The 57,671-nt window shown below is 31.2% G+C and carries 59 protein-coding genes and 1 pseudogene (2 of these 60 cut by a window edge); 38 read left to right on the forward strand and 22 right to left on the reverse strand.

Annotation, left to right across the window (positions count from 1 at the left end; translation table 11 throughout):
• From RCG18_RS16380 to RCG18_RS16415, 8 genes are all read left to right on the forward strand, one after another.
• Positions 1-1,285 carry the 3' portion of an MATE family efflux transporter gene (locus tag RCG18_RS16380; RefSeq protein ID WP_308037100.1) on the forward strand. 50 nt of this gene lie to the left of the window's left edge, so only the last 1,285 of its 1,335 coding nucleotides appear in the window; its start codon lies beyond the left edge, outside the window; it ends in the stop codon at positions 1,283-1,285.
• Positions 1,286-1,594: 309 nt separating this feature from the next.
• Positions 1,595-2,557, forward strand: a complete 963-nt coding sequence (locus tag RCG18_RS16385) for a GTP-binding protein (RefSeq protein ID WP_308037101.1) — start codon at positions 1,595-1,597, stop codon at positions 2,555-2,557.
• A gap of 27 nt (positions 2,558-2,584) precedes the next feature.
• Positions 2,585-3,454 carry a uroporphyrinogen decarboxylase family protein gene (locus RCG18_RS16390; RefSeq protein WP_308037102.1) on the forward strand — a complete coding sequence of 290 codons (870 nt, stop codon included), beginning with the start codon at positions 2,585-2,587 and terminating at the stop codon, positions 3,452-3,454.
• Between the two features lie 41 nt (positions 3,455-3,495).
• Positions 3,496-4,566 (forward strand): uroporphyrinogen decarboxylase family protein, encoded by a 1,071-nt coding sequence (locus tag RCG18_RS16395; protein ID WP_308037103.1) that lies wholly within the window; start codon positions 3,496-3,498, stop codon positions 4,564-4,566.
• 20 nt (positions 4,567-4,586) lie between these two features.
• Positions 4,587-5,243 carry a corrinoid protein gene (locus RCG18_RS16400; RefSeq protein ID WP_308037104.1) on the forward strand — a complete coding sequence of 219 codons (657 nt, stop codon included), beginning with the start codon at positions 4,587-4,589 and terminating at the stop codon, positions 5,241-5,243.
• A gap of 15 nt (positions 5,244-5,258) precedes the next feature.
• Entirely contained in the window at positions 5,259-6,290 is a 1,032-nt protein-coding gene (locus RCG18_RS16405) for an MtaA/CmuA family methyltransferase (RefSeq protein WP_308037105.1), read from the forward strand.
• The gene (locus RCG18_RS16410; protein WP_308037106.1) at positions 6,283-8,076 is read left to right on the forward strand and encodes an ASKHA domain-containing protein; all 1,794 of its coding nucleotides are present in this window, start codon (positions 6,283-6,285) and stop codon (positions 8,074-8,076) included. Before RCG18_RS16405 ends, RCG18_RS16410 begins: the two co-directional genes overlap by 8 nt.
• A 359-nt stretch (positions 8,077-8,435) precedes the next feature.
• Complete coding sequence (locus RCG18_RS16415) at positions 8,436-8,966, forward strand: GNAT family protein (protein WP_308037107.1); 531 nt, start codon at positions 8,436-8,438, stop codon at positions 8,964-8,966.
• Between the two features lie 204 nt (positions 8,967-9,170).
• Here RCG18_RS16415 and RCG18_RS16420 read toward each other — a convergent pair whose 3' ends face one another.
• Entirely contained in the window at positions 9,171-10,103 is a 933-nt protein-coding gene (locus tag RCG18_RS16420; protein WP_308037108.1) for a YafY family protein, read from the reverse strand.
• A gap of 226 nt (positions 10,104-10,329) precedes the next feature.
• Here RCG18_RS16420 and RCG18_RS16425 point away from each other — a divergent pair, with 226 nt between their 5' ends.
• The gene (locus RCG18_RS16425; RefSeq protein WP_308037109.1) at positions 10,330-12,603 is read left to right on the forward strand and encodes an excinuclease ABC subunit UvrA; all 2,274 of its coding nucleotides are present in this window, start codon (positions 10,330-10,332) and stop codon (positions 12,601-12,603) included.
• Positions 12,604-12,837: 234 nt separating this feature from the next.
• A complete protein-coding gene (pepV, locus tag RCG18_RS16430) occupies positions 12,838-14,229 on the forward strand; it encodes a dipeptidase PepV (RefSeq protein ID WP_308037110.1) in 1,392 nt (463 codons plus the stop codon).
• Between the two features lie 66 nt (positions 14,230-14,295).
• Here pepV and RCG18_RS16435 read toward each other — a convergent pair whose 3' ends face one another.
• Both RCG18_RS16435 and RCG18_RS16440 read right to left on the reverse strand, forming a co-directional pair.
• On the reverse strand, positions 14,296-14,667 hold the full coding sequence (locus RCG18_RS16435; RefSeq protein WP_308037111.1) for a pyridoxamine 5'-phosphate oxidase family protein: 372 nt from the start codon (positions 14,665-14,667) through the stop codon (positions 14,296-14,298).
• A 22-nt stretch (positions 14,668-14,689) separates the two neighbouring features.
• Positions 14,690-15,109, reverse strand: coding sequence for a CGGC domain-containing protein (locus tag RCG18_RS16440; protein ID WP_308037112.1), 420 nt, complete (start codon positions 15,107-15,109; stop codon positions 14,690-14,692).
• Positions 15,110-15,289: 180 nt separating this feature from the next.
• Here RCG18_RS16440 and RCG18_RS16445 point away from each other — a divergent pair, with 180 nt between their 5' ends.
• The 3 genes from RCG18_RS16445 to RCG18_RS16455 all read left to right on the forward strand — a co-directional run bounded on the left by RCG18_RS16445 (position 15,290) and on the right by RCG18_RS16455 (position 19,187).
• Positions 15,290-16,708, forward strand: a complete 1,419-nt coding sequence (locus RCG18_RS16445; RefSeq protein WP_308037113.1) for a PLP-dependent aminotransferase family protein — start codon at positions 15,290-15,292, stop codon at positions 16,706-16,708.
• 52 nt (positions 16,709-16,760) lie between these two features.
• The gene (locus RCG18_RS16450; RefSeq protein ID WP_308037114.1) at positions 16,761-17,300 is read left to right on the forward strand and encodes a YcxB family protein; all 540 of its coding nucleotides are present in this window, start codon (positions 16,761-16,763) and stop codon (positions 17,298-17,300) included.
• A 477-nt stretch (positions 17,301-17,777) separates the two neighbouring features.
• Positions 17,778-19,187, forward strand: a complete 1,410-nt coding sequence (locus tag RCG18_RS16455) for an amino acid permease (protein WP_308037115.1) — start codon at positions 17,778-17,780, stop codon at positions 19,185-19,187.
• Between the two features lie 97 nt (positions 19,188-19,284).
• On the opposite strand, the gene RCG18_RS16460 is transcribed toward RCG18_RS16455, so the two are convergent.
• From RCG18_RS16460 to RCG18_RS16495, 9 genes and pseudogenes are all read right to left on the reverse strand, one after another.
• Positions 19,285-20,469: a PatB family C-S lyase gene (locus RCG18_RS16460; protein WP_308037116.1), complete on the reverse strand. Its 1,185-nt coding sequence runs from the start codon at positions 20,467-20,469 to the stop codon at positions 19,285-19,287.
• 1 nt (position 20,470) lies between these two features.
• A complete protein-coding gene (locus RCG18_RS16465) occupies positions 20,471-21,550 on the reverse strand; it encodes a M24 family metallopeptidase (RefSeq protein ID WP_308037117.1) in 1,080 nt (359 codons plus the stop codon).
• Between the two features lie 84 nt (positions 21,551-21,634).
• The gene (locus tag RCG18_RS16470) at positions 21,635-22,876 is read right to left on the reverse strand and encodes a PTS fructose transporter subunit IIC (RefSeq protein ID WP_308037118.1); all 1,242 of its coding nucleotides are present in this window, start codon (positions 22,874-22,876) and stop codon (positions 21,635-21,637) included.
• Positions 22,877-22,912: 36 nt separating this feature from the next.
• Complete coding sequence (locus RCG18_RS16475) at positions 22,913-23,230, reverse strand: fructose PTS transporter subunit IIB (RefSeq protein ID WP_308037119.1); 318 nt, start codon at positions 23,228-23,230, stop codon at positions 22,913-22,915.
• A 21-nt stretch (positions 23,231-23,251) separates the two neighbouring features.
• Positions 23,252-23,710: a fructose PTS transporter subunit IIA gene (locus tag RCG18_RS16480; RefSeq protein ID WP_308037120.1), complete on the reverse strand. Its 459-nt coding sequence runs from the start codon at positions 23,708-23,710 to the stop codon at positions 23,252-23,254.
• 15 nt (positions 23,711-23,725) lie between these two features.
• On the reverse strand, positions 23,726-24,472 hold the full coding sequence (locus RCG18_RS16485) for a PTS sugar transporter subunit IIA (RefSeq protein ID WP_374119148.1): 747 nt from the start codon (positions 24,470-24,472) through the stop codon (positions 23,726-23,728).
• Positions 24,467-24,676, reverse strand: a pseudogene (locus tag RCG18_RS29115) (PRD domain-containing protein); the annotation flags it as partial. The pseudogene RCG18_RS29115 and the gene RCG18_RS16485, both read right to left, overlap by 6 nt.
• 10 nt (positions 24,677-24,686) lie before the next feature.
• The gene (locus RCG18_RS16490) at positions 24,687-25,628 is read right to left on the reverse strand and encodes an HTH domain-containing protein (protein ID WP_308037122.1); all 942 of its coding nucleotides are present in this window, start codon (positions 25,626-25,628) and stop codon (positions 24,687-24,689) included.
• Positions 25,629-25,767: 139 nt separating this feature from the next.
• Positions 25,768-27,147 (reverse strand): Sapep family Mn(2+)-dependent dipeptidase, encoded by a 1,380-nt coding sequence (locus RCG18_RS16495; protein ID WP_308037123.1) that lies wholly within the window; start codon positions 27,145-27,147, stop codon positions 25,768-25,770.
• A 235-nt stretch (positions 27,148-27,382) separates the two neighbouring features.
• Between RCG18_RS16495 and RCG18_RS16500 the strand changes: the two genes are divergently transcribed.
• Together RCG18_RS16500 and RCG18_RS16505 are read left to right on the forward strand one after the other, a co-directional pair.
• Positions 27,383-28,150, forward strand: a complete 768-nt coding sequence (locus RCG18_RS16500) for a DUF434 domain-containing protein (protein ID WP_308037124.1) — start codon at positions 27,383-27,385, stop codon at positions 28,148-28,150.
• A 318-nt stretch (positions 28,151-28,468) separates the two neighbouring features.
• A complete protein-coding gene (locus RCG18_RS16505; protein ID WP_308037125.1) occupies positions 28,469-28,900 on the forward strand; it encodes a hypothetical protein in 432 nt (143 codons plus the stop codon).
• Positions 28,901-29,048: 148 nt separating this feature from the next.
• Here the strand turns inward: RCG18_RS16505 and RCG18_RS16510 are convergent, their stop codons facing one another.
• The 6 genes from RCG18_RS16510 to RCG18_RS16535 all read right to left on the reverse strand — a co-directional run bounded on the left by RCG18_RS16510 (position 29,049) and on the right by RCG18_RS16535 (position 35,352).
• On the reverse strand, positions 29,049-29,336 hold the full coding sequence (locus RCG18_RS16510; RefSeq protein WP_308037126.1) for a hypothetical protein: 288 nt from the start codon (positions 29,334-29,336) through the stop codon (positions 29,049-29,051).
• 142 nt (positions 29,337-29,478) lie between these two features.
• On the reverse strand, positions 29,479-30,753 hold the full coding sequence (locus tag RCG18_RS16515; RefSeq protein ID WP_308037127.1) for an FtsX-like permease family protein: 1,275 nt from the start codon (positions 30,751-30,753) through the stop codon (positions 29,479-29,481).
• Between the two features lies 1 nt (position 30,754).
• Positions 30,755-31,507, reverse strand: a complete 753-nt coding sequence (locus tag RCG18_RS16520; RefSeq protein ID WP_308037128.1) for an ABC transporter ATP-binding protein — start codon at positions 31,505-31,507, stop codon at positions 30,755-30,757.
• 18 nt (positions 31,508-31,525) lie between these two features.
• Positions 31,526-32,563 carry a sensor histidine kinase gene (locus RCG18_RS16525; protein ID WP_308037129.1) on the reverse strand — a complete coding sequence of 346 codons (1,038 nt, stop codon included), beginning with the start codon at positions 32,561-32,563 and terminating at the stop codon, positions 31,526-31,528.
• A gap of 18 nt (positions 32,564-32,581) precedes the next feature.
• A complete protein-coding gene (locus RCG18_RS16530) occupies positions 32,582-33,265 on the reverse strand; it encodes a response regulator transcription factor (protein WP_308037130.1) in 684 nt (227 codons plus the stop codon).
• Positions 33,266-33,360: 95 nt separating this feature from the next.
• A complete protein-coding gene (locus RCG18_RS16535; protein ID WP_308037131.1) occupies positions 33,361-35,352 on the reverse strand; it encodes a serine hydrolase domain-containing protein in 1,992 nt (663 codons plus the stop codon).
• A 257-nt stretch (positions 35,353-35,609) separates the two neighbouring features.
• Between RCG18_RS16535 and RCG18_RS16540 the strand changes: the two genes are divergently transcribed.
• From RCG18_RS16540 to RCG18_RS16570, 7 genes are read left to right on the forward strand one after another with little or no spacing between them, the layout of a single operon-like run.
• Positions 35,610-36,101 (forward strand): cyclic nucleotide-binding domain-containing protein, encoded by a 492-nt coding sequence (locus RCG18_RS16540; RefSeq protein ID WP_308037132.1) that lies wholly within the window; start codon positions 35,610-35,612, stop codon positions 36,099-36,101.
• Positions 36,007-36,288, forward strand: coding sequence for a helix-turn-helix domain-containing protein (locus RCG18_RS16545; protein WP_308037133.1), 282 nt, complete (start codon positions 36,007-36,009; stop codon positions 36,286-36,288). Before RCG18_RS16540 ends, RCG18_RS16545 begins: the two co-directional genes overlap by 95 nt.
• Before the next feature lie 14 nt (positions 36,289-36,302).
• Complete coding sequence (locus RCG18_RS16550) at positions 36,303-37,046, forward strand: nucleoside phosphorylase (RefSeq protein ID WP_308037134.1); 744 nt, start codon at positions 36,303-36,305, stop codon at positions 37,044-37,046.
• 14 nt (positions 37,047-37,060) lie between these two features.
• The gene (locus RCG18_RS16555; RefSeq protein ID WP_308037135.1) at positions 37,061-37,663 is read left to right on the forward strand and encodes an ECF transporter S component; all 603 of its coding nucleotides are present in this window, start codon (positions 37,061-37,063) and stop codon (positions 37,661-37,663) included.
• A gap of 22 nt (positions 37,664-37,685) precedes the next feature.
• Complete coding sequence (locus tag RCG18_RS16560; RefSeq protein WP_308037136.1) at positions 37,686-38,453, forward strand: energy-coupling factor transporter transmembrane component T; 768 nt, start codon at positions 37,686-37,688, stop codon at positions 38,451-38,453.
• Complete coding sequence (locus RCG18_RS16565) at positions 38,450-39,295, forward strand: ABC transporter ATP-binding protein (protein WP_308037137.1); 846 nt, start codon at positions 38,450-38,452, stop codon at positions 39,293-39,295. The genes RCG18_RS16560 and RCG18_RS16565 overlap by 4 nt, the downstream gene beginning before the upstream one ends.
• Positions 39,288-40,100, forward strand: a complete 813-nt coding sequence (locus tag RCG18_RS16570; RefSeq protein WP_308037138.1) for an ABC transporter ATP-binding protein — start codon at positions 39,288-39,290, stop codon at positions 40,098-40,100. Before RCG18_RS16565 ends, RCG18_RS16570 begins: the two co-directional genes overlap by 8 nt.
• 129 nt (positions 40,101-40,229) lie before the next feature.
• Here RCG18_RS16570 and RCG18_RS16575 read toward each other — a convergent pair whose 3' ends face one another.
• The gene (locus RCG18_RS16575; protein WP_308037139.1) at positions 40,230-40,610 is read right to left on the reverse strand and encodes a VOC family protein; all 381 of its coding nucleotides are present in this window, start codon (positions 40,608-40,610) and stop codon (positions 40,230-40,232) included.
• 348 nt (positions 40,611-40,958) lie between these two features.
• Between RCG18_RS16575 and RCG18_RS16580 the strand changes: the two genes are divergently transcribed.
• Positions 40,959-42,044 (forward strand): diguanylate cyclase, encoded by a 1,086-nt coding sequence (locus tag RCG18_RS16580; RefSeq protein WP_308037140.1) that lies wholly within the window; start codon positions 40,959-40,961, stop codon positions 42,042-42,044.
• A 150-nt stretch (positions 42,045-42,194) separates the two neighbouring features.
• On the forward strand, positions 42,195-43,409 hold the full coding sequence (locus tag RCG18_RS16585) for an MFS transporter (protein WP_308037141.1): 1,215 nt from the start codon (positions 42,195-42,197) through the stop codon (positions 43,407-43,409).
• 362 nt (positions 43,410-43,771) lie between these two features.
• On the opposite strand, the gene pyk is transcribed toward RCG18_RS16585, so the two are convergent.
• Positions 43,772-45,193 (reverse strand): pyruvate kinase, encoded by a 1,422-nt coding sequence (gene pyk / locus RCG18_RS16590; protein WP_308037142.1) that lies wholly within the window; start codon positions 45,191-45,193, stop codon positions 43,772-43,774.
• A gap of 409 nt (positions 45,194-45,602) precedes the next feature.
• Here pyk and RCG18_RS16595 point away from each other — a divergent pair, with 409 nt between their 5' ends.
• From RCG18_RS16595 to RCG18_RS16625, 7 genes are all read left to right on the forward strand, one after another.
• Positions 45,603-46,385 (forward strand): protease complex subunit PrcB family protein, encoded by a 783-nt coding sequence (locus RCG18_RS16595; RefSeq protein ID WP_308037143.1) that lies wholly within the window; start codon positions 45,603-45,605, stop codon positions 46,383-46,385.
• A 49-nt stretch (positions 46,386-46,434) separates the two neighbouring features.
• The gene (locus tag RCG18_RS16600) at positions 46,435-46,932 is read left to right on the forward strand and encodes a hypothetical protein (RefSeq protein WP_308037144.1); all 498 of its coding nucleotides are present in this window, start codon (positions 46,435-46,437) and stop codon (positions 46,930-46,932) included.
• A gap of 5 nt (positions 46,933-46,937) precedes the next feature.
• A complete protein-coding gene (locus tag RCG18_RS16605; RefSeq protein WP_308037145.1) occupies positions 46,938-47,705 on the forward strand; it encodes an SIMPL domain-containing protein in 768 nt (255 codons plus the stop codon).
• A gap of 361 nt (positions 47,706-48,066) precedes the next feature.
• Positions 48,067-48,558: a pantetheine-phosphate adenylyltransferase gene (gene coaD, locus RCG18_RS16610; RefSeq protein ID WP_308037146.1), complete on the forward strand. Its 492-nt coding sequence runs from the start codon at positions 48,067-48,069 to the stop codon at positions 48,556-48,558.
• A gap of 23 nt (positions 48,559-48,581) precedes the next feature.
• The gene (locus RCG18_RS16615) at positions 48,582-49,184 is read left to right on the forward strand and encodes an HAD family phosphatase (RefSeq protein WP_308037147.1); all 603 of its coding nucleotides are present in this window, start codon (positions 48,582-48,584) and stop codon (positions 49,182-49,184) included.
• 78 nt (positions 49,185-49,262) lie between these two features.
• Entirely contained in the window at positions 49,263-49,874 is a 612-nt protein-coding gene (locus RCG18_RS16620) for a DJ-1/PfpI family protein (RefSeq protein ID WP_308037148.1), read from the forward strand.
• A gap of 110 nt (positions 49,875-49,984) precedes the next feature.
• Positions 49,985-50,767: a MerR family transcriptional regulator gene (locus RCG18_RS16625; RefSeq protein WP_308037149.1), complete on the forward strand. Its 783-nt coding sequence runs from the start codon at positions 49,985-49,987 to the stop codon at positions 50,765-50,767.
• Positions 50,768-50,788: 21 nt separating this feature from the next.
• On the opposite strand, the gene RCG18_RS16630 is transcribed toward RCG18_RS16625, so the two are convergent.
• Positions 50,789-51,826, reverse strand: a complete 1,038-nt coding sequence (locus tag RCG18_RS16630; protein ID WP_308037150.1) for an acyltransferase family protein — start codon at positions 51,824-51,826, stop codon at positions 50,789-50,791.
• Between the two features lie 190 nt (positions 51,827-52,016).
• Between RCG18_RS16630 and RCG18_RS16635 the strand changes: the two genes are divergently transcribed.
• The 6 genes from RCG18_RS16635 to RCG18_RS16660 all read left to right on the forward strand — a co-directional run bounded on the left by RCG18_RS16635 (position 52,017) and on the right by RCG18_RS16660 (position 56,242).
• On the forward strand, positions 52,017-52,442 hold the full coding sequence (locus RCG18_RS16635) for a GNAT family N-acetyltransferase (protein WP_308037151.1): 426 nt from the start codon (positions 52,017-52,019) through the stop codon (positions 52,440-52,442).
• Positions 52,443-52,642: 200 nt separating this feature from the next.
• Positions 52,643-53,194, forward strand: coding sequence for an XRE family transcriptional regulator (locus RCG18_RS16640; RefSeq protein ID WP_308037152.1), 552 nt, complete (start codon positions 52,643-52,645; stop codon positions 53,192-53,194).
• An 18-nt stretch (positions 53,195-53,212) separates the two neighbouring features.
• Positions 53,213-54,106 (forward strand): DMT family transporter, encoded by an 894-nt coding sequence (locus RCG18_RS16645; RefSeq protein ID WP_308037153.1) that lies wholly within the window; start codon positions 53,213-53,215, stop codon positions 54,104-54,106.
• A gap of 113 nt (positions 54,107-54,219) precedes the next feature.
• Positions 54,220-54,942 (forward strand): alanyl-tRNA editing protein, encoded by a 723-nt coding sequence (locus tag RCG18_RS16650; RefSeq protein ID WP_308037154.1) that lies wholly within the window; start codon positions 54,220-54,222, stop codon positions 54,940-54,942.
• Between the two features lie 119 nt (positions 54,943-55,061).
• Positions 55,062-55,592, forward strand: coding sequence for an AAA family ATPase (locus RCG18_RS16655; protein ID WP_308037155.1), 531 nt, complete (start codon positions 55,062-55,064; stop codon positions 55,590-55,592).
• Positions 55,593-55,666: 74 nt separating this feature from the next.
• The gene (locus RCG18_RS16660) at positions 55,667-56,242 is read left to right on the forward strand and encodes a GNAT family N-acetyltransferase (RefSeq protein ID WP_308037156.1); all 576 of its coding nucleotides are present in this window, start codon (positions 55,667-55,669) and stop codon (positions 56,240-56,242) included.
• 76 nt (positions 56,243-56,318) lie between these two features.
• On the opposite strand, the gene RCG18_RS16665 is transcribed toward RCG18_RS16660, so the two are convergent.
• Complete coding sequence (locus RCG18_RS16665) at positions 56,319-57,131, reverse strand: polysaccharide deacetylase family protein (RefSeq protein ID WP_374118915.1); 813 nt, start codon at positions 57,129-57,131, stop codon at positions 56,319-56,321.
• A gap of 215 nt (positions 57,132-57,346) precedes the next feature.
• Here RCG18_RS16665 and RCG18_RS16670 point away from each other — a divergent pair, with 215 nt between their 5' ends.
• Positions 57,347-57,671: the 5' end (the start) of a WYL domain-containing protein gene (locus tag RCG18_RS16670; protein ID WP_308037157.1), read on the forward strand. 965 nt of this gene lie beyond the right edge of the window; 325 of the gene's 1,290 nt are visible here — the first part of the coding sequence; the start codon lies at positions 57,347-57,349; the stop codon falls past the right edge of the window.

A 57,671-nucleotide genomic window follows, 5' to 3' on the forward strand; every position in this document is an offset into this window, starting at 1 on the left:
TATGGAATATGCGCTTCCAGGTATAATTGCTTCATTAGCGATGTGTTTATACGGCATTATTAATGGCATCATCTTGGGAAGAGTTGTAGGGGCAAATTCGTTAGCAGCAGTAAATATGGCTTCTCCTATTTTTAATATTATTTCATGTATGGTAATTTTAGTTGCAATTGGCGGAAACACACTAACAGCAATTAGTTTAGGTGAAGGAGATACTAAAAAAGCTAATAATTATTTTAATAATGCATTTTTTACTTTACTTGCTATATCAATTGTAATTTTTGTGATCATAGTATTTTTCCCACAATCACTTGCAAAAATAATTGGTGCAAATGAGGCGATATTCTCTTTAGTTGTAACCTATATCAGAGCTTTTGGATTATTTGTAATTCCAATTACACTAAATATTTTTCTAGGGATTTCTTTGCAATCTATTGGCAAGCCACAGCTTTATATGACAGGAAATCTATTATCAGTTATTTTAAATATTATTTTAGATTTAACTTTCATTTGTGCTTTCCATATGGGCATCCTTGGAGCGGCATTAGCATCCGGTATCAGTGCAACAGTAGTCTTTGTGCTATTTTTCTCTAAATTTATTGATAAAAAGGGAATTTTAAAAGTAGGCAAATTTAAAACTGATTTTAAATCAATTTTCTCTATGGCATACAACGGTTCATCACAAGCAATCACACAATTTAGCGCAGGATTTTCTGCACTTATTTTTAATTATCTTCTTATAAAAAGATTTGGCGAAATAGGTGTATCAGCTTTTGCAGTTGTGCAATATATTTCTTTACTTATTAATGCAGTGATAATGGGAATGTCGCGAGGACTTGGATCTGTTATAAGTATTAATTTTGGAGCAAAGCAGTATAACAGAATTAAACAATTAATTTCTTTAGCTTCTCAAATTGCAACTATTGTTGGAATTGTATGTGTAGCAATCTTACTTATATTTAAAGTACCACTTATTTCTTTATTTATTAAAAATAACTTAGAAGTAGCAAATACATCAAAAGAAATTATTACATTCTATAGTTATAACTTTATATTTATGGGTATAAACGTAATTATTGATTCTTTCTACACCGCAGTAAACAGCCCTAAAACATCAGTTTTGCTAGCAATTTTACGATGTGTTTTGCTTATTGGAAGTTTCTTTGTTTTACCGCTGGCAATTGGTAATATAGGCTTATGGCTATCTTTCGTAGTTGCAGAAATTCTATGTTTAGCCGTAAGTTATGTGTGCTTAAAAAGAACTATATCCAAATGGAATAATAAATAAATCCCTGTCCATGCGGTATGGATTGAAAAATATATGGATTATGTGAAATCTAGAAGTTACAGTAGACTATATTGTTTGAATTGTTATTTTTCACTATAAAAATAACTTATAGACGTAGATTCAATAATAAGAAACATTAATTAGACTGTAATTATTTAAAGTGCTACAATTGTTTGAGGATTATCAACAAAATAATACACATATAGAGCCCAAAGGAACTATATGTGTTTTTGTATACCAATATTAATATGAAATTATTAGTTCTTTAACATGCAAATAAAAAGATTTTAGTTCCAAAGGAGGTTTACATTGAGTATTAACGTAAATATAATTTCTGGATTTTTAGGAGCTGGGAAGACTACATTCTTAAAAAAAGTTATTCCGAATATGGAAGGTAAAATCGCTTTAATTGAAAATGAATTTGGTGATATTGGAATTGATGGAGACCTAATTAATGACAAGCTTCCTATTAGAGAAATTTATGCTGGATGTATTTGTTGTAGTCTGGTGCAGGATTTTAAAAAAAGCATAGAAGAGCTAGTCCAAGAATATAGGCCCGACCATATATTGATAGAGCCATCTGGTGTAGGAAGTTTATCAGATATTGTAAAGGTTTGCAAGAAGATTTCTGAAAACTCCCAGCTTGATATAAGAATAAATCACCTAATAACTATTGTAGATGTGAGCGCATTTGACGATTACCTGGAGAACTTCGGTAAATTTTATTTAGATCAAATTCAGAATGCTCATATCATTTTTTTAAGCCATCTTGACGAAGTAGATGAAAAAGAAGTTGAAAAAGTAATTTCCAAAATAAAATCAAATAATGAAAAAGCATTTATCCTTAAGGATGAGTGGTATTCCTATGATGGCGAAAAAATAGTTGAAATATTAAATACAATTGAAAGCTGTGAAATTGATTTAAAAGAAAAAAATTCATTAATGCCAGCCGGTAAAGTATTCAGTACTTTGTCTATTGCTAATCCAAGAATTTTTTCAGAAAAAGAGCTTGATAAAATCCTAGCTTCTTTAAAGGACAAGGAGTATGGTTTTATTCTAAGAGCTAAAGGAATCTTAGAACTTGATACAAAGCAATTTGTTTACTTTGATTTTACTCCACATCATTATCACTGGGAGTATACAGAAGAGTGTAAAGGAACAAAGATAGCTGTTATTGGCAGTGACTTGAAAAAACAAAAAATATTGCAATGTTTCACTAAGCAGACATCAAAAATCTTAAGCAGATATTCGAAACCAACGCTTTTAAAATGATCGATATTAAATAAGGAGGGAATCAGCATGAGTAAAATTATTGACTTTAAGTGTACATATGATAATTCTGTAGGGATTAGTAAAGAAGTCACACAAAAATTGGACTTGCAGTTTCCAGAAGCCTATAAAAATTGGAGCAGTATGGCTATACTAGCGGAAGAACTAAAAAAACATGACAATGCAAATTTTTGCGGATTACCATTTTGTCATACCGTAGAAGGGGAAGCAATGGGAGGAAGCATTAATTTCGGAGATGAAAATATAGGCCCGAGGGCGAAGGATTATATTTGTACAACTGCACAAGAGATATTAAACTTACCTGAAATCGACTACTCTAAAGGGCGTATATCAGAAGTTTTAAAAGCTTGTAAATATTTAAGAGATAAAGGAAAAAATGTGCTCTTATATATTTCAGGTCCTTTTACGATTATGAATGTTTTAATTGATCCACGCCATATTTTTAAGATCTTTAGAAAAGATCCAGATACCATGAAAGCCATTTTCGATAAATTCCAAAATGAAATATTACGTTTTGTGGAAGAAGCTCAAAAAGTAGGAGTCAACATGATTAGTTACGCTGATTCCTCTGGAGGATTAAATATTTTAGGACCTAAATTTGCTGAACAAACGGTAGAAATGTTTACTTATCCATTACTGAAAAAGATTGAAGAGATGATTAATAATGAAACAATTGTACTGCTTTGTCCTAAGACTACTTTTGCATTACTAGGAACAGACAAAGCTGCATGGAAAGATGTTAACCTTGGAGAGCCTATAAAATATTCTGAGGCTTGTGTAAAAGTGATGGGACAAGCAAAATTTGTTGGACAAATGTGCATTAAAGATAAAGAATTTGAGTTAAAAAATGGAATAATCAAAACAATTGCTTTGCTTTAATTATTAATATGAAAATTAATTTAGAATAGGGAGGACATTATATGCACAAGTATGATCAAATGACCCCAAATGAAAGATTAGCCGCATTTATGACAGGAAAACCTATGGACAGAATTTTAGCTATGCCAGTTGTTTGCTCCATGTCTGGACTAGCTCTAGGAATGACTCACAAGGAAAAAAGAAGCAGCGCTTTGAATGAAGCAAGAGCACAGATTGCTTGTTATGAAAGATTTGGCAATGATTTAACTATTGTTGAATATGGATTACATGGTGTAGGTGCAGCTCTAGGAAGTCAAATGAGTGACCCAGAGGACTCAGTACCAGCAATCATGAAATATGCTTTAGACGATTTAAATAATGTTGATCAACTAGATATGTCAAAACTAGAATTAAAAAATGATAAAGCATTCCAGCTACATCTAGAAGCTGCACGTATCATAATGGATGAGATAGGAAATGAAGTTTCGACTGGGGTTTTAATATCTGGACCTTTTACCGCTGCAGCAAGTATCTATAAAACAGAAAACTTACTCAGAGCAACTAGAAAAAATCCAGAAAAGTTACATCAACTAATTAAATTCTGCAATGATGCATTAAAAATGATTTGCAGAGAGTTTATAAAAGCAGGTGTTCTTATTTTACTATGTGATCCTATTGCATCAGGAACAATTCTTAATAAAAAGCAATATCAAGAGTTCGTTCTACCATATACAATAGAGTTGATGAAAGATATTCATGATGCAAAGGGTATGGTTTGTTATCACATTTGTGGAGACACGACAGCAATTATAGGGGACATGGTAAAGTCAGGTTGCGATATGATGAGTATTGATAATAGGGTAGACTTGGCATATACAAAAGAAGTAGTAGGAGATAAGGTTCCTATCCTTGGCAATGTAGATCCAGTAGAGGTGTTAATTTTAGGAAGTACTAATGATGTGGATTTAGCAGTAAAAAATTGTATACAAAAGGCTTATGACAGTCCTTGTGGATATATTCTGGCATCAGGATGTGATCTTTCAGGAGCTGTTCCTCTAGAAAATATTGATCAATTTATGGCTTCTGCTAGAAAATATGGAAAGTGGCCATTAGATCCAAAAAATTTTAAGTAATAAAAATGGAGGGAAAAACAATGACAGTATCAAAAGAAGAATTATTAAAAAGACTATCTGATGGTGTAGTGGATATGGAAGAAGATGATGTAATTGAAGCTGCTAATGAATATGTACAATTAGGATATCCAATACTTGATGGTATCATGGAAGGTCTTGTAAATGGTATGAACCGTGCAAGTCAATTATATGAAGATGAAGAATACTTTGTTACAGATATATTATTATGTTCAGATGCAATGTATGAGGGTTTAGCAATTTTAAGACCTCATCTTCCTTCAGATGAAGTAGAAAGAGAAAAACCAAAAGGAGTAATCGGGGTTGTAGAAGGAGATACCCATGATATAGGGAAAAATCTAGTAAAAATCATGCTAGAGACAGCTGGATTTGAAATGATTGATTTAGGTAGAGATGTTCCACTTCAGAATTTTGTAGATAAGGCTAAGGAAGTTAATGCTGCATTTGTATGCATGTCAACATTGATGACAACAACAATGGGTGGAATGAAGACTGTTGTAGAATTATTGAAAGAAGCTGGCATAAGAGAAAATGTTAAGGTAGTTATAGGAGGAGGTCCGATTTCAAAGAAATTCTCCGATATAATTGGCGCAGATGGATATTCTCCTAATGCAACTGAGGCAGTTAAATTAGTAAAAAGATTACTTGATGTAGCGTAGAAAGAGGTGAGGACTATGTTATTGCCAAAGGAACGATTAAATAAGGTTTTCAGCGGAGAAAAAGTTGATAGACCACCATGTATTTGTCCTGGAGGTATGATGAATATGGTCACAACAGAACTAATAGAAAAGGTTGGAATACAATTTCCTGAGGCTCATACGAATGCTCAAATGATGGCTGGTTTAGCAACAGCAGTATATGGAGAAGGTTGTTTTGAGAATTATGGGGTTCCTTTTTGTATGACTATTGAGGCAGAAAATTTTGGAGCAAAAGTTGACATGGGAACAGAGATGTATGAACCTCATGTTGTAGAGTATGCAATTGATTCTGTTAAGGAATGGAAGAAAATTTCCGAAATTAATTATGAAGAAGGAAGAGCAAAAGTAGTGGTTGATGCAATTAAATTGTTGAAATCAAAGGGCAGCGATGTTCCTATTATAGGTAATTTAACTGGACCTATCAGTACAGCAAGTTCTATAATGGAGCCTTCTACCTTCTATAAAGAATTAAGAAAAAACAATAAAGAGGCACATGAGTTTGTCAATTTTGTTACAGATCAGCTAATTGCATTTGCAAAAAAACAAATTGAAGCAGGAGCAGATATAATTGCTATTTCTGATCCTAGCGGCACAGGTGAAATCTTAGGGCCAAAGCTCTTTGAAGAATTTGCGGTTAAATACATTAACAAAATTATTGATAGTGTACAAAAAGAAAATATAGGAACAATTGTGCATATATGTGGACAAATGAAAAAGGTATATTCAGAGGTAAATAAAATAAAAAGTGACGTTCTAAGTTTTGATTCTATAGTTAATATGAGTGATGCAAGAAAAAATTTAGGAAATAGATTACTAATGGGTAATGTAAGCACTTATACAATTGAATTTGGAGAACCAAAGAAAATTGCTGAACTAACTCAAAAGTGCGTAAAAGACGGGGCAAATATTATATCTCCAGCTTGTGGACTTGGAATGAAGTCTCCTCTAGAAAATATAAAATCAATGGTGGAATATTTATCAAAAGGAGATTCAGTTACTAATGCCTAAGATTTCTATTAAGCCCCAGAATAAAATCTTTGAATATGTACCTGATAAAAATTTATTACAACTTTTATTAGAGAATGAGATTTTCGTTGATAATCCTTGCAATGGGAAAGGGTCTTGTGGAAAATGCAAGGTTAGACTTTTAGAAGGAAATCTGCCTGATATTTCAGAAACAGAAGAGAAACTTTTAAAGAAAGAAGAAATTGATTCAGGTATAAGACTATCTTGTCTCGTAGTTCCACAAGAAGATATTGTAATTGAAATTTTACAAAAAGAAAGAAAGCATGAAATACTTACAACGGGATATATGCCTGATTTTGAGTTTAATCCCTTAATTCATAAAGAGATTTTCGAAATAGAAAAACCTACATTAGAAAATCAAAGCTCATTTGAGGACTCTATATGTAATACGTTTGATGTTGAGAAATTTGATTGGAGATTGCTGCAGCAGCATGAATTTATAACTGGAAAAGTTACAGGAGTTTTTAATGGTAGAGAATTAATCGGAATTGAGCCTGGTGATACAACTGATCTTCTTTACGGAGTTGCAGTTGATATCGGAACTACGACAGTTGTAACGGCATTGATTGATATGAAGACTGGTAAAGAGTTGGCTACAGCTTCAATGATTAATGCACAAAAGAACTTTGGATTGGATGTTTTAACTAGAATCACCTATGAAGTAGAGCATCCAGAGGATTCTAAAGAAAAGCTGCAATATGCAATTGTTAACTCTATCAATGAGATGATTGGAGATATATGTAATAAATCAAAGGTTGATAGAAGAAATATTTATGAGATTTCTATTGCAGCAAACTGCACAATGATGCATTTCCTTTTAGGAATTGACGCAACATCTATCGGAATGTCTCCATATGCACCGGCATTTGTAAAGGCAAAAAATATACTGGCAAGGGATATTGGTTTAAAGGCAGCTACAGGTGCTAGATTATATTGTCTTCCATCAGTTTCAGCCTATATAGGTGCAGATATTGTAGCAGGTGCATATGTCTGCCAGTTACATAAGGCTAAAGAAAATGTTCTATTCATAGACATTGGAACCAATGGAGAAATTGTTTTATCCAATCGTGGAAAGTTATTATCGTGCTCCTGTGCGGCAGGTCCAGCCTTAGAAGGGATGAATATTAGCTCAGGTATGAGAGCCGCAGAAGGTGCAATTGAAGATGTAAAAATTACTGAAAACGGAATTGAAGTTAAAGTTATAGGGGACCAAGAACCAATAGGAGTATGTGGAAGTGGAATATTAGCTGTTGTGAAAGAGTTGATTCGAGTAGGCCTTGTAAAAAAAGATGGAGCATTCATAAAAAAAGAAAAGCTAGAGGAATCAGATTATCGCTATAATATGATTCAATTAGATGGAAAAAAACGTGAGTTTGTTTTGAAAAGAACTCCAGAGCAACTATTAATTACACAAGCAGATGTTCGTCAAGTGCAATTAGCAAAAGGAGCTATTCTTTCGGGTTTTTACGCTCTACTAAAAAAGGCAAACATTGATATGAATCAACTTGATAAAGTTGTTATAGCAGGACAGTTTGGAGCTCATCTGCCTGCTGACAGTTTAGTAGGAATAGGTATTCTACCAGAAGAAATTAAGGACAGATTAGTATATGTTGGAAATTCCTCTAAAACAGGAGCATATATGGCTCTTATGTCTGCGGAGGTAAAGCAACAAATTGAAGAATTAGCTCATCAAATAGATTATATGGAACTAGGAGCATCTGAAGGCTATGAAAGACTTTTTGCTCAGTGCCTTATATTTCCAAACTAAAGTGTTACTATAGCAGTGAAATAGTATTTCCTTATAAAATAGTCTTATATTAAAGGTTTTAGAGGATTTTAATTGAAAATTAAAGTGTGTTTTATATTCCCTCAGACTAGTATGGTTTGAGGGGTTTTTTTATTTAAAGATTTTAATATATAGTCCTTACAGGATACTTTTATCTAAAAAACTTGAAAACGACATTAGTGTCGTTTATAATAATTATATTTCATTCGTAGATGGATTAATGTTAGATACATTTAATCTAGGCACAGAGAGAACAAAGGTAAATGAGCAACTTAAGATTTTACTTTTCACATTAAAACAAATGCTTTGTCCAATTATAAAAAGGTAAGGAAGTGTTTTTTATGTTATTTGATTCTGATAGAATTTATTTAAAAAAAGTGACTCCAGAGGATGTAGATATTTATCATAGATGGAGAAATGATATGGAGGTTATGAAATCGACCTCTCCTTTTTTAGATGTTTATGATCTTGAAGAAACTAAAGAATTTGTTACTAAAGTTATTTTAGGTTCTCATTCATCTAAAAGTTACATCATAGTAGAAAAGAAATCAGATACACCAATAGGAATTACCTCATTGATCAATATAGATTACAAGAATAGAAATGCAGAATGCATTATTGATATTGGAGATAAAAACTTTTGGGGAAAAGGATACGGAACAGAAGCATTGAGATTACTTCTTGATTATGCTTTTCTTGAAATGAATCTTCATAGAGTATCATTGAGGGTTTTTTCTTTCAACGATAAGGCTATTAAACTATATGAAAAGATAGGATTCAAAAAGGAAGGGGAATCTCGTGAAAGTATCTTTCGAGAAGGGAAATGGCATCATATTATTCATATGGGAATCCTACAAAGTGAATACTTCTAGTATAGATATCTAACTTGAGTGCTTGACTTATCTACCAGGCTATGTTTCCAAGTTTCAGTCCGTTAAAAACTTTTAGTCAGTCTAAAGCCCTTCACTAAGACTGATACAAAATTTTTAAATCTACCTTCAGCTTTGGAAACATAGCCCTCTATATAAGTCAATTATCAAAGTTATTTATCTATATAGATAAGTCGACTTTCGACTTTATTTATAGTGATTTATCAGACTATAAGCGTGCTTTTTTATATTATCTACTATTTCTTGTGGTTCAATAATTTTTGCATAAGTACCCAGCTGAACAAAATAGTTAGAAACAAAGTCTATCTCACTTTTATCGATTATTGTATCAATATACCCATTTTCATCATCAGTGATAACGATATGAGGTTCTAACCATGTTTTACTTTGACACTGTCTTATCCCTTCTCTTGTTAGCTCAACATACAATCTCACTGGTGTCTTAATTGCATAGCTATCAAACCAATCCATTAAATTCATTGGAAACTCATAAGTCCTTTTAGAAATTTCTAAGGATAGTATTCTATCAACTCTAAATGACAAAACCTTATTTTTTTCAAGGTCCAAAGCAGGCATATACCAAAGTCCGTCATGTGCATAGACCCCAATTGGTTTAACTTCTCTTTCTTTATTTTTTGATTTTGATAAATATTTAATTATTAATATATTGCTATGAATAGATGCTTCAACTATATCCTTCAAGAAAGGGGCAGCAATATTTCGTTTTGGACTCCATAAACATATGAGCGATTCTAAGCGATTTATCTTCTTTTTAGCATCCTCAGGAAGAGTAGCATACAATTTTCTAGAGGCTGAATCGATATTCGTGTCAAAGGGTAATGACTTATAGTATTTTAGTGATTGAAAGGCGAAGAAAATTGCTGTAGCTTCGTTCTCATCAAATATAATTGGAGGAAGAACTCTGTTTTCTAGTGTGCGATACCCGCCATTTCTACCTTGCTCAGTATATATAGGAATCCCTAATTCACTTATTTCCATTAAATATCTATGTGCAGTTCTAACAGATATGTTGAATTCATATGCAACATCCTGGGCAGTAAAACTTCTCTTAGTATTTACATACATAATTAAATCAAATATCCTCTTAGCTTTTGACATATAAATTCTCCTTTGCAACAAGAACTATTTTTAATGTAGATATTAATTTCAATAAAAATAGACAACAATTGTCATGTTTTTAGTATACAGTATTTATGGTAGATACTCAAAGTATATATGCTTGATAAGTTTAAAAATTAATCCTAACAACGGCATTACTAATATTGGTAAAGAATTTTAATAGTGTTATTAAGCATAAAAGCAGATTTAGTAAAAGGAGATTACTATGAGAAAAGAAAAATTTGATAATAGTATATATGTTATTGGAGCTAGAGAAAAAAACTTAAAGAATATTGATATAAGGGTTCCAAAGAAGCAAATTATTGTTTTTACAGGTGTTTCAGGCTCTGGAAAGTCATCTCTTGTATTTGATACAATTGCAGCAGAGTCACAACGTCAATTAAATGAAACCTATTCAAGTTTTATACGTCATCGGCTCCCACATTACGGACATCCTGATGTAGATTCCATTCAGAATCTCTCTGTAGCAATTGTAATTAGTCAAAAGAGAATTGGTGGAAATGCAAGGTCAACAGTTGGAACTATAACAGATATTTATTCCTTATTGCGTTTACTATTCTCACGTATTGGCAAACCTTTTGTAGGGTATTCTGATGTATTTTCCTTCAATAATCCTATGGGAATGTGTCCTAAATGTGAAGGATTAGGAAAGGTGGATACAATAAATGTTGAAAGATTATTTGATAAAAATAAATCCTTAAATGAAGGAGCTATTCTGTTTCCAACCTTTGAACCAGGGGGATGGAGATGGAAACGTTATGTTTGTACAGGCCTTTTTGATAATGACAAAAAGCTTAAAGACTATAGTTCAGATGAATGGGATACACTGCTTTATAAAACCGGTTTTAAGCCACCAAATCCCACTGACGGTTGGCCTACCACTTCAAAGTATGAGGGAATTGTCCCAAGAATTGAACGAACTTTTTTGAATAAAGAATCCAGGGAAGCGAAACTATATAAGGCGGAGATTGACTATGTGGTTGCAAGAGGTGTTTGCCCATTGTGTAAGGGTGCAAGACTTAAGGAAGAGATATTGGAGTGTAAAATAAAGGGCAAAAATATTGCAGATTGCACAAGAATGCAAGTCAGTGATTTAATTAACTTTATGGAAACTATCAAAGAGCCTTCCGCATGTACGATGGTGGAAGCTATCATTAATCGGCTGGAGCATTTGAATTCTGTAGGACTAGGCTACTTAAGCTTGGGACGAGAAACAGCAACTCTTTCTGGAGGTGAGTCCCAAAGAATAAAGATGGTTCGTCAGCTAGGAAGCAGTTTAACTGATATTACTTACATTTTTGATGAACCAAGTATTGGTCTTCATCCCCATGATGTAAATAGAATTAATAATCTTTTAAGGCTATTAAGAGATAAAGGCAATACTGTTTTAATAGTGGAACATGACCCCGATGTCATTAAAATTGCAGACCATGTAATTGATATGGGACCAAAAGCCGGCACAAAAGGTGGCAATATTATGTATGAGGGAGGAGTGGAAGGACTATTAAAAGCAGATACATTGACAGGAAAGTTCTTAAATTATACAGCTAGTTTGAAGGAAAGCACTAGGGAGCCTAAAGGATGGTTATCTATAAAACACGCTTCTTTGCATAATTTGAAAGAGGTTTCTGTTGATATTCCTGTAGGTGCTTTGACTGTGGTTACAGGAGTAGCTGGTTCGGGAAAAAGCACGCTGATAAACCAAGTGCTTCCACAATATTATCCTGAAGCAATTTTCATAGACCAAGGGACAATTCAAGCTTCTAAGCGTTCTAATATTGCTACCTTCACAGGAATTTTTGATTTTATACGAAGGCTATTTGCAAAAGAGAATCATGTAGAAGCATCTCTTTTCAGCTTCAATTCCCATGGAGCTTGTCCAGAATGTAAGGGATTAGGAATAACATATACTGATTTAGCTTTTATGGATCCTATTGTAGGTGTCTGTGAGGCATGTCAAGGGCATAGATTCACTAAAGAAGTACTGAAGTTTAAAGTAAGAAAGAAAAATATTAGTGAAATTCTTAAAATGACAATTGATGAGGCTATGGAATTTTTTTATGAAAAAGAAATACTGCCTACTTTAAAAAGGCTAAAAGATGTAGGAATAGACTATATTACTCTTGGTCAACCTTTAGATACACTATCTGGTGGTGAACTTCAAAGAGTTAAACTTGCAACAGAACTAGAAAAACAGGGAAGTATATATGTATTAGACGAACCTACTACAGGACTACACATGTCCGATGTGTCACAGCTTATAAGAATTATGAATCGCATTGTTAGCCAAGGAAACACATTAATTGTGATAGAACATAATCTTGATATAATGAGTCAAGCAGATTGGATCATAGATTTAGGTCCAGGAGCAGGTCAAGATGGAGGAAAAGTTATATTTGAAGGACAGCCTAGGGATTTAGTCAATCATAATTCGTCTATTACAGGAAAATGCTTAAGGAAACATATTTATATGGAGTAATTTTTTACAATGAAAAAGTTAGGAAGGGACTAATTCCTTGATAATGGAATAAATATATTCAAGTCTAATTATAAAATTGACAGATTTTTAGCAAAAATAATGACGAATTTAACAAATAATTCAATATCATTGAAAAAGCGTAAAAAGGGGTATACAATAAAAATATACAAAATGTGTTAATAGATAAAAATGTATTACTCTTTGTAAAGGGTATGAAAAATAGGGGGAGAAAGCATGGAACTTAATAAAAAAATCGATGAAATGAAAGAGGAGCTTATTAAGGCAACTCAAGAAGTAGTTAAAATTAAGAGTATTGAGGAAGAAGGGAAGCCAGGAATGCCTTATGGTGAGGGCGTAGCAAAGGCTCTTGATAAGGCACTTGAAATTTCTAAAAGCCTTGGATTTAAGACTTACAAAGAAGAAGAAGGATATTATGGATATGCAGAGTATGGTGAAGGAGAAGATTATGTGGCAGTTCTTGGCCACATGGATATAGTTCCAGAAGGAGACAACTGGATTCATCCACCATATGGAGCAGAAATTCATGAGGATAAAATTTTTGGAAGAGGTACGCTGGATGATAAGGGTCCAATAATGGCAGCGCTTTTTGGATTGAAGGCTATAAAGGAACTTAATATGCCTCTTTCAAAGAAAATTAGAATTATCTTTGGAACAAATGAAGAAACAGGAAGTGCTGAAATGCATGTTTACAATAAGAAAGAAAAGGCTCCAGTTGCTGGATTTACACCAGATGCTATGTACCCACTTATAAATGCAGAAAAAGGTATAAGAAGATTCCATGTTGTTAAGTCTTTAAGTCCTTGCAGCTGTGGAACTGCAATTAAATCAATAAAGGGTGGACTAAGACCTAACATGGTTCCAGACAAATGTGAAATTGTAATAGCTACAAAGGATGCAGAAAGCATTATCAAAGCTGTAAAAGAATTTGCAGCTAACACAGGATACAATATGAAAGCTGAAATTGTTAATGGAGATGTTGTTATACAATCTTTTGGAGTATCAGCTCATGGCAGCACTCCAGAATTAGGGAAAAATGCTGTAATGTATGCACTGCAGTTTTTAGGAACAATTGCCAAAGGAACTTGTGGCCTTGCAGATTATATCAATTTCTTTAACAAGAATGTTGGATTAGAAACAGAGGGTACTTCACTTGGAATAGCATGTGAAGATAAACCATCAGGAAAATTATCTTTAAATGCTGGAGTGGCTGACTTTAGCGAAGAAATGGCAGATATTTGGATAGACATGAGATACCCTGTTACAATGAAGGGTGATGAAATAATGAATAAGCTTTCTCAAAGATTTTCTGAATGTGGTGCTAAAATAGAGAGAGTAGATGCTGACGAGCCTCTTTATTATGCAGAAGATAGTGATCTAGTTAAAACTCTTCTTAAAGTTTACAATGAGCAGACAGGTGAAGAAGGAAAAGCTTATGGAATAGGTGGAGGAACCTATGCTAAGGAACTTCCAAACGTAGTTGGTTTTGGACCAATATTCCCAGGAAAGCCAGATCTTGATCATCAAGCTAATGAGTACATTGAAATTGGCGACCTTATGATGAATGCCAAAATATATGCTCATACAGTGTATGAACTTGCAAAATAATTTAAAATTAAAAGCGACTGGTAAAAATCAGTCGCTTTTTGCCTTATAGAGCCAGATGATATAATACTAAAGCGTTTGCGTTGCAGATGTAACTGTTATCTCTAAAACCCTGCTTAGGAAAGGGTATTTTTCTTTCATCATATCAAATTCTGAACCTGATTCAACGAATTTTGCAGTTCCTTCAATTAAGAAGCCTGTACCCAAGCGTTTATATCCCATAACTTCTTTACTTCCTACAGTTACTTTAACTTTATTATTTAATTCTACGTTCTTTTGAGTTTTACGCATCCCAGCAGCTGGTATTAATAATCTACCATCTTCAGTAGTATTAATATATGAGTTCCAAGTATTAACGACATGCACTTCGTTATTACTGCAGGAGGCTATGGCTGTCACTCCTTCGTGAGAAATAACTTCAAGTAATTTTTCGTTTAACATTTATGATTCCTCCTCTAAAATTTTATGAATCACTGTAACAATTATAAATACCTTCTTCTCTCTTCTTTTCTGCATTTTTACTTATGAAAGATCCTTCTATAATATTTTTATAACCCTTTTTTAATACAATATTCTTTATATAGTCAACATGAGGGCATCTATCGTAATGATGATGGTCAGTTGTCATACAAGAAGATAAGTGTACAGCAACTTCATCTTTACCTATATTATTTTCTATTCTTAACTTTTTAGAAAGATGTTCTAATTTAGCAGCAACTCCCTTACCACAGCAGCCACCGCAGGTAAAGGAAATGTATCTAGTGTCGTCATTATAGTTCTTAAAGACTTCCTCTCTATTATAAAAAGCATTTGTACAAGCGAATCCGCTGCAGCGTCTATGTGCAATATCACATTGAATAATAACCACATATTTTGTATTCATTGATTTCTCCCCCTCTTTAAAAATAATTATCTAATTTTTTCAAATAAACTATCTGAAAAGTATTCATTACGAGCCCGTTGACTTTTCGATAAAACAATTATACAATCAAAGTGTAATGTTCAAAAGTGCCAGTTTTGATTATTTTATAGGATACAGTTTGTGAGGAGAGTGTTTTTTAAAATGATTATTTTAAATAACGATTCTAGTGTTCCACTATATTTGCAGATTTACGAGCAGATAAAAGAAGAAATAATTTCAGGACAAATTTCAGAAGGCAGCAAGCTCCCTTCAACGCGGACGCTTTCAGCAACATTAAATGTCAGCAGAAATACAGTTGAAAGTGCGTATCTACAGCTCTATTCAGAAGGATACGTTGCAAGTAAAGCAGGTAGCAGGTTTATTGTTCTAAAATTAGATAGCTTAATAATCTCAAAGCTAAAAGGAGAAAAGCTTAAAAATAATGAAGAACATGAGAAGATAATATCTGAAGCAGATTATAATAATTATAAATATGATTTTCAGTATGGAAACTTAAGTGCTGATGATTTTCCATTAAGTTTATGGAAGAAAATTTCAAACAAATGTTTATCATCTATAAATGCTGAAGATATGACTTCATATAAAGCAAGAAAAGGGGAAGCGGAATTACAAATAGAAATTATGAAATACTTGAATAAATCAAGAGGCGTTTCTTGTAATCCGGAACAAATCATTATTTCCTCAGGCATGGAATACTGTTTAAGCATACTATGCCAGTTACTTAGAGGAGATTTTAATCAAATAGCTTTAGAAGATCCAGGCTATGTTGGTGCAAGGGATATATTTATCAATAACGGGCATAATGTTATTCCAATTGGTTTGGATAAGGATGGAATTAATATTGAAGAATTAGAGAATAGTTCAGCAAAGATAGTTTATATAACACCTTCGCATCAATTTCCAACTGGAGCAGTGATGCCAATCCAAAAGAGATTAAAGCTGTTGGATTGGGCTATAAGAACAAATGGAATTATAATTGAAGATGATTATGATAGTGAGCTTCGATATAATTCAAGACCTATTCCATCAATACAAAGTATTGCTTCAAAAGAATCTGTTGTTTATATAGGCACATTTTCAAAATCTTTGTCACCTAGCTTACGTGTAAATTATATGGTATTGCCACAATCATTAATGGAAAGGTATGATAAACTTTTCAATAGCTATCAGGCAGCTGTCCCAATAATTCAACAAAAAATAATCCAACAGTTTATGTATTTAGGTCATTGGGATAGACATTTAAGAAAAATATGTCTTTCAAACAAAAGAAAACATGATATATTAGTTCATACAATTCATGAATTGATGGGAGATAAGGTTATTATCCATGGGAAAAACGCGGGCTTGCATATTTTACTGGAGTTCAATAATGGATTGTGTGAAGAAGAGGCAATAAAAAAAGCTAGAGATCATGGTATCATAGTATATCCAGTATTACCGTTCTGGATGAGGCAAGATAGATATTCTAATAATATGATTTTGCTTGGTTTTGGAAGTGTGCCAGAAAGTGAAATTGTTGAAGGTATAAAGATGCTTGACCACGCATGGTTCAACGATTAATGATATGCTTTTAAAAAGAGATTAAAAAAGTCTGAGAAAGGAATTCTAATTTATGTTTGAAATTGAATATGATTTAACAAGAGAAGATTATATAGAATACAATATGAACCATATGGCAACATCTAAAACGATGAAACGTACATTGTTTATACAACAATACATAATATCATTAATGTTTATAGTTGCACCATTTTTCTTTGTAAGGATTACAAAAGCACCTTTTAAGTTTTGGTTAACTGTATTCTTAATTACATATTTGTTATGGGTAATTTTCTATCCAAAATATTTTAAATTAGTAGTAAAAAGAAGGATAAACAAAATGCTCGATGAAGGCAAACAAGAAAATCTTTTTGGTAGATATAGCATATTAATAACACATGAAGGGATTTTAGAAAATAGCAATATGGGTCAATCTAACACTAACTGGAATGCCGTTGAGAGACTTATAGAGACTGAAGAATATATTTATATCTATATAAGTCCTGTAAATGCCTATATTGTTCCCAAAAGAGTTTTTCAGGATGCAATGCGTAAGAGTGAGTTTATAAATTTAATTGAGCAATATAGTGGAGTAGTTAAGGAGAACTTATAAAATTTAAATATAGCTAACCTAGCAAATTTTTTTCATAAAAGTAAATAGCAAGATTAAGCCTGTATTCATTAAGTATACAGGCTTTTGATTTTTAGTTTAATTCTTTATACCTTTTCAAAATTGGTGAGGTTACCTCTTTAAAGTAAATATAATTTACCAAGTATTTTAATAAGTTTGAAATTTAAAACAATACTTTTTTAGTAGTGTTTAGTGTATATTTATGCGCCTCAAAATATAGCTTTATAATTGCACAAATCAGAACACTTTGCAAAATAAATTAACCTTTCTGAAAAATTTAAATCAAATTGTAAAAACAGTGACGTATTTTTAAGCGTTTTGAAGAAAAACTTAAATAATTTCGATGAAATGTTTATTTCATAATTTGACGGATTATAATATATTTTTTATTATTATAAAGTATTTAGTTAATTTATAAACAAAATTTTTAGTAAGAGATGCAAAAGGAGGTCTAAAAGAATGAGTTCTATTTTCAAGAAAAAAAGTGTAGATTCGGTTTTAGAACGTCACGAATCTGCATCACTAGAAAAAACTCTTGGTTCCTTTGACGTAACCTTAATGAGTATTGGTGCAGTTATAGGAACAGGTGTTATGGTTCTAACAGGACTTGTAGCATCAAGAGATGCAGGTCCAGCAGTTGTATTATCATTTATTTGTTCTGCAATAGTATGTATGCTTGTTGGTTTATGCTATGCTGAATTTGCAGCATCTATACCAACCTCTGGTAGTTCTTATGCTTACATCTATGTATCTTTAGGTGAAATAATTGCTCACCTCGTAGGATGGTCGCTTGTTATAGGATATACCGTAAGCACATCCTCTGTTGCAGGTGGTTGGGCAGCTTATTTTAATGGCTTTATAGGTGAATTTGGGATACATATACCTAAACAGTTTGTAACTATTCCAAGTCAGGGAGGTATAATGAATCTCCCAGCAACTATAGTAATACTATTGGTTACTTACCTACTTTCAAGAGGAACAAAAGAAAGTAAGAAAGTAAACAACTTTATGGTTATAGTAAAAGTTGCTGTTATAGTTTTATTCATAGCTGTAGGTGCTTTCTTTATAAAACCTCAAAACTGGCATCCATTTATGCCATTTGGTTTAAAAGGAGTGTTTGCAGGGGCGGCATCTGTTTTCTTTGCATTTACAGGATTTGATGCAGTTTCAACTTCTGCTGAAGAAGTAAAGAATCCACAAAGGGATCTTCCGATAGGAATCATTGCTTCATTAATTATTTGTACAATTATATATGTTGTGGTTTGTTTAGTTTTAACTGGTATTACTCATTACTCGCTATTAAATGTTGGAGATGCAATGGCATTCGCACTAAATGAAGTTGGACAAGGCTGGGCTGCCTCCATTCTTTCAATTGGTGCAGTCGTAGGAATTACAGCAGTTATGTTAGCCTATATTTTTGGTACATCCCGTATACTATTCTCAATGAGTCGTGACGGATTACTTCCAAAGGCATTTTCTAATATAAATGCAAAAACAAATGTGCCAACTTTCTCAACTTGGCTAACAGGTTGTACTGCTGCTTTAATAGCAGGTGTTGTTGATCTTAAACAATTAGCAGACCTTGCAAACATGACTCTTATATCAACATTCATGCTTGTTGCTGCATCTGTAATCGTATTAAGAAAAACTCATCCAAACTTAAAGAGAAGCTTTAAGACTCCATTAGTACCATTAGTGCCAATACTAGCAGTAGTATTCAGCCTATTCTTAATGTCTAACTTATCAAAGACAACTTGGATATATTTCTTAACATGGTTAGCGTTAGGAATTATAGTTTACTTTACATATTCACGTAAAAACAGTTCACTACAAAATGCAAATAAGCCTTCAATAAAAAAGGCTGCATAAGTAAATCGCTATTATAAATAAATAATAAATAATTAATAAATAGCTTATCTTACTTTAAGGATGTCTCCTAAAGCAAGGTAAGCTTTTATTATATTCTTTAATGTGATGTTTTAATAACTTTTTTCATTCTGCTTAAAGCCTCTTCAATATTACTTCTTTGAGTACCTAAATTTATTCTTATATAACCTTCGCCATCTTTAACAAAGTGCTCACCATTTTCAACTAAAATACCTGCTTCTAAAGATAATTTACTGGTAATTTCGCTAGATGTTAATCCAGTATTTTTAATATCTATCCATGCTAAATATGAGGACTCCATTTTCATTAATTTTAAACTAGGTATATTTTCTTCAATATACTTTCCCAAGAATTCATAGTTTTCTCTTATATAATTAGTTACTTCCTTGAGCCACTGTCTTCCTTCATTATAAGCAGTTACTAAACCTAACACACCAAAGGAATTAGGGGAAGTTATGGAATTCTGAGATAACTTATTTCTAAATTTGTTTCTAATATTTTCGTTACAAATTATAGAATAAGAAGTTTTTAATCCTCCAAGATTAAAGGCTTTGTTAGGTGAAGTTAGTAAAATAACATTTTCTAATAGTTCTTTATCTAACTTTAGTATAGAATTAAATTTTCCATAATGTATGTGTTCTGCATGGACTTCATCGGCTACCAAAATAGTTCCGTTCTCCTTACATAACTTTGCTATTTGTGTTAACTCTTCTATGGACCATATTCTGCCTGAAGGATTATGTGGAGAACAAAATAAGTATAACTTAGGCTTATATTTTTCTAACTGTTCTTTTAAAGCTTCAAAATTTATATAATACCTGTCATCTATTATTTCTAGAGTGTTATATACTCTATATACTTCCTGTCTTTTTGCTGCTGAATCAAAGGGATCGTAAACTGGAGTATTCATAAGTATATAGTCTCTTTTTTCACAAAAAGCCTGTATCACATAATGAATGGTAGACACAGTTCCATAGGAAAGAGTTATCCAATCTTTGTCCACTTCCACATCATGAATATCCCTTTGCCAGCTTTTAACCGCATTGTAAAAATCGTCATGACAATAGGTATATCCGAATACGCCTCTCTTAACAGCTTGTAAAAAAGTCTTTTCTATTTCCTCAGGTATTTTAAAATCCATATCAGCAATCCAAAGGGGAATAAAGTCATCAGGTACTTCACCATATATGTTTCTTATTATATTTATATCCCACTTACGGCACTTTTCACTAATTCTATCTACTTTTTCATTAAAGTTATACATATTAATTACCTCCTATAACTATTAAATCCTTTGAGCTCTTTGTCAGTCTTTCACCACAATCTTTTCTAACTAAAACGTCATCTTCTATTCTTACGCCTCCAACATTAGGTATATAAATGCCAGGTTCTATAGTTATTATCATGCCTTCATGTAAAAGGTCCTTTCCGTTAGGGGAGAGAGCGGGATATTCATGAACTAAGATGCCAACGCCGTGTCCTAAGTTATGTCCAAAATAATCTCCATAACCAGCATCACTAATTATTTTTCTTGCAATATAATCTAATTCTCCAACGGTTATTCCTGCTTTAACTGCTTTTAATGCTTCCTCACCAGCTTTTTTTACAATTTCATATACTTCTAGTAAATCCTTAGGACAACTACCTAATGCAACAGTTCTAGTTATATCTGAAGAATATTTGTTGTATTTAACTCCAAAATCCATAGTTATTAATTCTCCATTTTCTATAACCTTGCGGCTTGCTTTACCATGTGGCAGAGCTCCTCTGCCCCCTGATGCAACGATTATATCAAAGGATTCTTTTTCTCCGCCTTGCTCTTTGATAAATCTAACAAGTTCATTTTCTACATCTATTTCAGTGATGCCTGCTCTTATAAAACCAACAATATGATTAAAGGCATCATCTGCTATTTTGCAAGCTTCCTTTATATGTTCTAATTCTGCTTTATCTTTAATTTTTCTTAACTCATCTAAATTTAATGATATAAAATTAGTTTTTAAATTACTTTCCATATCTTTATAGAAGTCGTAAGGAACCTCTTTTCCTTCAAAGCCTATGCTGCTGATATTTTCTTCTTTAATTATAGAGTTCATAATATAGTTAAAGCTTTTTTCTTTTGTAACCATTATAATATTAAAGTCATTATTACACTTTTTCATTTCTTCATAATATCTAAAATCAACTAATATATACTTATTTTTTCTTGTAATAAAAACATACCCTGAGCCACTATGAAGATTTGCAATGTAATATTTATTATGAGGACTTGTAAGTAATACTGCGTCAATATTATTATCTTTTAAGATAGTTCTTAATGAATTTACTCTTTTTTCTCTGTCCATATAAATTTCTCCTAAATTAAAATTGTTCTAAAAGCTATAGGTTTGGAAGCATAAGTATTTCTTATGCCGCCAAACCTATCTCTATTAATAAACTACAAGTTTTCCTTGTTTTATTAATTTATTTCTATATAAAACATTAACTACAGCAATAAATACTGATCCAACTACTAAACCTAATATATATGGTCCTATATTTGATATTAAAGGCCATGCCCATATTGCTGATTCTGGGAACCACTGTACTGCACCTAAGCCTACGCCTGTAAGTGCACCTATAACTGAACCTACAACATAAAGAGGTATAGTAAAGGATGGTCTTTCTAAGGCAAAAGGTATTGAGCCTTCTGATATTCCCATGAAAGCTAGGAAAATTGCAGTTTTGCCTGCTTGATAAAATTGTTTGTCATAAACTCTTCTACCAACTAATTTCTGATCGATTAATGTACTTAAGCCTAAGCCAATAGATGGAATAACTACAGCTAAACATCTAGAAGTAATTGGAAGTACTTTCTCTGTAGTAAAGCCTAAGGCTACAAAGCCTGCTGCTTTATTCACTGGTCCACCTAAGTCAAAGGCAGTTGCAGCAGATAAAACTAAAGCATAGACAAATTGGCCGCCGCTTCCTGCTGCCTGTAATCCAATTTTAATTTCTTCATTTATCCATCCACCAAAAGGAGTTATGATAAATACCATTAAAATCATACAGAATAGTGCTGATAAAAGTGGAATTAAAAATGTAGTTTTAAATGCTAGCCAGTTATGTGGCAATTGAATCTTTTTATTTAACCATTTAACAAAATATCCAACAATAAATGCGATTAGAATAGCGCCTAAAAATCCTGATTGTACTGGTGCCTTAGCTGCCCATTTCCCGTCTACTAAAGTTAATACTGCTACTGGTTTAGTTGCAACATAACCTCCTATAAAGCCTGCTGCTAAAGCTGTTTTTCCTCCTATGGAATTAGCAGTAAAAGCTGCAAACATAGGAATGGCAAAACCGAATAGTGTAAATCCAAAGCTCTCCATAATGTGAGCAAGATTTAATAAAGAGAAACTAATGCCTGTAAATTTTCCAGAATTAATTGCGTCAACTATTGAAACCGAAGGGTCTAACTTAAACATTACATAAGGAATAATCTGCGAAATTGCACCTATTAGTCCTCCCATTATTAGTATAGGTATCATATGTGAAATACCTGTCATTATGTGTTTACTAATTTCTGTCCATTTTGAATTACTTTTTTGTTCTTCCTGTGGAGTGCTTGTACTGCTATTTACATTAGTTCCATTTGTACCGCCACCAATTACTTTCTTTTTAACAACCATAATAAACCCTCCCTCACAAGTATATTTAATCTTTTATTATTCTCCTAAATCCTCTTCTATTTCTTTAATAGTACCTTTAGGATCTTTTATAACTTCTTGTAGTCCAACTTCATAGATTTCATAACCTTCAAATCTTTCCATTCCTTCTGGTGTAACTGCAATGGCATGAAGTATTATATGTGCTTCCTGTATATCCTTTCTAGTTAATTCATTCTGAATACCATCGGCACCTTGAGTTTCAACCTTAACTTCATATCCAAGCTCTCTAGCTGCCTTTGCAATTGCTTCAGCTGCCATAAAGGTATGAGCTAATCCCATTGGACACGCACATAATGCTACTAATTTTTTTGCCATAAATAATTCCTCCTCTTATTTTTATATGTTTTTAAAAGCACTCTCAACTAATTGAAAAATTTCTTCTTGATCATTACTAGTTAGTAATTTATTTTTAAAATCTTCATCAATTAGTTTTCTTGAAAGACTTGAGAGTAACTTTATATGCGTTGTTCCAGCTTGCTCCTTTGGAGTAAGAAAAGTGATTATTAAATTTACTCCGCCACATTCTTTTCCCCATTCTATATCCTTTACTGTTTTTAACACTAAAACTGCAGGGTTGATTACAACATCTGATTTTGTATGAGGAATGGCTATTTTATCACCTAAGCCAGTTTCAAATTCCTTTTCTCTTTCCAATAAGCCTGAATATACTCCTTCAGAATCTTTTGATATACCTAATTCTGTAGAAAGATCTGCTATATATTTCAAAAGCTTATCTTTATGATCAAAATCTACATTCAGTTTTATATGTTCTCTGTTAAATATGTCCTTTACCATGTGTTAGTTCCTCCTCTATTTCACGTCTAAAAATTTCATTAATTTTTTAAAGTCACAGAATTTTATTACTCCTTTAACACCGCCTTCATCTTCTATAAAGTTATATAAATATTTAAACACTGGAAAGTTGTGCTGTTCGCTAGCATTAAAACAAACCATAAAAACAAGTTGAACCTGTTCTTTCTTCCATAGTATTGGTTCTTCTAATATTCCAACGCCTATAATAGACTTATAATTTCCTCCAATAATTGTGTGAGGTATTGCAACTAAATGTCCTATATCTGTAGAAGACATGTTCTCTCTTTCTAAAACATTTTCTATTATTTCATCATCTATAAATCCACATTGCTTCATGTTTTGTCCTAATTTTTTTATAGCGTCTTCTCGGGACTTAGCTTTAATTTTATAAAAAGCCTTTTCATTAAACATGTCATCAAGAACTTTTTTTCGCTGCTCGCCTTCTGTGAAAGCTTCATGAATTTTATTTACTATTTGATCTGAAAATACATTTTCTACATAAATAATTGGTACCTTGCTGCTCTTTTTATCAAGTTCGATAGTTGAAACTATAAAATCAATATTTTTATTTACAGCTATATCAAGATATCTTACTGGATAAACGCCAACTATTTCTACATCACTCATTCTTTGTTTAATTTTTTCAGATAGAAGCTGTGCAGTACCTATTCCATGATGGCATATTATACAGATTTTCTTTCCACCTTTTCCTTTTAGCCTTTCAGAAGCCGCTCCAAAATGCATTGTAATAAATCCAATTTCGTCTTCGTCTAAAAACACATTAAACTTTTTCTGCATTTTATTTGCTAAGAAGGTGGCTAAGTTTGTTTCAATAGGAAAATTAGTTTTAATTTGTTTGAGCAGGGGATTCTTTGAGTTAACACCAGCTCTTATCCTATTGATAAGTATCTTTAGATGCATAGACAATGCATTAATAAATTCTACATCCTTAGTAAAATCATTTCCCTGATATCAAGGATATTTCTTCTAGCGATTCTTTTAAAAATGATTTAATTTCTTCTGCCATGTTTTCATTAAACTGTTTTGACATATTATAGTTGTATATGATTACCCCTGAATAATTTGATACATATAATATCTCTCTTTCATCAAAGGTAATCTTTAATTTGTCAAAGAGCTCACTCATTATTTTATAAATTAGCTTATAGTTATGAAGTCTATATACATCCTGAAATAAATCATTTTTTAGTACATTACCATTCTTTGCTCTAGATATAGAAACAATAATCCTTGTCATCAAAATATTAAAGTCATTGTCTGAGATAACAACATTATTTTCCTTTAGGTATTTTGAAATGGTGTCTTCTATAATTTTTAATTCTTTAGAAGGTATATTTTCTAGCTTAACTTTTATATTTTCTTTTTCATCCATCTTTATAGCAGTATCTAAAATTAGATATCTTATATTAAGTTCATCTCCAACTATCTTGCTGCCATGATATGGTTTAGAAATTATCCTTAAGTCATATTTTTTTAGCAACTCTTTTATATTAGTAATGAGTTTATTGGTGCTTGGTATGCTTAAATTTAATTCATCTGCTAGTCTTTGAGCATTAATATATTCTTTATTAAGCATTATACATATGGCTGCATTAATTCTTCCTTCAGTAGAATCGTCTATTTCCAGACCTTTAATTTGTCTTTCAGCTTTTTCAACAATTTTACTTATTCCTTTAGATGAGCCAGATAGTTTGTAGCCTACACCTTTAATTGAAGAAATTTCTACTCCATAATCTTTAAATAGATAATTTAAATCTTTAATATACCTTTTAATTGTTCTTGTTGATACTTCTAATTTCTTTCCAAGTTCTAGAGCAGTAACGTATTCATCTTTTTCACTAAGAAATCTTACAAGCATAGAATGCTTTCTTGTTATCACTTAATCACCACCCTATAAACACATTGTAATCCTAATCAATAAATATGTATTTATAGTTTATGTCACCTTAAGTGACATAAACTTTAGCTATAGGTTTCAAAGCCAGAAAGCTAACTTTCTAGTTTGAAACCTCATGCTTCTACAGGTTAGACAGCTCATATAAGGCTTCCGCATATATTCCAATGGCTTTAATAAAAGCATTTATACTTCCAAACTCATTTTTTTCATGGGTGTTGCCTGAGCTGTTATCAGGAAACTCACAGCCAAATATTACTGAATCGCTCATTTCACTGGCATAAGTTCCTGCACTGGTTACCCTTACTTTATTTGATAGATCTCCTGTATGTTTAACGTATATGTCATATAGTTTTTTAACTAGATTTGAATCACTAGAAATATAATTTGGATTTTTTATGTTTTGGCCATCTAGTTTATATTCATTAATTCTATTTTTAGCAAAATAATTAGAAATAGTCTTTAATATTTCTTCAAAGCTTATATTTTCAGGGTATCTTACACTTAAAGTAAGCTGTAAAACTCCATTTTTTATCTCTATAATAGTCGGAACAAGCATCAACCTTCCACATTTTCCTTCTCTATCTAAACCATACAATTGCCCATTCAAATTGTGCTGCCCAATTAGGTCCCGTAAGGTTAAAATCCATTTTTCATTTAAACATTGAGATAAAAGTTTAAATGATTTTTCTATAGGATTTACAGCCTTTTCTGGTTTGGAGGAATGACCACCTTTTCCGTTGACTTTAAGTACTCTACTTTCATTTTCTGCAGTTTCCACGAATTCTATATTTTCTTCCTTCGAGAAGCTATCTAATAAAGAATTATTTGGGAAAGATTTTAAATTTTTAATAAGTACGCTGTATGGAATTGTATTATGGGCGTCTCCGCTAGTTATTTGGATGTTATTATTTTCTATAATGCCAGTAATTTTTATTATTCCGCCACCTTTTTCTCCATGAATAACAGGAAACTTAGCGTCAGGAGTAAATCCATAGGTAGGCTTAGGCTCTTTACTAAAGTAATGCCTTATACATCTAAATCCACTTTCTTCATTTCCGCCTGCTACTATTCTTATTTTTCTATTTATTTTTAAGTCATTTTCTCTAATTAATTTCAAGGCTAAATAAGTTGCTATTAAAGGACCTTTATCATCAACTACACCTCTTCCGAAGATTTGATCTCTCTTTATTTCTAATTTAAAAGGGTCACTTGACCATCCTTCTCCAGCAGGAACTACATCACCATGCCCAAAAACATATACAATTTCATTGCCTTCGCCATATTCAATATGAGTTGCAAAACCATCTACATTTTTCGTTATAAATTTATCTTTAGTTCCTAAGTCTTCAAACCAATCTAAAGCATTTTTTACCTGATTCCCAAAAGGGGCCGTAGGGGAAACTGTATCATTATCAAATACAGAAGGTATTTGAATCCATTCTTTTAAAAGTTCTAAAAACTCCTCTCTATATTTTTCAGCTTCTTGCGCAAAATTTATCATTGATACTCTCTCCTTTAATTTGTTTATTAAAATGGGAAGTTTTTATAAACATGTTAGCATAATTATAAAATTAAGCCAAAGTTTTATTAATTTCGACTTAAATTTAAGAAATTTATAATGAATCAACGAATTTGATTTTGGCTTGAAGCAAAATTAGTTTTAATTTATCACTATAGAGTATAATAAAGTTGGAAACTTGTAATATATACAATATCAAGTGAATGAGGTGTTATATTTGAATTCAGATGAAATGTCAACAAGAAGGATAGCCAAAAGAGGGGTTGACCCTCAAGATGATAGATGGTTTTCAAAGGAAGCGGTTTTAAAACTACAGAAGGCGCAGGAAGAAGTAGAGTGGCTTCTTAATAGAGGTTATAAAATAAATGGAATTATGGATTTAGTCGGTGGAAGTTATCAATTTTCAGCACGTCAGCGTCAAGCGTTAAAGCGTTCAACAAGTACCAAAGATGATTATGGGAAGAGAAAGAAAAGATTGCTCCCGTATTCCTCAGCAAAAGATGGAACCATTTATATTGATGGATTTAATTTAATTATAACCCTTGAAGTTGCTCTTTCTGGAGGAGTTTTAATACTTGGCAATGACGGTGTTGTTAGAGATATTGCAGGCTTACAGGGAAGTTACAGAATTATTGATAAAACAGATAAAGCACTAGAGCTTATTGGAAAGAGCTTTGGCGAGCTTAAAGTACATCATGCCAAGTTTTTTCTTGATGCTCCTGTCTCGAATTCAGGAAGGCTTAGAGAAAAGATATTGAAGCACTCTTTAAATTGGAATTTTTCTACTGAAGTTGAGTTAGTGCCTAATGCTGACCCTATCTTGTGGGAATTAGAGAGAACTGTAACGGGAGACTCTGTAATACTTGATAACTGCCCAAGTTGGTTTAATATGTCAAGGAAGATTATAGAGGATTACATAGAAGCTGCAAACCTAGTGGATTTAAGTGGCGAAAATAAAAATCAAGTAAGGTACTCCCAAAATTAGGGGTACCTTGTAATAGCGGTAACTATCATAATCATACCAAACATTCTCTGTTAGTTTAGCCCATCTAATTTAAGCCAATATTTCAAATTGGTCTTCATGCATATTTTGAAGCAATATTGGAATATTTGTTTAAATTAGGAAGGTTTATTTAGAATTTTGTAGAATATTAATATTAAGATAATATAATTTCTGACTTAAAGAGAGGAAGCTTAAAAGTTAAAGTGTTAAAAAGTACTATGTTCCCTGATGAAATTTTCTCGGATATAGAAAACAGAATTACAGAAAGTTAAAGGATATTTTAAATTTGGAGTGATAATAATGAAAATAGAAAATATTGAATTAGCATATACGAAAATATTGTACGTATTTAAAAATAAAATTATAAATTATCTTAAAACACTAGATGCAGCACAAATAGATGAAGTTTTAAAAAATAGAGATTGTGAGATTTTTTCAACACAGTGGACTCGAGTTTATAATGAAGTAAGTAAAATCAAACAAAAGGAGAACTTAACAGAAATATATAGGAAGCATGATGAAAAATTAAGAAGAAACATATTTTTAGAAGTATATAATATTACTTTATCGGAGGATATGGCATCATATGTTTCCGACGACTTTGGATTAATATTAGATAGTCTTGCATTTGAGTATAAAGATAACTGGATAAGCTCCCTATGGAGTCAATATATTCGTGGGAAAATGCCTCAAGGGGAATTGATACCAACAGATAGAACAATAGAATTGTAATTTTAAGAATAATTCATTTAACATCTGAAGATTAGGAGATAACGTATGGTATCTTTTAATAAATCATTGAATAAAGCTGTAACTAAGTAAAGGATGAAAAATGGAGAGGCTTCTAAATTATTTAGCCTCTCCATTTTGCGTTATTGGTCTAAACTATTTCTTTCGTATCAATATCTTGTTTAGTGTTACTGCAGCAACTTTTTTCTTTCTTGCCGCTCATCATTGTAAAAATCATAGTAACCATCATTATCGGACATAAAAATGGCACTATTTTTCTAATGAAGCTGCCTGCACTAGGACTAAACCTTGTTATAAGTGGTAAAAATCCTACAATAAGTATAGGTAGCCCACAACATAAAATCATGTGCAGCATATGTTTTAATGGACTATGTTTATGATCTTTGTGATTTTCTTTGTTGTTCCCGTGACAGTTCACAACTTTCCTCCCATGTTATTCCAAATTGCGCAATGCTTATTAATAATTGTGCCTCGTCTATTTTTTCAAGTACACAATGACTAAAATCAATTATTCTGTGATTAGATTTTATAATATTTATATAAAGAATATATGAAGAAATTTAAGATCTAAAAAATAATATTTTATTCTTAGTAATAATATATCCTAAAAATTGTATGATAAAATAACATAGTAATATTTTGATAGTATTCATCGCAAACTCATTATTGATGTTCAAGATATAATTATATGAAACACATGCTAAAGCTGTTAAAATCACAGGCAAAAAAAATGTTAACTTAAGCTTGCATAATAAAATATTATGTACTTCTTCAGTTGTTAACCCAACTTTACGCAATTTAATTATTCTTGGCTTCCAGTTATATAAATCTATTTTACTTTTAAAGTACAGTATGTTGGCAAAGACAAAAAAGCTTAATAAAACACTAAACACATTTATTAAATTAAAAGTATCTTTTTGAAAAGTACTAAAGAAATCAAAAGTTGTTTTTATATTAGGCAAATGACGAATCCTTTCGCAAATAATAAACATAAAATTCAGAAATCCAATGAAGAAAATTACAATTTTATCATCTTTAAAAAAAGCTTCAATTTCTTTTATCAGCAAAATTTTTTTATAGTAAAAGTTTTTATTTCTTCTTATAAGAGTTTTAAAAGCTTTTACAACAAATAAAAATAAGATGTAAGTTCCTAGTATACATAAGAAAGCAAAATCAGTATAATATCTAGCTTGAGAAGATAGATTGAATTTTTCTAGCAAATAAAAATAGCACATTATTAAAAATACTAATATTATTTTTAATAGCTTTGAACTTTTAGTATTAGCTACTGATAGGTATTCATGATTTGAGCTATTTGTTATACTTAAGTTATCTATGAATTTAAATGACCATAAAGTAAAAACAGTGGTAAGTACAGCATAATGTGCAGCAATGATTTTATAGACAACTGATTTAAACTGAAAAGTTAGGATGTGTATACCAGAAAAATTGAATAAGGAAAGGGCTATAATTTTTGAAAAAATTAAACCTAAAACTAAGCCGGTAGGTATACATACTAAAAAAATCAAAGTGTTTTCTAAAAAGATTAATATTTTAAGCTCTCCACAGGTCATACCTAAGGTTAGGAAACGTATAAACTCTCTTTCTCTATGTTTAGAAAAGGAAATATACATGTAAATATACCATAAAGATGTGTTAAACACACTAATTGTCGGCACTACAATAAAGTTATTTTTACCGATTACCACCTGTGAATTATATAGTATTGACTGAATAAAGAAGCACAGAATTGAGGTTATTAAGGAAAAGGTATAGGCCGCATAGTGATCTAAATTTGATTTTATATTCTTAAATAATATTTGCTTAAAATCCATATCATTCTCCACTAATCACTGAAAGTGTATCTAATATTCTATTAAAGAAGGCGCTTTGCTCCTCTTTACGATATATTTCTGTACATATTCTACCGTCTTTTAAAAAGATAACCCTTTTGCAATAGCTTGCTGCATACATATCATGTGTAACCATAAGAATTGTTAATTTTTTTTCATTATTTAAGGTTTCCATATACTTCATAAACTTTTTTGAAGTTTTCGGATCAAGACTTCCTGTTGGTTCATCAGCTAAGATAACACAAGGATGATTTAGCAGTGCTCTACAGGCTGCTGCTCTTTGTTTCTCACCAACGGAAACATTATTTGGGTACTTATCTTTAATATCATATATATTGAAAAAGGTAAAATACTCCGATATCTTTTCATCAATTTCTTTAGCGCTTTTTCCTTTAAATATAAGTGGAAGAGCAGCATTTTCTGCTAGAGTCATGTTATTGAAAAGATTAAATTCTTGAAATATAATACCAAGATTTTCACGTCTAAAAATAGCACTTTCCTTTTTATTTAATGAAGTTATGTATTTATCTAATATTTTTACAGTTCCGCTGTTAGGCTTATCAATACCGGATAATATATTGAGTAGAGTTGTTTTTCCACTTCCGGATTGTCCAATAATAGCAATGAACTCTCCTTCTTCTACACTTAGATTTACGCCATTTAATACATTTGTACAGTTAACTTCTAAGCTTCCTTCGTATACTTTAACGATATCTTCTGCAGATAAAACTTCCATAGGCTCACTCCATTACCTTTAAATTTTGGACATATATATAATTGAAAGGGTGGTTCCAATGTTAACTTCTGACTCTATGATAATACTATGATTTAATTTTTTCGCTATTATTGAACAGATGTACAAACCTATACCTGTAGAGTCCTTTAATTTTCTACCATTTTCTCCTGTGAAAAAGGGTGTAAAAATCCTTTTTATATCATAATTAGGTATTCCAATTCCTTTATCTCTAATTGTAAGCTTAGTTTCTTTATCATTAATATATATATTAAAATATACATATTTCTTTTTATCGTTTTTTTTAGAATATTTAATGGCATTAGATAAAATCTGTTCAAGCATGAATTTATTCCACTTTTTATCAGTGATAATTAATGCTTTTTCACATTGAAACTCTACCTTTGGGAAAACATTATTGTATATAAACTGATTTTTTTTACTATTTATAACTTCTTTTATAAGGGTAACAAGGTCTACTGTCTGAGGTTCGTAATCCTTTGAAAAATCGTCAAGTCTGCTAATATTTAGTATTTGCTCTAAGCCATTTTCTACTTTATTATTTTCTTCTCGTATATCATAAAATAACTTTGCTATATTTGTTTTCCAATCTTTTTTATCAAAATCTAGTTCTTTAATACATTTTAGAATAATGAGATTAATTACTGAAACTGGAGTTTTCATATTATGAACCCATTGTGATAAAAAATATTTATATTCGGTGTTTTGCGCATTAACTTTACTTATTGTATTTGTATAGTTTTCATGTATTTTGAATATAGCTTTAGCGGATTCCTGCTGCTCAATTGTTCTAGGGCTTAAATTAAAGTACTTATTTTCTATGCCTTCATTAAGGCTTCTGCTAAATTTATAATATTTTAACCACTCATTTAATATTAAAAATAAATAGATTACTATAGAGATTAATAAAGGATATAATACATCAATTTTTCCATTAAGCAAATGACAGTAAAGAATAATCAAAAGTGTATTAAAAAAATAGGCAATGGTAAGCTGTAGCTTGTCTTTTAAAAAATTTATTAATATCTTCTTATTCATATTAATGCCTCTTAATGATTAATGAAATTGAAACATATAGCCAATGCTTCGTTTTGTTTTTATAGCTTCATTAATACCTAGTTCTTTAAGTTTGTTTCTAATCCTTACTATATTTACTGTTAAAGTGTTGTCATCTACAAAAACAGTATCATCCCAAAGTTCTTCTAAAAGTTCTTCTCTGGTAATAATCTTATCTTCATTCTTAACAAGCTTACTCAAAAGCTTAAATTCATTTTTGCTAAGCTCAATCTCAATATTATTATAAAGCATTTTAAAAGTATCCTTATTAAGTTTAATACCTCCAAGACTTTCTATTAAGCTTGTCTCTGTTGAATATTCACCATATACTCGTCTGAGTACTGCTTGTATCTTAGCAAGAAGAAAGTCAAAATCAAAGGGTTTGACAATATAATCATCTGCACCCAACTCAAGTCCCCTAATCTGTTCGTTATTTCCGTTTCTTGATGAAATAATAATGACAGGTATTGTGGAGGAACGTCTAAAGGTTTTACACAACTGAAATCCATCATAATATGGGAGATTTATGTCTAAAAGAATTAAATTAGGTTTTAAGCTTTTTATATCATCTTCCACATTTATAAAATTTTCTATAGCAGCAACATCATATCCATATTTCTCAAGGTATTCTTTTATAAGCTTAGTCAATTTAACATCATCTTCAATAATAAGTATTTTATACAAAAAGCTTCCTCCTTTTTAAAGTATAGTTGCAATATTCCATTAGTCCCAATAAATATATTATACTTTAATTATAGGAGGAAGCGTATAACCTTTAATTAAAATTTGAAGCCAAATAGATTCCAGTAATTTAGGTATAGATTAAAAATTAAAAATATACAGCAGACTAATATAGTCCATATCTTTGAAACCAAATTATCACTTCTCTTATTCCAGTATATAAATGTTGAAATTACTAAATATAAAGTTAATATTGTGGTGATTATCGGAATAAACAGAAGACAGATAACTAACTTAGGTAATTCAGCTAGAAACATAAGCATATGTGATAGAGAGATACACTCTTTAATCATGCCAACTAAAAATAATGAATTTAAAATGCATATAAGTAGTGTAATATTTTTATTACGAAGAGTTTCTATAGTATCATTCTTTCTCTTTATAATTAATATTACTTGTACCAAAAGTAGTAACAAAAATAGTATTGTAAAGGACATAAAAATTATTCTATGTAGTGCAGGATTTTGATACCAATTAATTTTTTCAAAGGCCACTGTTAACCCCTCTGGGAGCATGTAGGCTATGTTTCCTTGTTTATCTGCTTTAAAGGCAATAGCATCTCCTGTCTTAACATTCTTAAAAAGTAAAGGTTCTATTTCTATATACTTATCTTCCCCGCCAGAATATTTTATAACTAGTGCATCATTAGTGCTTTTTATATTTATAGCTGAAGGCATTAGTAGAAACAATTTTCCTATTTCATTTCTTGGATATCTAGTACCTTGATAGCTTCCTTCAAATTTTTTCAGATTACTTTTTACAAAGTTAACTTTATTATTTATATTAACTTTTGTATTAGATTGACTGCAGTACTTAGCTATAAACTGATCTGTTATACTAACACACATATTGATTCCCGCTTCACCATTAGTTGAAATGAAAAATCCTATATTACTGTCAGGTATTAAACATAACATGCTGTGAAAACCATAATCATCCCCTCGATGGTAAATTATTCTTGTACCATTTGTATACTTTTCTGAAAAGCCATAGCATACTCCAAGGGTATTTTCATTAAAGGAAAAATGCTTTTTATGCATGTCTTCTACGGTGTCTTTATTCAATATGCGTGTATTCTCATAGGTGCCATTATTTAAATGAGCAATCATAAATCTAGTCATATCATCTGCTGTGGTTTTCAATCCGCCTGCGGGTGGAAGGACTCCTCCGTAAACAGGTACTTTTTTATACATACCATTTTTGTAATCATATCCTTGCGATAGATTGTTTAGTATTTTATCATTAAAAGCAAAGCTACTATTATTCATATTAAGGGGCTTAAATATGTTATCTTCTACATACTTGTTAAAAGGAGTACCTGATACACTCTCAACAGCATAACCGGCTACAGCCATACCATAATTGCTGTACTGGGGAGCTTCACCTGGCTCGCGAATTATAGGTCGTGGACGAGATATTAGATTATCTTTAAGAGGCTTTTCTTGCAGATAACTTTTTATTTCAGATTCTCCGATAATTCTTTCATCAAACCCACCTGTGTGAGTCAAGAGGTTTTCTAGTGTTACAGGTTTTGAATAAGTATTTTTTATTTTAAAGTCTTTCAAATAGTTATTTACATCCTCATTTAAATTTACCTTACCTTTTTCTTTAAGCTGCATAACAGCTGTAGCCGTAAAAAGTTTTGAAACAGAAGCGGCTCTAAAAATAGTTGATTTAGGATCAACAGGTGTTTTTTTATCTATATCAGAATATCCGTATCCTTTCTCAAAAAGCACAGTATTATCTTTGACAACAGCAAAAACTGCTCCTGGCACGTTAAATTTTTTTAGCTGTTCATTGAAAGCGCTGTCAGCAAATTTTTCTACATTGTTCTTATTTAAAGGTTCTTTACTTTGGTTATTTAATAAAGGTGGGGTGCTGTTTTCTTTACTTTCTTTTGCTGAAACAGTTTGTGTGGTATTAAACACATGGTATATTACAGCTGCTGAGGAATAGAAATAAGGGAAAGTATAAGCAATAAGTACAAAGATAATTAAAAATCTTCGCGTGTAAGCTATAAATTTTTTCATAGTATTAAACCTCCATAAATCTAAATTTAGAATATATTTCTATTACAAATAAATTCTAAATTAGATTTAAAGGAGAACAAATTCATTTATATTCAAGTAACCTTACAGTTTTGTAAGGTTACTTGAATATGCACTTAGGAATATTGTCTTAAATTTTTAGTAGTTTTTTTATTTTCAATTGTTGCTATAATTCTAATTGGGACATTTGTCCTGTATGTAAAGGTTTAAATATATTATCATAAAGGAGAAAACAAGAGATGAGTATTTTGAAAGTAGTAGAGGTTATTGAAAAAGAAAAAGTTATTTATGATATCTTAAAGTCTTGTCCCTATGAAATACTTAAGCAGTGGGAGATATTTAAATATAAAAAAGGTAAAGTATTTTTAAAACAAGAAGAACTATATCCATACTTTTTTATCATAATTGAAGGAGAAGCTAATATATTTATTATGTCTGACCATGGAAAGAGGTATTCTCAGTCCATATATAAGAAAGGGAATTTTATTGGAGAGCTAGAGATATTTAACAATGTACCCTACAGTTGTTCCGTTGAAGCGTTGACAGATATAAAACTTTTAGCTTTAAAAAGAGACTACTTTTTAAAGTGGTATGATATGGACAAAAATATATCTAGATATATTACAGAGCAGATATGTGCAGCATTTTACACTCTTTCTCAGGAAATCAGCTGTAGACACTTTATATACACTAAGAGAAAGAATAAGCAGTTATCTTTTAAAAGCTTATAATAAAAGCGGCAGTACCACTATAAAAATAGACAAGGATACTTTAAGTGGACAGTTTGCGGTAACAAAGAGGAGTTTAAATAGAACTTTCATGGAGCTTAAGAAAAAAGATATTTTAGAAATAAGCAATTCTCAGGTTTTCATTAAGGATTTGAATAAACTTAAAACACTGACAAAGAAAAATACATAAACGGAGGAATAATCATGTCATTAGTTCAACCACATATAAGATGTTCGGAGGATTTAAAGGTAAAATATGCTATACTTCCTGGAGATCCTAAGAGGGTGGACAGGATAGCAGAGTTTCTAGAAAATGTTGAAGAAGTTGAGTTTAACAGAGAGTATAAATCCTTAGTAGGATATTATAAAGGAATAAAGATACTTGCTATGTCTACAGGTATGGGAGGAGCATCTACAGGCATAGCGGTAGAAGAACTTAAAAATATAGGTGTTGAGGTTTTAATAAGAATTGGAAGCTGTGGAGCTAATCAAGAAGGAATAAAGCTTGGAGATCTTATTATACCTAATGGAATAGTAAGGGATGATGGAGCTTCCAGGGCATATGTTGAAGAAAAATACCCGGCAGTACCTGACACAGAGCTTCTATTTGAAATAACCAATAGTGCAAAAAAGCAAGGTTTTTCTTATCATATAGGCATAGCAAGAAGTCATGACAGTTTTTATACTGATGAGGAAGAAGCTATAGATAGCTACTGGAGCAAAAAAGGAATTTTAGGTGCTGATATGGAAAGCTCAGCGTTGTTTGTAATAGGAGCTTTAAGAGGACTAAAAACTGCGTCCATTCTAAATGTAGTCGTAGAAATGGATGGTAACTTAGGAGAAGACATAAACAATTATGTTGATGGGGAAAATGGAACTTTAGATGGAGAAAAAAAGGAGATATTAACTGCATTAGAAGCGGTTTATGAATATAATAATAAAATTTAAATGGAGGGGATGTTATGAGTAAAAACAAAGGCTGGTCATTAAAGCTTTCAACTACGTCTTTAGTTCTTATTCCAGCGGCAGTAGGTATAAATTACATAGGTAAGCTTTTCGCAGGAATATTAAAGCTGCCATTATGGTTAGATGCCATAGGAACTATGCTTGCAAGTATTTTAGCAGGACCTGTAGTTGGAGCCATAAGTGGCGCTATAAATAATATCATTTATGGATTAACCATGGACCCAATATCTTTCATATATGCCTTAACTTCAATTTCTGTAGGACTTGTATTAGGTTATTTAAGTTATAAAGGTTTTGTAAAAAACTTATTTACAGCAGTTATTGCTGGAATCATAGTAGCGGTAGTTGCAGCTTGTGTATCTACTCCAATAAACATAGCCTTTTGGGGTGGACAAACCGGTAATCTATGGGGAGATACCCTATATGCATTCTTAATATCTAAAGGACAGCCTATTTGGATAGCTTCATTAATGGATGAATTAGCAGTAGATATTCCAGATAAAATAGCTACAGTTTTAATAAGCTATGCTATATTTAAAGGCTTACCAAAGGCATTAACGGTTTTATATCAAAACAACGAAGTTTATGATTTAGATTAGTATTTAGAAGTGAGGTGATCACATGAAAAGCTTAAGTTTATATCAAGAGGGAAATAGTTTTGTACACAACATAGATCCAATTAATAAGCTTATATATATAGTAGCAGCTATAGCTATTACAGCAATAATTCCAAATGAAATATCAGCTTTAGCATGCATATTAGTAAGTTTTATATTAATATGCAATGCCAAGATTTTTAAAAAGGTTATGCCTATTATAAATTTCAGCTTACTTATTCTTATATCTATAGTAATAATTCAGGGACTATTCTTTCCGGAGAATAAGAACGTTGCATTTTCCATTGGGAAGATAAGTTTTTATAAGGAAGGCTTATACCATGCTTTTCTTATATGTTTAAGGGTTATTAATATACTTTGTGCTTTTTCCATATTAGTTTTAACTACAAGTCCTTCAGATTTAATAGAAGAACTTGTTCAGAAGGGTTTATCACCTAAGATAGGGTACGTTTTAAGCTCAGTACTGCAAATAATTCCTCAAATGACATCTACTATGGAAACCATAATGGATGCTCAAAAATCAAGAGGCATGGAAACAGAGGGGAAGTTAACAACTAGATTAAAAGCCTTCTTTCCACTTATAGGACCTGTAGTTATGAACTCTTTAATAGCAACCAGAGAAAGAGCTATTGCTCTGGAGGTTAGAGGTTTTTCCTCTACAAGACAAAAGACTTTTTTAAATGAAAGAGTTTATCCTAAGTTTAATGGCGTACTTAGAATATCTATGATTTTATTAATAGTTGCGGCTTTAGTAGGGAGGGTAGTTCTATGAAGAAAATAGTAGTGGAAAATTTAAAATATAAGTATCCTCTAGCAAAAGACTTATCATTAAAGGGTATATCCTTTGATATAGAAGAAGGGGAATTTATAGGGGTTATAGGTAGAAATGGCGCAGGCAAATCAACATTATGTCAAGCTTTAACTGGGTTAGTACCTAACTTCTTCTTTGGTGGATATGGTGGTAAGGTTTTAATTAATGGATTAGAAGTCAGAAAAACACCAATAAGTGATTTATCCTTAAAGGTAGGAATAGTTTTTCAGAATCCCTTTACTCAAGTTACAGGTTCTAAGCTCACTGTGTATGAAGAAATTGCCTTTGGACTTGAAAATATGGGACTTTCAAGAGAAGAGATGAAAGACAGAATAGACTATGCTTTAGAACTTTTGGGCATGGATAAATTTAAGGGCAGAAATCCTTTTGCACTATCTGGAGGACAAATGCAGAGAATGGCCATTGCAAGCATTATAGCAATGAAGCCAGATATAATAGTTTTAGATGAACCTACATCACAGCTTGACCCTCAAGGTTCTGAAGAAGTGTTTAAAGCGATTCATAAATTAAGTAAAGAAGGCATGACTGTAGTAATGGTAGAGCACAAAATTGAAAAGATAGCTCAATACTCTGATAAGGTTATGCTTTTAAATGAAGGTAAGTTAATAGATTATGATGTACCAGAAAAAGTTTTTTCAAGAGAAGACTTAAGAGAGTATGGCGTTAAAGAGCCTTCCTATACTGAGATATGCAAAAAGTTACACTTAGTAAATCCTAAAACTGGGCTGTATCCGGTAACCTTGGAAGAAGCTTATGATTTGGTGGTGAATTCAAATGGATAAAAAAGTTCAAGTTAAGAATCTTCGTTTTGAATACAATGAAGGTAACGAGATTTTAAAAGAAATAAATCTAGAGTTAGACAATAGAAGTACGGCAATAATTGGCCAAAATGGTGCAGGAAAAACTACCTTTGTAAAGCTTCTAAAAGGACTTTTAAAGCCTTCCGGTGGAGACATATACATTGGTGGATTAAATACTAAAGAAGCAACTGCTGCTAGTTTAGCATCAAAAATAGGACTTGTTTTTCAAAATCCAAACGACCAAATATTTAAGAACAAAGTAATAGATGAAGTTATGTTTGGAGCTTTAAATGTTGGACAAGGCAAAGATTTAGCCCATAAAAATTCTATAGAGGCTCTAAAAATGCTAGGCCTAGAGCACTTACAAGATAGTAATCCTTATGATCTAAGCTTGTCTGAAAGAAAACTTATAACTATAGCTTCTATAATATCTATGGATACAGATATCATAATATTTGATGAGCCTACTATTGCTCAGGATTATGAAGGAAGAGAAAAAATAAAAGATATAATATTTAAGCTGAGAGATAAAAATAAACTTGTAATAACTATAATTCACGACATGAACTTTGTTGCAGAATGCTTTGAAAGAGTCATTGTATTTACTCAAGGAAAAATGATTATGGACGGCTGCACAAGAGAGATCTTTTCAAGAGAAGAGGAACTAAAAAAAGCTTACTTGGAAGCTCCTCATATAACTAAGCTTTGCAAAAGATTGGGGTTTGATGAGACATTCCTTACGGTGGATGAGTTTATAGAGTATAAGAAAAAAATAGCTGTAAGATAGCTAAAAAAGTGTGATAACTATAGGATGGTTATCACACTTTTTGCTAAGATAATTAGTTGATTTAGTTAAAGCTACTTCTATAAGCAATAAAAGTTGCTCTTCAAGTTCTTGGTATGTATTTAATAAATATTAGATGTCTTCACGTAGTAAATATTCATTTCCATCTTGATCTTTAAATGAAAACATTTTTCCATATGGCATATTCATAAGATCTCCTACATCAACACCATTTTCCTTCATTTTGTTATAAGAGTCCTCAATATCAGTAGTACTTAATATTATAGAAGGGTGTGAAACATTGGCTGATGGATTTTGAGATATAATTAAATTCTTATCATATAAAACGAAGGTTGTAAATTCACCTTCATTTGGTCCAACTTCTAACCATTTCATATTAGGTCCCATTGCCTGTTCAAATTTAACAACAAAATTTAATTTTTCAGTCCAGAACTTCTTAGCTTCATCTTGATTGTTTACGTATAATGTTATTTTTCCTATTTTATTGATCATTTTTATTTTCTCCTTTAAATATTATAAAAATCAATTTTATATTGTTTGCAAAAATATCACTCTGTTCTAATATATTAATTATTTTTTCATTATACATTAGTATAAATTAATTAATATAATTAAGCTACTTTATTATATAGATTTCACCCAAAGCACCAAAATATACATTCACGGAGGCGGTTGGAATATAATAGGCATTGATAGAGTATTAGTTAGTCTTTTATAAATTCATATAGGAAACTTGAGGAATAACTTACCATAAAATAAATTGTAGAATTAGAATGAAATAGTATATAATTAATATGCTTATTTAGAATGTTCACTTTATACTTTGGGGAGAGTATTACAATGGTTGTTGATTTATTTATTAATGCATGTATTTTAATCACATTTATAAGTGTTTCTCATAATTTCGTAATAAATAGAAATATATCTAAGAATCCATCAATATCTTTAAAAATATTAATTGGGGCATGCTGCAGTTCATTAGGAATCTTATTAATGTTATTTGGAGTACATATTACTTCCACAATAGTAATGGATTTTCGCACAGTACCAATTATGCTAGCGGCTATTTTCGGTGGAATTATACCACCTATAATAACCGTTATAATGATGTGCTTTTTTCGAACTCTGTATTTTGGAATTTCTACAGCTGCTGTAGTTTCTATAGTAGCTACCATGTTTTCCGGAATAGGCTTTGGAGTTATCTCCATTATTAAAAAAACAAGAAGGGAAAAATGGATTTATTCTGTTATATATTCAAATTTAGTTAGTACTATTTCATATATAATTCTTATCAAAGATAGGATGTTTTTGCTCAAGCTTCTACTATTATACTATATTGGGATTTCATTTGTATCTTATTTTGTATATAGATATACTGAGTACTTATGTGAGCTTGTTGAATTTTATAATAGATTGAGAAATGAAGCAACAACGGACTTTTTAACTGGCTTAAATAATGTAAGGCAGTTTGACAAGATTTTTAATAATGTTTCTAAGCAAACAATTAAGGATGGAAAAAATCTATCTTTACTATATTTAGATATTGATTATTTTAAAAAGATAAATGACACTTATGGACACATTGCAGGTGATACTATACTAAAGAATTTAGCTGATATTTTACGTAATGCATGCAGAGAAATTGATATTATATCCCGTAATGGAGGGGAAGAATTCACTGTATTATTACTAGACTGTTCAGCTTCTAATGCAGTTAGAATTGCAGAGAGAATAAGAAAAGATGTTGAAGCAAATAAATTTTATGTTTCTGATAAGATTAGTATTTATGTGACAGTTTCTATAGGAGTTTCAATGTATCCTGATAAAACTAATAATATAGACATGCTTCTTGAAAATGCAGATCTTGCATTATATGAAGCCAAAAAAACAGGTAGAAATAAAGTGATGGTATATGGTGGAAAGTAGTACCATAAACAACATAGCCTCCTTTAGTGCAAATAATTTGTATGGTAATTTTTAATAATTTAGTATATAATTTTCATATATTTAACATAAATTACTACAGAACATGAGAATGTAAATTTATATATTAACTTTAGAAGGGATAGGCAAGCAATGTTTAAAAAATTTAATATCTACAAAGGGTTACCGAAAGGTGTATACATATTGTTTTTAGTTCAGGTAGTAAATAGATTTGGAGATTTTGTGCTGCCATTTATGACGTTATTTTTGACGAAAAAACTAGGATTGTCTTTCCAGATAGTTGGAATAATTGTTATGATCGAATCTATTCTCAGTATACCTGGGGCTATAGCAGGAGGTAAATTCGCAGATCAAATTGGAAGAAAAAAGACCTATATTTTTGCTCAGACAACAGCGGCTTTAGCACTAATACCCTGTGCCTTTATAACCAATCCATATGCTATTGTTTCTTTTCTTTTGACCTCAACTTTTTTTAATGGGGCTGTTAGACCACCTTTAAATGCAATAATTGCGGATGTTTTGCCTCCAGATAGGAGACAGGCTGGCTATTCACTTCAATATTTGGGTATAAATTTGGGAGTATCCATTGGCCCTATTGTAGCAGGCTTCTTATTTAATAATTTTCTCCCTATGCTTTTTATAGGTGATGCATTAACATCATTAACAGCAGTGATTCTATTTGTTGTATATATAGATGAAACTAAGCCGTCAAATGTAATAGAAACGGCTGCTTCAAAAGAAAAAGCAGAGGCAGGTAATGTTTTCCAAGTTCTTTTAAGACGCCCACAGATTTTAATATTTCTAATTATCTACATCATATACAGTGTCGTATACACGCAGCATAGATTTTCTTTACCTTTGATGTTAGACAATGTCTATATGGGAAATGGAGCAGAAAAGTTTGGGCTTCTAATGAGTGTAAATGCTTGTACAGTTATTTTTCTAACTGTATTTATTACCAGCTTTACACGGAAACTGCATGCCCTGCCCAATATGATAATAGCAGGAGTGCTTTATGCTGTTGGGTTTGGTATGATTGGAATAGTAAGGTCTTTTCCTTTATTTATTCTATCAACGGTACTATGGACAATCGGTGAAATATTAACTGTTACAAATTTTGGAGTGTATGTGGCTAACAATAGTCCTGCTAATTATAGAGCTAGATTCAGTGCAGTTGGAAACCTGAGTTGGGCCACAGGAGCTGCTCTTGGAACATCACTTATGGGAAAATATATAGATTTATCAGGAATTGCTGCTGTTTGGCCATTAACCTTTATATTGTCTTGTATTGCTGTTTTCTTTATGATGATGCTTTACATGTATTCATATAAAAAGGGAAGTTTATAAGCCGTTATCCAGGGTCGTAGCGCCACTTATCCCCAACTTTAAGAAAAGCAGAGAACCCAAATCTTTGATTTGGTGTGAATCGCTTTCACAGAGTGCAAGCAGAGAACCCAAATCTTAAGTAGATATCCCAAATCTATGATTTGGTGATAGTCACTTACACAGAGTGCTGATTTGGTGTGAGTCGCTTTCACAGAGTGCGTTGGGGTGTTAGTGGCGATAGACATCGGATAAAACTAAATTTTTAATATATAAAATAAAGTGAAACTTATTTTTTAATACATAAGATATTTCCTTGGAAATGTCACATCATTACTCTAATGATGTGTTCTATAATTTTATTATCCTTCATATAAATAAGTTCATTATTGGATAACTTCTACCTTAAGCATATTAGTTGTGCCAGAATATTGAACAGGTACACCAGCAGCTACAATTATTAAATCGCCTTTTTTAATATAGTTAGCTTCCAGAGCTGTTTTTATAGATTCTTCTATTAATTCGTCTGTAGAACCAACATTTCTTGATAATATAGGGATTACTCCCCAATTTAGAGCTAATCTTCTTGCCACTTTCTCATTTGGAGTGACGGCAATTATTTGACACTCTGGTCTGTGCTTTGATACTGTTTTAGCAGTATTTCCACTCTGAGTAGCAGTTATTATTGCTTTAGCATCAAGTTCTGCTGCAGTTAAACAGGTAGATAAGCTTATTGCATCAGCCACATTAGCTAAAGTTGATTTCTTATGTTGATCTAAGCAAGAAGCATAATTTATTTTACTTTCAGCTGTCTGTGCTATTTTTGCCATAGTTTGAGCAGCTTCAACAGGGTATTTACCATTTGCGCTTTCTCCACTAAGCATTATGGCGTCAGTTCCATCCAAAATAGCATTGGCTATATCGGAGGCTTCGGCTCTTGTCGGTCTAGGATTTCTTATCATAGAATCAAGCATCTGAGTAGCTGTTATAACTGCTTTTCCTGCTTTATTACATTTTTCTATTATCATTTTCTGAATTATAGGAACTTGTTCTATAGGAATTTCTACCCCCATATCACCTCTAGCTACCATTATTCCATCGGAGAATTTGATAATTTCGTCAATGTTTTTTATGCCTTCGTGACTTTCAATCTTTGAAAATATTTGAATGTATTCATCACTGTTTGCTTCTAATATTTTTCTTACCGATAAGACATCAGTTGCCTTCCTTATATAGGAGGCAGCTACCATATCTACATTCATTTGACATCCAAATATTAAATCTTCCTTATCTTTATCTGTTACAGCAGGGACATTTATTGAAACATTAGGCACGTTTACTCCCTTATGATTTCCTATGAAACCTGTATTGTCGGCTATGCAGTGAATTTTATTTCCCTCTATAGATTCGATAGTTAATTCTAAAAGCCCATCGTCTACTAAAAGCTTATTACCAACAGTAACATCTTTATACAGGTCTCTATAACTAATTGAACAGTGAGTCTTATCCCCAAGAACTTCATCACCACAGATTATAGTAAACTTTGATCCTTTTTGTAATTCTACTTTATCATCTTTAAAATTATGGGTTCTTATTTTTGGACCTTTTATATCCATCATAATAGCTACATATTTATTATATTTTTGTCTTAGTTTTTTTATAAGCTCCATTTTCTCTTTATGTTCTTCATGAGTACCATGGGAAAAATTAAGTCTTGCTGCGCTCATTCCTGCTTCAATTAATTTTGATAAAATTTCCTCGCTCTCACTGGCTGGGCCAATAGTAAAAACCATTTTAGTTTTTTGCATACTAATAATCCCCTTACACATTTTAAATTTTAACTAGGATTATTATTGCACAGAGAGTTATATTTTAAACCTATAAGGCATTTGAAAGAGTGACAAACGTTGATTTATGAAAAGCAAAATGTTATTTAAGTTTAACTAAAACAACTCTTAATTATAATTTGTAAAAAATACCCTTAAAAAAATCTATTTCAATTTAATACCATAGCATAAGGTCTGTGTGCCAAATCCGGATGTGTATACTCAAGGTATGTCAAAACCGGCAGTGATTATAGATCTTTTCATTCTAGAAATAGAAAAAATAATTGATAAAACCTAGTATAAAAAAATTTTTTGATTTTTTGGAGCGAAAAATAATGTTTAAGCGTCTATATTTATGAAGACTTAAAAGTTAAATCTAGGAGGTTTAAACATGAATAGGAAAAATATATTAATACTGGCGTTAATCTTTGCAAGTGTCTCAGCAGCACCTGCAAATCTAGTAAAAGCCAAAGAAATCAAGCCTGAGGTTACATCCACAGTGATCTGTGGAACTACAACTCCTGCTCAGGGAATTACTACAAACAAACTAAAACCATATGTATTAAATGAAAAAGAAGTTCAAACTGTATTAGGAAACTTTTCAAAGGAAATTGAAAACTTAAAACATCATGAGGGGTATTATGTTTTCGACAATGCAAAATATGGTATAAAAGATTCTGAGGTTTATGTAATGATTTCGCTAGGAGAGAGGAATACAACTGGATATGGGATTAAAATACTTTCAGCTGAGGATATAGAAGGGATTTCTAAAATTACTATTCAAGAGACAAAACCATCAACGGGTACGATGGTAGGAGAGGCAATAACTTATCCATATGTAATTGTAAAATTTGCACAGGGGACTCCGCATGTGAATGTCGTAACAGATAAGGGTACAGAGTTACCTTCATTAGTAAACTCATCAGAACTGGGAAGCAAAGACTGGAAAAATCTAAAACCTTGTTGGGATGTTCCAGAAGGCAAGGAATGGCTTATTACTTTTAAAAAAGATATTTCTAAGACAGAGGTTAATGACAATACAATCTATGTTAGAGACAGTAGCGGAGATAAGATACCAGTAAAACTTGTTATTGGAGAAAATAACAAAACAGTAAAAGTGATACCAACAGAAAAATATGCATTAGGGCAAACCTACTATTTATTTATTTCCTGACAAAGTTTATTCACAAAAAGATTTAGATAATAACAAAAAAGGATATCGTATGTCCTTTAGTATTAAAGGCAATGTAACAGTAGGAGATTCTGTAAATCAGGAAGCGAATTCTTGTGTGGTACCAAGCAGAATAGGAAACGCACCTATTTTTGATACTAGTACAAATCAACAAGTAGGAGTTATTTCAAAGGGTTTTTCAATCAATTTAAATGATATTAGAGATGGTAAGGTATACTTTTCTCTTCCGGTAACTGAAGGTAAAGGTAATGATATTCAGAAGCAGTACTATGTGCCAATAAAATATTTAGATAAAGCTTATAAGGAGCCCTTTGCTGTTCCTTCGATCATTTCTACTGATATGATCAAAATAAAAGAGAATGCATCTATTTATACTATTGACAATGGTACTAAGCAATTAATAATGAAGACTTCAAAGAATATTGGGCCTATGCATTATATAATGAAAACTGAAAATGGGTATCAATTTGTACTAGCAAATAATGTTGTTTATGTTCAACCTGAAGATGTTGAACTTATAAAAGAATAGAAGGAGTGATAAATTTGAAAAGTATTAACTTACTAAAGGCAAAATGGTCATTTGTATTTATGTCTGTAGCTACGTTTCTTTTCTTGATGGCAATAGTTCCAACTGCAAATTACAAGGTATTAGCAGCAGAAGATAAAATGGCAGCAAGAACAATAAATGTTAATGGAGATGGTGAAGTAAGTGTGGCACCAGATATTGCATATGTTACACTAGGAGTAACTACAGAAAAGAGCAGTGTAGGCGAAGCTCAGAAAAGCAATTCAGATACTATGAATAATGTTATTGCCGCTATTAAAAAGGCTGGAGTGGCAAGTGAGAATATTAAAACATCTAATTACTCTATTAGTCCTAAATATAATTATGAGGATAAGACAGGAAACAGCACAATTGTTGGGTACACAGTTACAAGTACTTTAAGTGTTACAGTTAAAAATATAAGTTCAGTTGGAAGTATAGTTGATACAGCTATATCAAATGGAGCAAATAACTCTAATGGAATAGCTTTTGGAGTTAGTGATTATGGGAAATATTACAATATGGCTCTAACGAATGCTATATCAAATGCAAAAGCTAAAGCACAAGTAATAGCAGGTTGTATAGATGTTAAATTATCAAATCCAGTGAAAATAACAGAGAACTCAAGTGGTGTTCCTGTTGAATATCCAGTTTTATATAATTCAATTGCAAAGAACAGTTCTGCAGGACAAGGCATGACTGTGGAAGCAGGCACTTATAAAATAAAAGCTAATGTTAGCTTGGTTTATGAGTATTAAAACTAATTTTTATATTGTATAAAATTTAGACAAGCTTATCTGGGATGAGAAAAGAGAGGTTAACAAATATAGACAGGGTAGAGAAAAAAATCTCTACCCTGTTTCGTTGTTTATTCTTTTGAAAATAAAGGAAAGTGGCATTATTTTATAGAATGTATATATTTAAAGAATTTTTTAGGGAGGGCAATGTACTGTAAAACCTTGTTATGAAAAATACGGTTTTACCTATGTTGGAACAGGATATCATCCTTGGAGTCGAAGTTCTCGAATTTATGTAACAGATTTATAGCATAATAAGAGTAAATTGAATTTAATATAATTCAAAGTTTTATATATTGTAAACAATTGGAGGAAAATGATTATGACAATAGCCGTATATGCAGGTTCTTTTGATCCATTTACTATAGGACATCTTCAGGTTCTTACAGAAGCGAGTTATCTATTTGATAAAGTAATAGTTGCCATAGCCAATAATGCCGATAAAAAACGTAGAATTGATTCTCAATTAACTCTTAGAGCTATTGAAGACACAGTTTCAAAATTGAGCTATGGTAATAAAATTGAGGTTATTAGATTTCAAGGTCTTATAGCGGACTTAGCTAACGAGAATAAAGCTGATTATCTAATTAGAGGTATCAGAAATGGAAGTGATTATGAATATGAAGAAAATCTAGCAAGGATTAACGAATCCTTTGGATTAAAAACCATATATATAAGGGCTGGCAGCTTAAGTCACGTAAGCTCTTCAATGGTTATGGAGCTTTATAAGTATGGTCGTGATATATCTTCATATGTACCACCATCTGTGCTAGAAGTAATAAGTGAGAATTGTGATGTGATTTATAAAAATTGAAGGATGGTAAAGGAGAGTAGGTTGTGTATAAAAATATTATATTTGATTTAGGAAATGTATTACTGGACTTTAGACCAGAGGAATATCTAAAGACAAAGATTGCAGAAGTTGATAAAGTTTCAGAGGTACATAAAGAATTGTTTCAAAGCGAAGAGTGGGTAATGCTAGATAGAGGAACACTTACTGAAGAAGAGGCTAAGAGTATTATAATTAAGAACAGCAATAAAAATGGGCACTTGATAAAACTCGCTTTTGAAAATTGGTATGAGCTTCTTACACCTATCGAAGACTCGGTTAAGGTTTTGAAAGAATTAAAAGATGAAAAATATAAGGTTTATTTTCTATCTAATTTTCATTTGCTAGCATTTGAATATGTAACTAAGAGGTATGACTTTTTTAATTTTTTCGATGGTGGAATTGTTTCTTATAAGGAAAAACTACTAAAGCCTGAAGATGGCATTTATAAAAGAATAATAGAGGAGTACCAGATAAAGCCTGAAGAATCGATTTTCATAGATGATTCGAAGGGCAATATTGAAGGTGCCAGAAAACTTAATTTTGAAACTATACTTTTTAAAAACTCTAAGGATTTAAGAGAAAAATTAAAAACTTATAATGTTTTATAGTACAGATAGGAGACTAATTGAGGAATTTTTTTATTTAAGATTTATTAATTATAATTATTTTTATTTGGAGGATAAAAAATGAAATATGTAGTAAATATAATTTTATTCGAACAATTTGAAACACTAGATGTGTTTGGACCTGTTGAAATATTTGGATGTTTACCTGATATATTTAAGTTGAATTTTATTTCTCTTAATGGAAAAACTGTTTCAAGTACTCAAAATGTAAAAGTAGAAACCAATAAATATGAGAAGAAAAATGACGAGAATACTATTACATTTATTCCAGGGGGTATGGGCACAAGGGAGAAAATCAATGATAAAAACCTAATCAACTTTATAAAGGATATTGCAGCAGAATCAGAATATATCATGAGTGTTTGCACAGGGTCAGCACTATTGGCTAAAACAGGATTATTAGATGGTAAAAAAGCAACTACAAACAAAAGAGCCTTTGATTGGGTGGTATCGCAAGGCAAAGATGTGATATGGATAAGCAAATCAAGATGGGTAAGTGATGGTAATATTTTTACATCTTCAGGGGTTTCTGCTGGGATTGATATGACTTTAGGTTTTATATCAGAATTACTAGGAAAAGAAAAAGCAAAAGAAATTAGTAATAGAATTGAATATAAGTGGAATGAGGACAAGGAGTGGGATCCATTTGCTGAATTATACGGGTTAGCATAATACTATCAAGAGATATGAAATGAACCAAAGTACTTTAAAGTATAACTTAATTTTTAATTGACTGTTAGAGTACAGGATAGTTCTAAAATGTAAAAAATGGAGGATTTTATTTGAGAGAACATATTACGATAAGTGAACTTGCGAGATTGATGAATGTTTCTACTCATCAAATAAGATATTTTGAAGAAAAAGAGGTTCTTCTACCCTATAGGATTGATGAAAATGGGTACAGATTATATGGTTTAAATGAGATCTATAAGCTGGCCAACATACTGCTTTTAAGAAAGTTCAACCTTCCCGTTAACAGTATTAAAATGTGTTTTAATAATTATGCAATTGGGGATTATACGCAGTTATTAAATACTTCTGTAGATTGTATCAATGAGCAGATAAACAATCTTATAGCATTAAGAGATTTTACTATGAGTATAATTGAAAAAATAAATATGATTGATATTTCAAAGGATAAATATATTGTAAAAGATATTAAAGAGCGTAATCTCAAACAAATTTTCAAAATGAATTATCAAACACCATTTTCAGCTAAGCAATTCTATGACATTATGAGTGAATCTAGCAAAACATTAAGTCTATATGAAACTGATATCATCAATCTCTATGACAATACCAATGTGTATATATGTATAGGAGAGGATGGGAAAAATTCTGGTACTAGCCATAAACTAGTTGCAGGAGAGTATCTGTGTTATGAGTTCCTTGCGGAGAGTGATGAGGAGTTTGAAAAACAAATTAATAAATTTTTTAAATATGCAAAAGTGAATAATATAAATATTAAAGGGAATCTCGTTGCTATAGAAAATTCCATGATTTCAATTTTTTATAACAATGGAATATACTATGAACTTCAAATGATTATTGAAAAAATAGTTTAAATTTAGAGCTGTAGCCTCAAGCTACAGCTTTGGTAAAAAAAATTTTAACTTTGTGCATTTTAGTGAAAAATGAGTGATGAGTAATACAATGAAGCCAATGATCATAGCCACATAATCTGTCATTTGATTTGCACCTAAGAGCAAAATACTCCACCCAAATATTATCCATTGAATGATGTAAACTCCTGTAACATTTTTGCTCCAGAAATAAATTGTATCTAAGAGTTTGTCAAATCCTTTTTTTCTTAGTTTTGTAACAAAACAATCAGATAGTGGTAACCATAAAAATATAAAGCTCATCATTAAGAAATGAATACTTAACCCACTTCTATAGTAATCACCTATCGGGAAGAATGAAATTGTTGCAATGCCTATTGTACCTAAAAATAAACTACCTAAAACAAGCTTTTTCTTTATCTGCTTTTCTAAGGTTTGCTTTTGAAGGTGTTTACTTAAATACATACCTAAAAGAAAATATACTGCCCATGGAAATAGTGGGAAATCAGTATTTTTATTAGCACCCCATAGCGGGTCAAAAATGAAAACATGACCTTGAAATCCCCACAAATATGGTGATACAAGTAATATGATTAGGATTACTGTTGGCAGTATATATAAGTTATCGGCATACTTTTTAAAAGCAGAGAAAAATATAAGTGATAATCCTGTTAATTGAAAAATATCTACTAAAAATAATAGAGATACAGGACCTTGTCCAGGATTATAAGAACCTCCGGCTAAAAGTAAAGGAAAGGTAAACCTTATTAAATTGAGGACATATCCAAAGGCAAATAATTTACAGCCACGTATTATATTTTCTTTTATACTCTTTTTTGATTGCATAAAGAAAATACCCATAATAAGTATAAACACAGGTGCGGCAGGTGCTGTTCCTAAGCAAATAAAAACATTACCTAAAAGAGTATTACCTTCTCCAGCTGTTTTTTCATGCATAATTATTGCATGCTGCATAATCATAAAAAAGACAGCTAGTCCTCTAGCAAAATCTAAATAAAAAATACGTTTTGAATTTGAATAGTTAACAGAATTATTCTCCATAAAAAACCTCCAAAATTATATTAATTTCTAATGAAACTTGTTATAAAGACAATATACACCTTAGGTCTGACCTAAGGTCAATAGAGATTTTGATTATTTTCAAAAAGGTATAAACCTCAACAATCATATAATTAAGTCTAGTAAATTAAGAAATTTTATTAATCAACTTATAAAGAAATAGGAGGTAAATATGAAAGATTATATTATAAGAGAAGGAAATAGTGAGGATGCAGATTTAATTGTGGATAGAATAGTTGAATACAATTTATCCAAAGTCCCTCTTAAACAACAAGTTCCTTTTTTATGGATCAATAGAGTTATTGAAGATACAAATGGAGAAATTATTGCAGGAATACTTAGTAAGATGTATTGTTGGAATTGTGCATATATAGATGTTTTATGGATAAAAGAAGAGAATAGAAAAGATGGATTAGGGTCAAAACTCTTAAAAGAAGTTGAAAAAATAGCTAAGGACAAAGGCTGCCATTTAATTCATTTAGATACCTTTGATTTTCAGGCAAAGGATTTTTATATTAAACATGGATATGAGGTTTTTGGAATACTAGATGAGTGCCCACAGGGGCATAAAAGATATTATATGAAAAAAATTATATAATTTTCAATTATAAGTAAGCTCTTTAAGGCTATCTATTTAATGTGTTTTATGTTGTAAACATGTTAAGTAAATAGCTACTTTATTTTATCACAATAATACTTGTAATTATAATTATGTTTGTGTATAATATGTTTAACAATCGTAAGATATAATTTACGAAATGCGTTTTAACATTTATCTACTAACAGGAGGTTTTACATATGAATCTGAATCCAGTGATTGCAGAAAATCTTAAGCGATTGAGATTAGAAAGAAATTTAAGCTTAGGACAATTGGCTGAACTGTCTGAGGTAAGTAAAGTAATGCTTTCTCAGATTGAAAAAGGGGATACAAATCCGACAATCAATACCATTTGGAAAATTGCGAAAGGCTTAAATGTTCCATATACTGTATTAATTGATAAACATGAAAATGACACTTTTGTAATTAAAAAGTCAGAAGCTAAAGAACAAGCTAGTGAAGATGGAGCATATCGTGTTTATTGCTACTATGGAAATACACCACATAGAAATTTTGAATTGTTTTTACTTGAATTGGATTCAGGTGCAACTTATACTTCTGTTGGTCATTCCGAAAAGTCACAGGAGTACATCACTGTTCTTGAAGGGGAACTTGTATTAACAACAAACAACGAGGATTATTTATTGAAAAGAGAAGATTCTATTTGCTTTTTGTCAGCAACTTCTCATATCTATAAAAGTTGCGGAAAAACTACTCTTAAGGCAATGGTTGTAAATTTTTATCCAATTTAGCAGTAAAGGAGATATACAATGAAAAATGCAAAAGTAAGGCTTGTAGTTGGAATGCTTATATTCGGAAGTCTTGGACTATTTATTAGAAATATAGATTTGCCTTCTAGTATGATTGCATTGGCAAGAGGAATAATAGGAAGCATATTTTTATTGGTAGCAAGTTATATAACAAGACAAAAGATATCTTGGAAAGCGATTAAAGCCAATTTGTTCCTGTTAATAGTATCTGGAGCTGCCATGGGTATCAATTGGATTTTTTTATTTCAAGCATACAAATATACTACAATATCGAAAGCTACTTTATGTTATTACTTTGCTCCTGTACTTATCATGTTTTTATCTCCATTTATCTTGAAAGAAAAACTAAATGCAATAAAGATTATGTGCATCATAGGTGCTATGACAGGTATGTTCTTAATAGTGGGATTTGAAAGTGGTACAGCAGAAAAAAATCAATTGTTGGGCATTGGATATGGTCTTGCAGCGGCAATTCTTTATACAAGTGTAATCATAACAAATAAATTTATAAGGAATTTATCGGGAATAGAAAGTGCCATGATACAACTTGCTATAGCTGCGGTGGTTTTATTACCTTATATACTTGCTACCGAAAAAATACGATTTACAGAATTGAATTTTAAATCTACTTTATTACTTTTGGCTGTAGGTATCATACATACGGGAATAAGTTATTTTCTATATTTTTCTGCGATACCCAAACTGAAAGGACAGACAATAGCAGTATTTAGTTATATTGATCCTATATCAGCAATAGTTATGTCTAGTATATTTTTAGGAGAAAAAATGACAGTGATACAGTTGATGGGCGGTATTCTGATATTAGGAACAACTTTTATTAATGAGTTATCTGTAAAAGAGCTTGATGTGAATGAAGGAATAGTACATGAATAGTAAGGGTATAAAAATTTTATGGATAATGCAAGAAATGAATACCTTGCTTATACAGAAGAATTTAATAATTTTAAATAAATTTTTATTATTATAAATTTTAAGGAGGAAGAAAAATGAGTGAATTAATATTCCAAAATGACAGTTATGTAAAAAGCTTTGATTGCAAAGTTATTAAGGTAGATATGGAGGAAAATGCCGTTGTTTTGGATAGAACAGCATTTTATCCAGGGGGAGGAGGTCAGCCATGTGATAATGGAGTACTGGAAACCGCTATAGATAAATATATTGTTAAAAAGGTTAAGAAAAAAGGTTCTGATATATATCATTATATTGATGGTGATCTTCCTAAAGTTGATGAAATTTGTACTGGAAAATTAGACTGGGAACATAGATATAAGCTAATGAGAACTCACACTGCTATGCATATTTTATGCGGTGTTGTATGGAGAGACTACAAAGCTCAGGTAACTGGTGGAGATATGGATTGTCTCAAAGGTAGGCTGGATTTCGAGTTCGAAAATTTTGACAAGGAATTAGTTGATGAAATAGAAATAAAAATCAATGAAGAAGTAAAATCTGCAAGAAATATTAGCGTAAATATCCTTGAAAGAGAAGAAGCTTTTAAAATTCCAGATTTAATAAGAACAAAAATAAATCTTCTTCCAGAAGGCATCAAAGAGATAAGAACTGTTGAGATTGAAGGCCTAGATCTTCAAGCAGATGGAGGAACTCATGTAAAAAATACTGAAGAAGTTGGGAAAATAAAAATAGTAGAATATAAAAGCAAAGGAAAAATCAATAAAAGAATATATATTGAATTAGAAGATTTAAAGTAACAAAGAAAATTAAAATAAAAAATAACTATATTGAAAAGTGTGCTATAATCTCCATATAAAACTAAATGTAAATTTGAAAGAGTTAAGAGTATTTATATTATGAAGTATGGAGGATTATAATGAAAAATGCAATATATGTAATTACAGGTGTTATGGCGGTGGGAAAATCCACTGTTTCTGAAATTTTAGCAACTAATCTTGAAAAAGGTGTTCATGTTCGAGGTGATATTTTTAGAAAAATGATTATAAACGGTAGAGAAGAGATGAGTGAAAATCCAAGTAAGGAAGCTTTAAAACAGCTTGATATGAGATATAATATCACTGCAAATGTGGTGAAAGAATATTTTGGTAATGATTTCAATGTTGTTGTACAGGATAACTATTTAGGAGAAAAACTTTCGTACTTTATAGATCTTTTAAAGGGTTATCCAATATATGTTATTGTGCTTTGTCCAGATATAAAAACTATTGAGCAGCGAGAAGCAAGCAGAGGGAAAAAGGGATATGTTGGTTTTAAAGTAGAAAATTTATATAATGTCTTTATGGAGACGACGCCTAAGATAGGGCTTTGGCTAGACACATCTAAAATGTCACCTGAGGATACTGTTGCAGAAATTTTAAAAAGAGTTAATGCTGAGGCTAAAGTATAGATAAAGAATAGAGATAACAATTAAACTAATAATGCTATGTGAATTTTATTTATATAGCAGGAAGGGGGATATTAGTGGATAGAGTTCAGGGATTTGATACAACAGTGGAAACGCCAGATAATAAGGATTATATTATAGAAAAGGGAACAGTAAATGATGTAGATGATCTGGAAAACTTATATAATGATTTAAATGATTATTTAGAATCAGGCATAAATTATCCGGGTTGGGCAAAAGGAATATATCCAATTAGAGAAACTGCTGTTACCGGAATTCAAGATAATAATTTATTTGTATTAAAAATGAATGATGAAATAGCAGGTTCTATAATACTAAATCATAAACCAGAAGCTGCATACTCTCAAGTAACTTGGGGGATTGAAGCTGACTATAAAGACATTATCGTAATACATACGCTTGTTGTTCATCCAAAGTATATGAAGAGCGGTGTTGGTAAAAAATTAATGAATTTTGCAAAAAAATATAGCTTTGAACAAGGAATTAAAACAATTCGGTTAGATGTTTCTATTCACAACACACCTGCAATATCATTGTACGAAAAATGTGGATACAAATATGTGGAAACTGTTGATTTAGGCCTAAATATCCCAGATTTAATTTGGTTTAAACTGTATGAATTGATTTTGTAGATATAAAAATAAATTATGAAAATATTTTTAAAAACGTAGATTAAAGTAGAGTAACCTGCTTCGATCTACGTTTTACTTATTCAATACAATCTTTAGATGAAAATATAAAATCAAAGAAGCTAGATGTCTTTTTTGTTATTGGAAAATAAAGTTCTGGAGTATCATCTGTAATTGGTTTAAATTCATAGCCTTTATCTTTATAATAGCTGATTATTTTAGGCAATGCTTTACAGGTATTCTTATGCATATAATCACAATGCATAAGTAATATTATACTGGACATTTCTTCGCTATTCTTTGTTGCTTGCCTATATAATTTATCAGGAGGGGTTTTGGGCTTTACTCCATCTATAGTTTCCATATTCCAATCATATATTTTAAAGTTACAACTATGAAGTTTATTAAGATAGGATTCAGTAAGATGCTTTCGGCTGCCTCCAGGGAACCTGATTATATTGGGAGAAATTCCAACTACTTCATTGATTTTTTCACGACACTGTATCATTTCTTTTATAAATGTGTTTTTATTAGAATAGATGTGTTTAAATTTATGTGTGTAAGTGTGTAACCCAATACTATGTCCTTCACTGTGAATTCTTTTTACCGTATCTTCTAAACCATCTATTTGATTTCCAATAAGAAAAAAAGTAGCTTTTACATCATTTTCTTTTAAAATATCTAATATTTTATTTGTCACAATACTAGGTCCATCATCAAAGGTTAAATATATCACTTTTTTTCCTTGATTTAGATGCTTTTGATAGGTTGCTAAATCTCCAATTGGCTTTATAGTATTTTGCATTTCCATACTTTTTACATTTTTGTTAAAGCATAAAATCATAAAGAATATGGTTATAAGATGCGTAAAAAGTTTCAATTTGCTTTTCAATTTCTTATCCTCCAATGCAATTTGCAAGGTTAAGTTGTCTTAATTTATTATTGCTATTTTATAAATATTTAATAGCTAGTAAATTTTACAAGTATATATGTTTTTGGTTAATGGCAACCTTTTTGTCTGTAAAATATTACACATATAATTTATACTTTTACCATAGTTAGATTGTGTTAAAATGAATACAAATCACCTTTGAAGGAGAATATTAAATGTTTAGTGATTTTATAAAGCATTATAATATAATACGGACAATACTTAGAGATCTATTTCTTTATGGATGTTTTTCTAGAGAAGAACTAGAAGGGAAAAGAAAAATTAGTTCAAGAAAAATAAGCTATGAAATTAGAAGAATACAACAGTATATAGAAGAAGAGTACATAAGAATTGATAGAGATGGAAGGTACAAGCTTCTAGCTTTAACTTATGATTCTATAAGAAACACAGAAAATTTTTTAGTAAAAACATATATGACAAAAAGCTTTACTCGCACGGATCTAATATTATATTTTTGTCTTTTTGGGACTCTATATGCTC

It is taken from the genome of Clostridium sp. OS1-26, assembly GCF_030915445.1.
Classification (GTDB): Bacteria; Bacillota; Clostridia; order Clostridiales; family Clostridiaceae; genus Clostridium_AM.

Coding starts and splice junctions, on each gene's coding strand:
- RCG18_RS16390 (WP_308037102.1), top strand. CDS start 2,585: ATGAGTAAAATTATTGACTTTAAGTGTACATATGATAATTCTGTAGGG.
- RCG18_RS16395 (WP_308037103.1), top strand. CDS start 3,496: ATGCACAAGTATGATCAAATGACCCCAAATGAAAGATTAGCCGCATTT.
- RCG18_RS16400 (WP_308037104.1), top strand. CDS start 4,587: ATGACAGTATCAAAAGAAGAATTATTAAAAAGACTATCTGATGGTGTA.
- RCG18_RS16405 (WP_308037105.1), top strand. CDS start 5,259: ATGTTATTGCCAAAGGAACGATTAAATAAGGTTTTCAGCGGAGAAAAA.
- RCG18_RS16410 (WP_308037106.1), top strand. CDS start 6,283: ATGCCTAAGATTTCTATTAAGCCCCAGAATAAAATCTTTGAATATGTA.
- RCG18_RS16415 (WP_308037107.1), top strand. CDS start 8,436: ATGTTATTTGATTCTGATAGAATTTATTTAAAAAAAGTGACTCCAGAG.
- RCG18_RS16420 (WP_308037108.1), bottom strand. CDS start 10,103: ATGTCAAAAGCTAAGAGGATATTTGATTTAATTATGTATGTAAATACT.
- RCG18_RS16425 (WP_308037109.1), top strand. CDS start 10,330: ATGAGAAAAGAAAAATTTGATAATAGTATATATGTTATTGGAGCTAGA.
- pepV (WP_308037110.1), top strand. CDS start 12,838: ATGGAACTTAATAAAAAAATCGATGAAATGAAAGAGGAGCTTATTAAG.
- RCG18_RS16435 (WP_308037111.1), bottom strand. CDS start 14,667: ATGTTAAACGAAAAATTACTTGAAGTTATTTCTCACGAAGGAGTGACA.
- RCG18_RS16440 (WP_308037112.1), bottom strand. CDS start 15,109: ATGAATACAAAATATGTGGTTATTATTCAATGTGATATTGCACATAGA.
- RCG18_RS16445 (WP_308037113.1), top strand. CDS start 15,290: ATGATTATTTTAAATAACGATTCTAGTGTTCCACTATATTTGCAGATT.
- RCG18_RS16450 (WP_308037114.1), top strand. CDS start 16,761: ATGTTTGAAATTGAATATGATTTAACAAGAGAAGATTATATAGAATAC.
- RCG18_RS16455 (WP_308037115.1), top strand. CDS start 17,778: ATGAGTTCTATTTTCAAGAAAAAAAGTGTAGATTCGGTTTTAGAACGT.
- RCG18_RS16460 (WP_308037116.1), bottom strand. CDS start 20,469: ATGTATAACTTTAATGAAAAAGTAGATAGAATTAGTGAAAAGTGCCGT.
- RCG18_RS16465 (WP_308037117.1), bottom strand. CDS start 21,550: ATGGACAGAGAAAAAAGAGTAAATTCATTAAGAACTATCTTAAAAGAT.
- RCG18_RS16470 (WP_308037118.1), bottom strand. CDS start 22,876: ATGGTTGTTAAAAAGAAAGTAATTGGTGGCGGTACAAATGGAACTAAT.
- RCG18_RS16475 (WP_308037119.1), bottom strand. CDS start 23,230: ATGGCAAAAAAATTAGTAGCATTATGTGCGTGTCCAATGGGATTAGCT.
- RCG18_RS16480 (WP_308037120.1), bottom strand. CDS start 23,710: ATGGTAAAGGACATATTTAACAGAGAACATATAAAACTGAATGTAGAT.
- RCG18_RS16485 (WP_374119148.1), bottom strand. CDS start 24,472: ATGCATTTTGGAGCGGCTTCTGAAAGGCTAAAAGGAAAAGGTGGAAAG.
- RCG18_RS16495 (WP_308037123.1), bottom strand. CDS start 27,147: ATGATAAATTTTGCGCAAGAAGCTGAAAAATATAGAGAGGAGTTTTTA.
- RCG18_RS16505 (WP_308037125.1), top strand. CDS start 28,469: ATGAAAATAGAAAATATTGAATTAGCATATACGAAAATATTGTACGTA.
- RCG18_RS16515 (WP_308037127.1), bottom strand. CDS start 30,753: ATGGATTTTAAGCAAATATTATTTAAGAATATAAAATCAAATTTAGAT.
- RCG18_RS16520 (WP_308037128.1), bottom strand. CDS start 31,507: ATGGAAGTTTTATCTGCAGAAGATATCGTTAAAGTATACGAAGGAAGC.
- RCG18_RS16525 (WP_308037129.1), bottom strand. CDS start 32,563: ATGAATAAGAAGATATTAATAAATTTTTTAAAAGACAAGCTACAGCTT.
- RCG18_RS16535 (WP_308037131.1), bottom strand. CDS start 35,352: ATGAAAAAATTTATAGCTTACACGCGAAGATTTTTAATTATCTTTGTA.
- RCG18_RS16540 (WP_308037132.1), top strand. CDS start 35,610: ATGAGTATTTTGAAAGTAGTAGAGGTTATTGAAAAAGAAAAAGTTATT.
- RCG18_RS16550 (WP_308037134.1), top strand. CDS start 36,303: ATGTCATTAGTTCAACCACATATAAGATGTTCGGAGGATTTAAAGGTA.
- RCG18_RS16555 (WP_308037135.1), top strand. CDS start 37,061: ATGAGTAAAAACAAAGGCTGGTCATTAAAGCTTTCAACTACGTCTTTA.
- RCG18_RS16560 (WP_308037136.1), top strand. CDS start 37,686: ATGAAAAGCTTAAGTTTATATCAAGAGGGAAATAGTTTTGTACACAAC.
- RCG18_RS16565 (WP_308037137.1), top strand. CDS start 38,450: ATGAAGAAAATAGTAGTGGAAAATTTAAAATATAAGTATCCTCTAGCA.
- RCG18_RS16570 (WP_308037138.1), top strand. CDS start 39,288: ATGGATAAAAAAGTTCAAGTTAAGAATCTTCGTTTTGAATACAATGAA.
- RCG18_RS16575 (WP_308037139.1), bottom strand. CDS start 40,610: ATGATCAATAAAATAGGAAAAATAACATTATACGTAAACAATCAAGAT.
- RCG18_RS16580 (WP_308037140.1), top strand. CDS start 40,959: ATGGTTGTTGATTTATTTATTAATGCATGTATTTTAATCACATTTATA.
- RCG18_RS16585 (WP_308037141.1), top strand. CDS start 42,195: ATGTTTAAAAAATTTAATATCTACAAAGGGTTACCGAAAGGTGTATAC.
- pyk (WP_308037142.1), bottom strand. CDS start 45,193: ATGCAAAAAACTAAAATGGTTTTTACTATTGGCCCAGCCAGTGAGAGC.
- RCG18_RS16595 (WP_308037143.1), top strand. CDS start 45,603: ATGAATAGGAAAAATATATTAATACTGGCGTTAATCTTTGCAAGTGTC.
- RCG18_RS16600 (WP_308037144.1), top strand. CDS start 46,435: ATGTCCTTTAGTATTAAAGGCAATGTAACAGTAGGAGATTCTGTAAAT.
- coaD (WP_308037146.1), top strand. CDS start 48,067: ATGACAATAGCCGTATATGCAGGTTCTTTTGATCCATTTACTATAGGA.
- RCG18_RS16620 (WP_308037148.1), top strand. CDS start 49,263: ATGAAATATGTAGTAAATATAATTTTATTCGAACAATTTGAAACACTA.
- RCG18_RS16630 (WP_308037150.1), bottom strand. CDS start 51,826: ATGGAGAATAATTCTGTTAACTATTCAAATTCAAAACGTATTTTTTAT.
- RCG18_RS16635 (WP_308037151.1), top strand. CDS start 52,017: ATGAAAGATTATATTATAAGAGAAGGAAATAGTGAGGATGCAGATTTA.
- RCG18_RS16640 (WP_308037152.1), top strand. CDS start 52,643: ATGAATCTGAATCCAGTGATTGCAGAAAATCTTAAGCGATTGAGATTA.
- RCG18_RS16645 (WP_308037153.1), top strand. CDS start 53,213: ATGAAAAATGCAAAAGTAAGGCTTGTAGTTGGAATGCTTATATTCGGA.
- RCG18_RS16650 (WP_308037154.1), top strand. CDS start 54,220: ATGAGTGAATTAATATTCCAAAATGACAGTTATGTAAAAAGCTTTGAT.
- RCG18_RS16655 (WP_308037155.1), top strand. CDS start 55,062: ATGAAAAATGCAATATATGTAATTACAGGTGTTATGGCGGTGGGAAAA.